52 protein-coding genes and 1 pseudogene are annotated in these 56,315 nt (G+C 73.4%); 24 read left to right on the forward strand and 29 right to left on the reverse strand.

What is annotated here, in order from left to right; translation table 11 throughout:
• The 4 genes from KM933_RS25430 to KM933_RS25445 all read left to right on the forward strand — a co-directional run.
• The coding region (locus tag KM933_RS25430) for an alpha-glucosidase C-terminal domain-containing protein (RefSeq protein ID WP_221356062.1) at window positions 1–316 on the forward strand (316 nt) is incomplete at its 5' end.
• A 14-nt stretch (window positions 317–330) separates the two neighbouring features.
• Window positions 331–1,740: a maltokinase N-terminal cap-like domain-containing protein gene (locus KM933_RS25435; RefSeq protein WP_221356064.1), complete on the forward strand. Its 1,410-nt coding sequence runs from the start codon at window positions 331–333 to the stop codon at window positions 1,738–1,740.
• A gap of 126 nt (window positions 1,741–1,866) precedes the next feature.
• The gene (gene glgB, locus KM933_RS25440) at window positions 1,867–4,029 is read left to right on the forward strand and encodes a 1,4-alpha-glucan branching enzyme (protein ID WP_260334150.1); all 2,163 of its coding nucleotides are present in this window, start codon (window positions 1,867–1,869) and stop codon (window positions 4,027–4,029) included.
• 216 nt (window positions 4,030–4,245) lie between these two features.
• Window positions 4,246–5,148: a Gfo/Idh/MocA family protein gene (locus KM933_RS25445; RefSeq protein ID WP_221356065.1), complete on the forward strand. Its 903-nt coding sequence runs from the start codon at window positions 4,246–4,248 to the stop codon at window positions 5,146–5,148.
• Window positions 5,149–5,286: 138 nt separating this feature from the next.
• Here the strand turns inward: KM933_RS25445 and KM933_RS25450 are convergent, their stop codons facing one another.
• Both KM933_RS25450 and KM933_RS25455 read right to left on the reverse strand, forming a co-directional pair.
• On the reverse strand, window positions 5,287–6,630 hold the full coding sequence (locus KM933_RS25450; protein WP_308013546.1) for an MFS transporter: 1,344 nt from the start codon (window positions 6,628–6,630) through the stop codon (window positions 5,287–5,289).
• A 193-nt stretch (window positions 6,631–6,823) separates the two neighbouring features.
• Window positions 6,824–7,420: a TetR/AcrR family transcriptional regulator gene (locus tag KM933_RS25455; RefSeq protein ID WP_221356067.1), complete on the reverse strand. Its 597-nt coding sequence runs from the start codon at window positions 7,418–7,420 to the stop codon at window positions 6,824–6,826.
• A 94-nt stretch (window positions 7,421–7,514) separates the two neighbouring features.
• Here KM933_RS25455 and KM933_RS25460 point away from each other — a divergent pair, with 94 nt between their 5' ends.
• Window positions 7,515–8,546, forward strand: a complete 1,032-nt coding sequence (locus tag KM933_RS25460) for a DMT family transporter (protein WP_221356069.1) — start codon at window positions 7,515–7,517, stop codon at window positions 8,544–8,546.
• Here KM933_RS25460 and KM933_RS25465 read toward each other — a convergent pair.
• A complete protein-coding gene (locus KM933_RS25465) occupies window positions 8,446–9,117 on the reverse strand; it encodes a LysE/ArgO family amino acid transporter (protein ID WP_221356071.1) in 672 nt (223 codons plus the stop codon). The genes KM933_RS25460 and KM933_RS25465 overlap by 101 nt on opposite strands.
• 67 nt (window positions 9,118–9,184) lie before the next feature.
• On the opposite strand from KM933_RS25465, the gene KM933_RS25470 reads away from it, so the two are divergent.
• Complete coding sequence (locus tag KM933_RS25470) at window positions 9,185–10,153, forward strand: LysR family transcriptional regulator ArgP (protein WP_221356073.1); 969 nt, start codon at window positions 9,185–9,187, stop codon at window positions 10,151–10,153.
• Here the strand turns inward: KM933_RS25470 and KM933_RS25475 are convergent.
• Window positions 10,110–10,643, reverse strand: coding sequence for a hypothetical protein (locus tag KM933_RS25475; RefSeq protein ID WP_221356075.1), 534 nt, complete (start codon window positions 10,641–10,643; stop codon window positions 10,110–10,112). The two genes, KM933_RS25470 and KM933_RS25475, sit on opposite strands and share 44 nt — an antisense overlap.
• Window positions 10,644–10,994: 351 nt before the next feature.
• Between KM933_RS25475 and KM933_RS25480 the strand changes: the two genes are divergently transcribed.
• Window positions 10,995–12,299 (forward strand): DUF4032 domain-containing protein, encoded by a 1,305-nt coding sequence (locus tag KM933_RS25480; RefSeq protein WP_221356077.1) that lies wholly within the window; start codon window positions 10,995–10,997, stop codon window positions 12,297–12,299.
• Here KM933_RS25480 and KM933_RS25485 read toward each other — a convergent pair.
• From KM933_RS25485 to KM933_RS25505, 5 genes are all read right to left on the reverse strand, one after another.
• The gene (locus KM933_RS25485) at window positions 12,260–13,105 is read right to left on the reverse strand and encodes a universal stress protein (RefSeq protein ID WP_221356079.1); all 846 of its coding nucleotides are present in this window, start codon (window positions 13,103–13,105) and stop codon (window positions 12,260–12,262) included. The two genes, KM933_RS25480 and KM933_RS25485, sit on opposite strands and share 40 nt — an antisense overlap.
• A 109-nt stretch (window positions 13,106–13,214) precedes the next feature.
• Window positions 13,215–13,409, reverse strand: a complete 195-nt coding sequence (locus KM933_RS25490; RefSeq protein WP_221356080.1) for a hypothetical protein — start codon at window positions 13,407–13,409, stop codon at window positions 13,215–13,217.
• A 33-nt stretch (window positions 13,410–13,442) separates the two neighbouring features.
• Entirely contained in the window at window positions 13,443–14,129 is a 687-nt protein-coding gene (locus KM933_RS25495) for a HemK2/MTQ2 family protein methyltransferase (RefSeq protein ID WP_221356081.1), read from the reverse strand.
• A gap of 226 nt (window positions 14,130–14,355) precedes the next feature.
• The gene (locus KM933_RS25500; protein ID WP_221356082.1) at window positions 14,356–14,529 is read right to left on the reverse strand and encodes a CsbD family protein; all 174 of its coding nucleotides are present in this window, start codon (window positions 14,527–14,529) and stop codon (window positions 14,356–14,358) included.
• 342 nt (window positions 14,530–14,871) lie between these two features.
• A complete protein-coding gene (locus KM933_RS25505; RefSeq protein WP_221356083.1) occupies window positions 14,872–15,720 on the reverse strand; it encodes an RNA polymerase sigma factor SigF in 849 nt (282 codons plus the stop codon).
• 318 nt (window positions 15,721–16,038) lie between these two features.
• On the opposite strand from KM933_RS25505, the gene KM933_RS25510 reads away from it, so the two are divergent.
• From KM933_RS25510 to KM933_RS25520, 3 genes are all read left to right on the forward strand, one after another.
• Complete coding sequence (locus tag KM933_RS25510) at window positions 16,039–16,401, forward strand: DUF6479 family protein (protein ID WP_221356084.1); 363 nt, start codon at window positions 16,039–16,041, stop codon at window positions 16,399–16,401.
• A gap of 127 nt (window positions 16,402–16,528) precedes the next feature.
• The gene (locus KM933_RS25515; RefSeq protein WP_221356085.1) at window positions 16,529–17,530 is read left to right on the forward strand and encodes an iron-containing redox enzyme family protein; all 1,002 of its coding nucleotides are present in this window, start codon (window positions 16,529–16,531) and stop codon (window positions 17,528–17,530) included.
• A 72-nt stretch (window positions 17,531–17,602) separates the two neighbouring features.
• Window positions 17,603–17,827, forward strand: coding sequence for a CDGSH iron-sulfur domain-containing protein (locus KM933_RS25520; RefSeq protein WP_221356087.1), 225 nt, complete (start codon window positions 17,603–17,605; stop codon window positions 17,825–17,827).
• A gap of 34 nt (window positions 17,828–17,861) precedes the next feature.
• On the opposite strand, the gene KM933_RS25525 is transcribed toward KM933_RS25520, so the two are convergent.
• The gene (locus tag KM933_RS25525; protein WP_221356089.1) at window positions 17,862–18,254 is read right to left on the reverse strand and encodes a DUF6114 domain-containing protein; all 393 of its coding nucleotides are present in this window, start codon (window positions 18,252–18,254) and stop codon (window positions 17,862–17,864) included.
• Window positions 18,254–18,946, reverse strand: a complete 693-nt coding sequence (locus KM933_RS25530; protein ID WP_221356090.1) for a DUF6230 family protein — start codon at window positions 18,944–18,946, stop codon at window positions 18,254–18,256. Before KM933_RS25530 ends, KM933_RS25525 begins: the two co-directional genes overlap by 1 nt.
• Before the next feature lie 683 nt (window positions 18,947–19,629).
• Between KM933_RS25530 and KM933_RS25535 the strand changes: the two genes are divergently transcribed.
• Window positions 19,630–20,295, forward strand: a complete 666-nt coding sequence (locus KM933_RS25535; RefSeq protein WP_221356092.1) for a Tat pathway signal sequence domain protein — start codon at window positions 19,630–19,632, stop codon at window positions 20,293–20,295.
• Window positions 20,296–20,402: 107 nt separating this feature from the next.
• On the opposite strand, the gene chvE is transcribed toward KM933_RS25535, so the two are convergent.
• The 3 genes from chvE to KM933_RS25550 form a co-directional block, all read right to left on the reverse strand.
• Complete coding sequence (gene chvE / locus KM933_RS25540; protein WP_221356094.1) at window positions 20,403–21,494, reverse strand: multiple monosaccharide ABC transporter substrate-binding protein; 1,092 nt, start codon at window positions 21,492–21,494, stop codon at window positions 20,403–20,405.
• Between the two features lie 583 nt (window positions 21,495–22,077).
• Complete coding sequence (locus KM933_RS25545) at window positions 22,078–25,275, reverse strand: amidohydrolase family protein (RefSeq protein ID WP_221356095.1); 3,198 nt, start codon at window positions 25,273–25,275, stop codon at window positions 22,078–22,080.
• A gap of 95 nt (window positions 25,276–25,370) precedes the next feature.
• Complete coding sequence (locus KM933_RS25550) at window positions 25,371–26,588, reverse strand: FAD-dependent monooxygenase (RefSeq protein WP_221356199.1); 1,218 nt, start codon at window positions 26,586–26,588, stop codon at window positions 25,371–25,373.
• A gap of 215 nt (window positions 26,589–26,803) precedes the next feature.
• Between KM933_RS25550 and KM933_RS25555 the strand changes: the two genes are divergently transcribed.
• On the forward strand, window positions 26,804–27,079 hold the full coding sequence (locus tag KM933_RS25555) for a YkvA family protein (protein WP_221356097.1): 276 nt from the start codon (window positions 26,804–26,806) through the stop codon (window positions 27,077–27,079).
• A gap of 83 nt (window positions 27,080–27,162) precedes the next feature.
• Complete coding sequence (locus KM933_RS25560) at window positions 27,163–27,909, forward strand: MBL fold metallo-hydrolase (protein ID WP_221356099.1); 747 nt, start codon at window positions 27,163–27,165, stop codon at window positions 27,907–27,909.
• A 59-nt stretch (window positions 27,910–27,968) separates the two neighbouring features.
• Here KM933_RS25560 and KM933_RS25565 read toward each other — a convergent pair whose 3' ends face one another.
• Window positions 27,969–28,952, reverse strand: coding sequence for an aldo/keto reductase (locus tag KM933_RS25565; RefSeq protein WP_221356101.1), 984 nt, complete (start codon window positions 28,950–28,952; stop codon window positions 27,969–27,971).
• Between the two features lie 240 nt (window positions 28,953–29,192).
• Between KM933_RS25565 and KM933_RS25570 the strand changes: the two genes are divergently transcribed.
• The 4 genes and pseudogenes from KM933_RS25570 (at window position 29,193) to KM933_RS25585 (ending at window position 33,662) form a co-directional block, all read left to right on the forward strand.
• Window positions 29,193–30,473: a serine hydrolase domain-containing protein gene (locus KM933_RS25570; RefSeq protein WP_260334146.1), complete on the forward strand. Its 1,281-nt coding sequence runs from the start codon at window positions 29,193–29,195 to the stop codon at window positions 30,471–30,473.
• A 103-nt stretch (window positions 30,474–30,576) separates the two neighbouring features.
• Window positions 30,577–31,899, forward strand: a complete 1,323-nt coding sequence (locus KM933_RS25575) for a CAP domain-containing protein (protein WP_221356104.1) — start codon at window positions 30,577–30,579, stop codon at window positions 31,897–31,899.
• Window positions 31,900–32,084: 185 nt separating this feature from the next.
• Window positions 32,085–33,132: pseudogene (locus tag KM933_RS25580) on the forward strand (cation diffusion facilitator family transporter).
• An 86-nt stretch (window positions 33,133–33,218) separates the two neighbouring features.
• Window positions 33,219–33,662, forward strand: coding sequence for a helix-turn-helix domain-containing protein (locus KM933_RS25585; protein WP_221356106.1), 444 nt, complete (start codon window positions 33,219–33,221; stop codon window positions 33,660–33,662).
• A 44-nt stretch (window positions 33,663–33,706) separates the two neighbouring features.
• Here KM933_RS25585 and KM933_RS25590 read toward each other — a convergent pair whose 3' ends face one another.
• From KM933_RS25590 to KM933_RS25605, 4 genes are all read right to left on the reverse strand, one after another.
• A complete protein-coding gene (locus tag KM933_RS25590; RefSeq protein WP_221356107.1) occupies window positions 33,707–34,312 on the reverse strand; it encodes a ClpP family protease in 606 nt (201 codons plus the stop codon).
• 1 nt (window position 34,313) lies between these two features.
• A complete protein-coding gene (locus tag KM933_RS25595; protein ID WP_260334147.1) occupies window positions 34,314–35,033 on the reverse strand; it encodes an ATP-dependent Clp protease proteolytic subunit in 720 nt (239 codons plus the stop codon).
• Between the two features lie 153 nt (window positions 35,034–35,186).
• Window positions 35,187–35,924 carry a GntR family transcriptional regulator gene (locus tag KM933_RS25600; protein ID WP_221356109.1) on the reverse strand — a complete coding sequence of 246 codons (738 nt, stop codon included), beginning with the start codon at window positions 35,922–35,924 and terminating at the stop codon, window positions 35,187–35,189.
• 27 nt (window positions 35,925–35,951) lie between these two features.
• Window positions 35,952–38,114, reverse strand: coding sequence for an alpha-N-acetylglucosaminidase (locus tag KM933_RS25605; protein WP_221356111.1), 2,163 nt, complete (start codon window positions 38,112–38,114; stop codon window positions 35,952–35,954).
• Window positions 38,115–38,313: 199 nt separating this feature from the next.
• Here KM933_RS25605 and KM933_RS25610 point away from each other — a divergent pair, with 199 nt between their 5' ends.
• From KM933_RS25610 to KM933_RS25625, 4 genes are read left to right on the forward strand one after another with little or no spacing between them, the layout of a single operon-like run.
• Window positions 38,314–39,048: a sugar isomerase domain-containing protein gene (locus KM933_RS25610; protein ID WP_221356113.1), complete on the forward strand. Its 735-nt coding sequence runs from the start codon at window positions 38,314–38,316 to the stop codon at window positions 39,046–39,048.
• A gap of 45 nt (window positions 39,049–39,093) precedes the next feature.
• Entirely contained in the window at window positions 39,094–40,440 is a 1,347-nt protein-coding gene (locus KM933_RS25615; RefSeq protein ID WP_221356115.1) for an ABC transporter substrate-binding protein, read from the forward strand.
• On the forward strand, window positions 40,430–41,359 hold the full coding sequence (locus KM933_RS25620) for a carbohydrate ABC transporter permease (RefSeq protein WP_221356117.1): 930 nt from the start codon (window positions 40,430–40,432) through the stop codon (window positions 41,357–41,359). The genes KM933_RS25615 and KM933_RS25620 overlap by 11 nt, the downstream gene beginning before the upstream one ends.
• Before the next feature lie 19 nt (window positions 41,360–41,378).
• Window positions 41,379–42,206 (forward strand): carbohydrate ABC transporter permease, encoded by an 828-nt coding sequence (locus KM933_RS25625; protein ID WP_221356118.1) that lies wholly within the window; start codon window positions 41,379–41,381, stop codon window positions 42,204–42,206.
• 70 nt (window positions 42,207–42,276) lie between these two features.
• Here KM933_RS25625 and KM933_RS25630 read toward each other — a convergent pair whose 3' ends face one another.
• Window positions 42,277–42,489, reverse strand: coding sequence for a hypothetical protein (locus KM933_RS25630; protein ID WP_221356120.1), 213 nt, complete (start codon window positions 42,487–42,489; stop codon window positions 42,277–42,279).
• A gap of 173 nt (window positions 42,490–42,662) precedes the next feature.
• On the reverse strand, window positions 42,663–43,358 hold the full coding sequence (locus tag KM933_RS25635) for a L,D-transpeptidase family protein (RefSeq protein ID WP_221356122.1): 696 nt from the start codon (window positions 43,356–43,358) through the stop codon (window positions 42,663–42,665).
• A gap of 291 nt (window positions 43,359–43,649) precedes the next feature.
• On the opposite strand from KM933_RS25635, the gene KM933_RS25640 reads away from it, so the two are divergent.
• Complete coding sequence (locus KM933_RS25640; RefSeq protein WP_221356124.1) at window positions 43,650–45,041, forward strand: NB-ARC domain-containing protein; 1,392 nt, start codon at window positions 43,650–43,652, stop codon at window positions 45,039–45,041.
• A gap of 14 nt (window positions 45,042–45,055) precedes the next feature.
• Here the strand turns inward: KM933_RS25640 and KM933_RS25645 are convergent, their stop codons facing one another.
• The 8 genes from KM933_RS25645 to KM933_RS25680 form a co-directional block, all read right to left on the reverse strand.
• On the reverse strand, window positions 45,056–46,972 hold the full coding sequence (locus KM933_RS25645) for an ABC transporter ATP-binding protein (RefSeq protein WP_221356126.1): 1,917 nt from the start codon (window positions 46,970–46,972) through the stop codon (window positions 45,056–45,058).
• Window positions 46,973–46,977: 5 nt separating this feature from the next.
• Entirely contained in the window at window positions 46,978–49,263 is a 2,286-nt protein-coding gene (locus KM933_RS40355) for a S9 family peptidase (protein WP_221356128.1), read from the reverse strand.
• A gap of 109 nt (window positions 49,264–49,372) precedes the next feature.
• The gene (locus KM933_RS25655) at window positions 49,373–50,200 is read right to left on the reverse strand and encodes a hypothetical protein (protein WP_221356129.1); all 828 of its coding nucleotides are present in this window, start codon (window positions 50,198–50,200) and stop codon (window positions 49,373–49,375) included.
• Window positions 50,201–50,205: 5 nt separating this feature from the next.
• Window positions 50,206–50,613 (reverse strand): actinodefensin-associated protein B, encoded by a 408-nt coding sequence (gene adfB / locus KM933_RS25660; protein ID WP_221356131.1) that lies wholly within the window; start codon window positions 50,611–50,613, stop codon window positions 50,206–50,208.
• A gap of 2 nt (window positions 50,614–50,615) precedes the next feature.
• Complete coding sequence (locus KM933_RS25665) at window positions 50,616–52,100, reverse strand: asparagine synthetase B family protein (protein WP_221356133.1); 1,485 nt, start codon at window positions 52,098–52,100, stop codon at window positions 50,616–50,618.
• Window positions 52,084–52,347: a lasso peptide biosynthesis protein gene (locus KM933_RS40360; RefSeq protein WP_221356135.1), complete on the reverse strand. Its 264-nt coding sequence runs from the start codon at window positions 52,345–52,347 to the stop codon at window positions 52,084–52,086. The genes KM933_RS25665 and KM933_RS40360 overlap by 17 nt, the downstream gene beginning before the upstream one ends.
• A gap of 282 nt (window positions 52,348–52,629) precedes the next feature.
• On the reverse strand, window positions 52,630–52,803 hold the full coding sequence (locus tag KM933_RS25675; protein WP_221356137.1) for a hypothetical protein: 174 nt from the start codon (window positions 52,801–52,803) through the stop codon (window positions 52,630–52,632).
• Between the two features lie 34 nt (window positions 52,804–52,837).
• A complete protein-coding gene (locus KM933_RS25680; RefSeq protein ID WP_221356139.1) occupies window positions 52,838–52,993 on the reverse strand; it encodes a hypothetical protein in 156 nt (51 codons plus the stop codon).
• Between the two features lie 223 nt (window positions 52,994–53,216).
• On the opposite strand from KM933_RS25680, the gene KM933_RS25685 reads away from it, so the two are divergent.
• Window positions 53,217–54,704 (forward strand): phosphotransferase, encoded by a 1,488-nt coding sequence (locus tag KM933_RS25685; RefSeq protein ID WP_221356141.1) that lies wholly within the window; start codon window positions 53,217–53,219, stop codon window positions 54,702–54,704.
• Window positions 54,608–56,227: an alpha/beta hydrolase gene (locus tag KM933_RS25690; protein WP_221356143.1), complete on the forward strand. Its 1,620-nt coding sequence runs from the start codon at window positions 54,608–54,610 to the stop codon at window positions 56,225–56,227. The genes KM933_RS25685 and KM933_RS25690 overlap by 97 nt, the downstream gene beginning before the upstream one ends.
• Window positions 56,228–56,315: the final 88 nt, after the last annotated feature.

The raw sequence follows: 56,315 nt of genomic DNA on the forward strand, positions 1-56,315 counted from the left end.
CCTGGGCACCTACACCGAACTGCCCTCCTCCAACCCCGCCGTCCTCGCCTTCCTGCGCGAAGCCCCCTCCGCGGTGGGGAACGGGGACGATCTCGTCCTGTGCGTGCACAACTTCTCGCGCTTCGCCCAGCCCACCGAACTCGATCTGCAGACCTTCGGCGGACGCCACCCCGTCGAGCTCATCGGCGGCGTCCGCTTCCCCGCCATCGGCGAACTGCCCTACCTCCTCACCCTCGCCGGCCACGGCTTCTACTGGTTCCGTCTCCACCAGGACCCCACTCCGCTCACCACACGCCGATTGACGGTGTGCTCCTGAAAGGACGGGTCGTCATGCGCAAGGTCGTCTCACCCCGCCCCAGCGGCCACACTCCGGCCCATCTGCTGACGTCGCTCGCCGATCTGCTGCGGACCTGGCTGCCCGAGCAGCGCTGGTTCGCGGGCAAGGGCCGGCGGGTCACGGAGCTGTCCCTGCTCTCGGTCACCGAACTGCACCCGACGTGCCTGCACCTCCTGGTCCGCACCGGGCAGACCTCGTCCCCGTCGCAGCCCGGCGACTGCTACCAGCTGTTCCTGGGGGTCGGGGACGAACTGCCTCCCCGGCTGGCCCACGCCCGCATCGGGCGGGCGAGCCGGGGGCCGCTGGCCGGTCTGACCGTGTACGACGCCCTCCAGGAGCCCCGCTCCGCGGACCTGCTCCTGGAGCGGCTGCGCACGGCCGGGACGGCGGGTCCCCTGCGGTTCGAGCGTGACGCGAAGGTGTCCGTCCCGGCCGGTCTGACGCCGCGCCTCCTCGGCGCCGAGCAGTCCAACACCTCGCTGGTGTACGGCGACGCCTACGTCCTCAAGGTCTTCCGGCGGGTCCAGCCCGGTGTCAACCCGGACCTGGAGGTGCCGTGGGCCCTGGCCCGCCAGGGGTGCACCCGGGTGCCGGCCCCCGTGGCGTGGTTCCGGACCTCGCAACCGCAGGTGGCGACGCTCGGTGTGCTCCAGCCGTTCCTGCCGGACGCCGCCGACGGATGGACCCTGGCGCTCGAAGCGCTCACCGCGGGACGGGACTTCGCGGACGAGGCGCACGAACTGGGACGGGCGACCGCCGAGGTGCACCTCGCGCTGGCCGTGGCGTTCGCCCCGGGCGCGCCGACCGGGCACGGGAGCAGACGGCTGGCGGCCGCGATGATCGAGCGGCTGGACGCGACGAGCCGGTCGGTGCCCGAGCTGCTGCCCTACGCGGCCGGGCTGCGGGGCGCCTTCGACGAACTGGCCGCCCTCGACTCGGGCCGTCCGGTGCAGCGGATCCACGGCGATCTGCACCTGGGCCAGGTGCTGCGGGCCGGGGAACGGTGGTTCGTCATCGACTTCGAGGGCGAGCCGGCCCGTCCGATCGCCGAACGGCGCCGGCCGCAGTCCCCCGTACGCGATGTCGCGGGGATGCTGCGCTCCTTCGACTACGCCGCGCGCAGCCGCCACCCGTGGCGCCCGGAGTGGGCGCTCCGCTGCCGGGACGCCTACTGCGCCGGGTACGCCGTCCAGGCGCGGTGGGACCCGCGTGCGCAGCCCGAGCTGCTGCGGGCGTACGAGACGGACCGGGCCGTGTACGAGGCCCTGTACGAGGCACGGCACCGGCCCGACCGGCTCCCCGTGCCGATGGCGGCGATCGCCCGCCTGGCCGAGCACCACCCCGTGCAGTCCGGCGGTCCGCACACGCCGGTCCCTTCCTTCCACAGCGCCCAAGGAGGCTGAAACGTGACAGGCCGCAACATCTCCGTGCCCCTGACCCCGCCGCCGTCCGTGCACGTCCGAGCTGCCGGGGCCGGTCCGTCCGGGCCGGGGCCGGGCGGCGCGGCCGGACGGCAGCCGGTCTCCTCGCTGGAGGGGGCGGACCGCGAACGGCTCCTGTCGGGGACCCATCACGATCCGCACGCGCTGCTCGGGGCGCATCCGGTGCCGGACGGCGTCGTCGTGCGTGCGCTGCGGCCGTTCGCCGAGTCCGTGGCGGTGTCGCTGCCGGACGGGCTGCGGATGGTGCTGGACAGCGAGGGCGACGGCCTCTTCTCGGGGGTGCTGCCGCTCGACCCGGTTCCCGAGTACACACTGCTGGTCAGGTACGGGGGCGGTGTCGAGCTGGAGGTGGAGGACCCGTACCGCTTCCTGCCGGCGCTCGGCGAACTCGATCTGCACCTCGTCCGCGAGGGCCGGCACGAGGAGCTGTGGCGGGCGCTCGGCGCCGAGCCGATGACGCACCAGGGCGTGGCCGGCACCCGCTTCACGGTGTGGGCGCCGAACGCCCGGGGGGTGCGGGTCGCCGGGGACTTCACCTCCTGGGACGGCACGCAGTTCCCGATGCGCTCGCTGGGCGCGGCCGGGGTGTGGGAGCTGTTCCTGCCCGGGGTCGGCGAGGGCGCGCGGTACAAGTTCGAGATCACGTCCCGCCACGGCGGCCGGTTCCTCAAGGCGGACCCGATGGCCCGCCGCACCGAGGTGCCGCCCGACACGGCGTCCGTCGTCACGGCCCCGCACCACGAGTGGGGCGACGCGCGGTGGATGGCCCACCGCGGCGACACACCGGTGCACATGGCTCCGTTCTCCGTGTACGAGGTCCACCTCGCGAGCTGGCGGCCGGGGCTGACGTACCGGCAGCTCGCCGACGAACTGCCCGCGTACGTCGGCGACCTCGGCTTCACCCACGTGGAGCTGATGCCGGTCGCCGAGCACCCCTTCGGCGGCTCCTGGGGCTACCAGGTCACCGGCTTCTACGCACCCACCTCCCGACTGGGCACCCCGGACGACTTCAGGTACCTCGTCGACGCCCTGCACCGGGCCGGCATCGGCGTGATCATGGACTGGGTGCCCGCGCACTTCCCGAAGGACGACTGGGCGCTGGCGCGCTTCGACGGGGAGCCGCTGTACGAGCCGGGCGACGACCGGCGCGCCGAGCATCCCGATTGGGGCACCTACGAGTTCGACTTCGACCGGGTGGAGGTGCGCAACTTCCTCGTCGCCAACGCCGTGTACTGGTGCGAGGAGTTCCACATCGACGGGCTGCGGGTCGACGCCGTCGCCTCCATGCTCTACCTCGACTACTCGCGCGAGGACGGGCAGTGGACGCCCAACGTCCACGGCGGCCGGGAGGACCTCGGCGCGATGGCGTTCCTGCAGGAGATGAACGCGACGCTGTACCGGCGGGTGCCGGGGATCGTGACCATCGCGGAGGAGTCGACCGCCTGGGACGGGGTGACCCGCTCCACCGACTCCGGGGGTCTCGGCTTCGGCCTGAAGTGGAACATGGGCTGGATGCACGACTCGCTGGAGTACATCCGCCGCGAGCCCGTGCACCGCAAGTACCACCACCACGAGATGACGTTCTCGATGGTGTACGCGTACAGCGAGAACTACGTGCTGCCGATCTCCCACGACGAGGTCGTCCACGGCAAGCAGGCGCTGGTGTCGAAGATGCCCGGCGACTGGTGGCAGCAGCGCGCGAACCACCGTGCCTACCTGGGCTTCATGTGGGCCCACCCCGGCAAGCAGCTCCTGTTCATGGGCCAGGAGTTCGCGCAGGGTGCCGAGTGGTCGCAGGAGCACGGCCCCGACTGGGGGCTGCTCGATCCGGCGTACGGCGCGGAGGCCGACCACCGGGGGGTGCGGGACCTCGTCCGCGAGCTCAATCTGCAGTACCGGGCCACCCGGGCGCTCTGGGAGCGGGACACCTCCCCCGCCGGGTTCGCGTGGGTCGCCGGGGACGCGGCGGAGGACAACGTCTTCGCGTTCCTGCGGTTCGCGGCGGACGGGAGCCCGCTGCTGGCCGTCTCCCACTTCTCCCCGGCGGTGCGGCACGACTACCGGCTGGGTGTCCCGGACGGCGTGGCCGCCTGGCGGGAGGTCCTGAACACCGACGCGCCGTGCTTCGGCGGCAGCGGTGTCACCCGCTCCGGCGCCGTCAAGGCCGACCGGGAGGGGTGGCAGGGGTGGCCGGCCGGGGTGCGGCTCACGCTGCCGCCGCTGGCGACGGTGTGGCTGCGGCCCGCGTAGGTCCGTTTTCTTCCTCTTCTTTCTCTTCGGTTTTCTCTTCGGTCCGGTCCGGATGACCGGCTCCTCGCCCGGAGAACCGGCCCCTGTGTGCGTCCGCTCCCCCGGGGAAGGCGCGCACACGGGCCGGGTCGGGCCCGGCGGGCACGACCCGCCGGGCCCGTTCGTTGCCCGGTCGCCGCTTCCCGGCACTGATCCCGCAGCGCAGATTGGACTTCCGTGGCCGACACCGTTTCCTCCTGGCCCCACTCCCCCGTCAAGGTCGGCCTGGTCGGCGCCGGCCCCTGGGCGCGCGGGGTGCACGCGCCCGTCCTGGCCGCCGGACCCGAGACGGAGCTGACCGCGGTGTGGGCGCGGCGTCCGGAGGCGGCGCGGGAGACCGCCGAGCCGTACGGGGCCGTCGCCGCGCAGCGTTTCGAGGAGCTGCTCGACCTGTGCGAGGCGGTGGCCTTCGCGGTGCCGCCGGACGTCCAGGCGGATCTCGCCGGGCGCGCGGCGAAGGCGGGCAAGGCGGTGCTGCTGGAGAAGCCGGTCGGGCTGGACGTGCCGTCCGCCCGGCGGCTCGTCGACGCGATCGACGGGGCCGGGGTCGTCTCCCAGGTCGTCCTCAGCAACCGCTACCACCCCGTCGCCCGGGAGTTCCTGCGGGCCGCGCGGGCCGTCGAGGTGTCGGGGGCCCGTTCGTGCGGTCTGAGCAGCGCCTTCCTCGGCGGTGACTTCGCGACCCCCTGGCGGCTGGAGCACGGTGCGCTGCTGGACGTCGGACCCCATGTCCTGGACCTGCTGGACGCCGCGATCGGGCCGATCACGGAGATCCGCGGCACCGGGGATCCCCGCAAGTGGATCGAGCTGACCTGCGAGCACGAGAGCGGAGCGGTCAGTCAGGCCTCGCTGTCCGGGTCGGTCGACGTGCGGCCCGGGATCATGCGCGTCGAACTCTTCGGGCCCCGGCCGGGTCTCGTGTACGACAACGCGGACCTGGACGACGACGCGTGCTGGCCGGTACTGCGCCGGGACTTCGCCACCGCCATGCGCTCGGGGGTGTCCGGCGAACTCGACGCCCGGCGCGGCCTCCGCCTCCAGGAACTGATCGCACGGGCGGCGTCGACCACCGGCCGCTGAGCCCACCCGGCGCGAGGGCTGATCCCGGTCCGGGTCGGCCTCGTCGTCCACCGGGTCGAGCCGGCCGGACCGGGCCCTCCGGAGGGCCGGGCCCTGCGGCGGGCCGGCCCTCCAGGAGGATCGGGCTCTCCGGCCGGGTCAGGCGGTCACGCTGTAGCGGCGCAGCGCCGGCATCGTCACGGCCAGCACCAGCATGGAGACGACGACGAGGAGACCGCCTCCCACGACCGCCGTGCGGGCGCCCAGCGCCGACCCGGCCGTACCGTGCAGTACGTCGGCCAGCCGCGGACCGCCCGCGACGACGACCGTGAAGACGCCCTGCATCCGGCCCCGGAGCTCATCGGTGACGGCGGAGAGCAGGATGGCGCCGCGGAAGACCATGGAGACCATGTCGGCGACACCGGCGGCGGCGAGGAACGCCACCGCCACCCACAGGTTGGCGCTCAGTCCGAAGCCGGTGACGGCCACGCCCCAGGCGATCACGGCGACGATGACCATCAGGCCGTGCCGGCGCACCCGGGAGAAGGTGCCCGACATGAGTCCGCCGAGCACCGCGCCGACGGGGACCGCCGCGAACAGCAGTCCGAGCGCCAGGCCCTCGCCGTACGGCGCGTACGTCTGGGAGGCGAGCTGGGGGAAGAGCGCGCGGGGCATGCCGAGGACCATGGCGATGATGTCGGCGAGGAAGGACAGCAGCAGCACCTGGTGCAGCGAGATGTGGCGGAAGCCCTCCGCTATCCCCCGCAGCCCCGCCCGGCCGGCTGCCGTCGCGGCGGCGGTCAGGGGCGGCAGCGCGGGGAGCCGGTGGACGGCCCACACCGTGGCGCACAGGGCCACGGCGTCGATCAGGTAGAGCTCGGCGAGGCCCACCACCGGGATGAGCGCGCCGGCGAGCAGCGGGCCGGCGACCAGACCGGTCTGCATGACGGTCGAGCCGAGGGCGTTCGCCGCGGCAAGCTCCTCCTCGGGCACCAGCCGGGCGATGGATGCCTGGCGGGCCGGTGAGTTCAGCCCGAAGAATGCCTGCTGGACGGCGAGCAGCACCATCAGGACGGCGACCGAGCCGAGTCCGGTGACGGCCTGGACCCAGAAGAGCAGGGAGGTGACGGCTATGCCGGTGTTGGTGACGAGGAGCAGTTTGCGCCGGTCCACGCTGTCGGCGACGGCGCCGCCCCAGAGCGCGAAGACGACGAGGGGCAGCAACCCCGCGAAGCTCGCGTAGCCGACCCAGGCCGAGGATCCGGTGATGTCGTAGATCTGTTTGGGTACGGCGACGGCGGTCAGCTGACTGCCCACGGCGGTGACGACGGTCGAGGACCAGAGACGGCGGTACGCGGGCCGGCGCAGCGGGCGCGTGTCCATGGTCCAGCGGCGCCACCCGGTCCGCGTACCGCCGTGGGCCGGGGCCGGGGCTGCCGGGCCCTCCGTGCCCGTCGGGTCGGCCGTGGCCGCGGGCCTCGCCGTGCCCGCCGCCCCTTCCACCCCTTCGGCTTCGGGCCGCCGCCCCGTGCCGTCGTCCGCACTGCCCTTGCTGGTGTCCACGCCCGTCCTGGTTGCTCAGTACATCTTTCGATCGGGGATCACTATCGCCGATGCCGGGCGAGGGCGGTACGGCGGGTCGGTCCGTGGACGGGCGGAGGGGCAGACGGGCCCGTGAACGGGCCGTGGCCCGCCGTCAGGAAGCGGCAGCGGCCGTCCGCAGGAGCATCTCCGCCTGCTCGCGGGCGTGCTCCAGCGCCCCGGGGAGGACGCGCAGGCCGAAGGCGACGAGCGCGCCCTCGTGGAGCAGCATCAGGGTCCGGCCCAGGAAGTCGGCCCCGGTGGGCACGAGCGGACGGACGAGATCGGTGAAGAGCGTGAGCATCCACTGCTTCTGGCCCGTGATGATCGCGTACGCCGGATGGGACGGATCGTCGATCTCCGCGTGGGCGTTGACCATGCTGCAGCCTCTGGGGCTGGTCGCGTCCATCCACTCGCGTGAGACGTCGAAGACGGCCAGGACCCGGTCGGACGGCGACCCACAGGTGTCGAGACGGGCGTCGAGGCAGGCGCGCCAGCGCTCGTCGCGATCGGCGAGGTACTCCACCACGAGCTGGTCCTTGGAGCCGAACCGGTCGTAGAGCGTCTTCTTCGTGACCCCGGCCTCCGCGGCGATCAGGTCGACACCGACCGCATGGATCCCGCGCTCGTAGAACAGCCGCCCGGCCGCCTCCAGGACGCGGCGGGCGGCCGGGGTCATCGCCACTCGGCGGGGCGTCTCCGTAGGGTTCATCCCTCCATAGTAGACCGATCTGTATACTCGGCGCCAGGTATACAGATCGGTCTACTTTTCTGTCGGCCATCTACCGTTGGAGGTGTGCGGTGCCGTGAACGTCCTGCTGTCGATCGCATTCGTGGGAGCCTGGAGCTCCGGTTTCATCGGGGCCAAACTCGGCTCGGGGAGCGCCCCCACCCTCACACTGCTCATGTGGCGCTTCCTGCCGCTGGCCCTCGTCCTGGGCGCCGTCGCCCTGACCGTCGCGCGCGCCTCCTGGCGCGGGCTCGAAAGGCGTGACCTGTGCCGGCAGATCGCCGTCGGGGCGCTGTCGCAGAGCGGCTACCTCCTCACCGTCTACTACGCGATCGAGCTGGGCGTCTCCAGCGGGACGACGGCCCTCATCGACGGCACGCAGCCGCTGGTGGCCGGAGCGCTGGCGGGGCCGCTGCTGGGCACGGCCGTGTCGCGTACGCAGTGGCTCGGGCTGGCGCTGGGCGCGGCGGGTGTCGCCGTCGTCACCGCGGCCGACGCGGGCGCGGCGACGGGCGTCGCGTGGTGGGCGTACCTCGTGCCGTTCCTCGGCATGCTGTGCCTGGTCGCGGCGACCTTCCTGGACCGCCGGTCCCGCGCGGACGTCCGGCCGACGGTGGCCATGACGGTCCACTGCGTCACCAGTGCCGTCGTGTTCACGGCACTCGCCGCCGCGACCGGGGGCCTGGTGCCACCGGCGGACGGCTCCTTCTGGGCGGCCGTGGTGTGGCTCGTGGTGCTCTCCACCTTCGGCGGCTACGGGCTGTACTGGCTGATCCTCAGGCGGTCCGGGGTGACGAAGGTCAACACCCTGATGTTCCTGATCGCCCCCGTCACTGCCGTGTGGGGCGCGCTGATGTTCGGCGAGCACTTCGGGACGCAGACCGCGGCGGGACTCGCGCTCGGCCTGCTGGCCGTCGCGGTCGTGCACCGAGGGGACCGCAGGGACCACGGGAACCGAAGCGGCCGCGGCCGGGGCCGCCGGGGAGGGCCGGCGGCCGCGGGCCCGCTCACGCCCCGGCGATCAGCGTGGCCCCGAGCACGATCATCGTCGCCGCGATCAGGGCGTCCAGTACCCGCCACGCCGACGGGCGGGCCAGGAGGGGACTGAGCAGCCGCGCGCCGAAGCCGAGCGCGGCGAACCAGACCAGGCTGGCGATCACCGCGCCGAGGCCGAAGGTCCAGCGCAGGGGTCCGCGGTCGGCCGCGATGGATCCGAGCAGGAACACGGTGTCCAGGTAGACGTGCGGGTTCAGCCAGGTCATCGCCAGACAGGTGAGCACGGCCCGCCGCCGCGAGCCCGCCGCCGCAGCCACCGCCGTACTCGTCGCCCCCGCAGCCACCGCCGTACTCGTCGCCCCCGCCGTCCCCGCTTCCACGGTCAGCGCCGAGGGGCGCAGTACGCGGCGCGCGGCGAGGCAGCCGTACCCGATCAGGAAGAGCCCGCCGATCCAGGCGACCGCGGTCACCGCCGAGGGCCACGCCACCACGAACGCGCCGACGCCGCCGACCCCGAGCGCGATGAGCACCGCGTCGGACAGGGCGCAGATGCCCACCACGGCGAGCACCGCCTCGCGGCGGACGCCCTGGCGCAGGACGAAGGCGTTCTGGGCGCCGATGGCGACGATGAGGGAGAGGCCGGTGCCGAACCCGGCGGCCGTGGCGGTCAGAGCGTGGTTCACGGCGTCCACGTTAGGAAGCCGACCGTACAGAAGTACAGCTAAAGATTCTTACGTATCATTAGGAAATATGATGTCGGAGCTGCCCCTCGACCAGGTGCGGACGCTGCTGACCGTCGTGGACGAGGGCACCTTCGACGCGGCGGCCGCCGTGCTCCATGTGACGCCGTCCGCGGTGAGCCAGCGGGTCAAGGCCCTGGAACAGCGCACCGGGCGGGTGCTGCTGATACGTACGAAGCCGGTCCGGCCGACCGAGTCCGGCGAGGCCGTCGTGCGCTTCGCCCGCCGGCTGGCCCGGCTCGAACTCGACACGCGGGCCGAACTCGGCATGACCGGCACCGAGGAGCCGACGCGCCTGTCGATCGCGGTGAACGCCGACTCGCTGGCCACCTGGTTCCTGCCCGCCCTCTCGCGGGTGCCCGGGGAACTGCGGCTCTGTTACGAGCTGCGCCGCGAGGACCAGGACCACACCGCCGCGCTGCTGCGCGAAGGGCTGGTGATGGCGGCCGTCACCTCCTCGCCGGACGCGGTGACGGGCTGCTCCGTCCGCAGGCTGGGCCGTATGCGGTACGTCCCGGTCGCGAGCCCCGCCTTCACCGGGCGGTGGTTCGGCGGACGGTCCGGCACCCCCGCGCCGGAGGTCGTCGCCGACGCGCCCGTGGTGGTCTTCGACCGGCGGGACGACATCCAGGACGCGTTCGTCCGCGCGCTCTTCCGGGACCCGCACGGCCGCCGGGGCGCGAGTTCCGTGCACCGGCACCTCGTGCCGACCTCCGAGGGCTTCGTCGAGGCCGTCGCCGCCGGGATGGGCTGGGGCATGGTCCCCGACGCGCAGGCCGCTCCCCTGCTCCGGGCGGGACGGCTCGTGCGTTTCGCGCCGGACCGGCAGATCGACGTCCCGCTGTTCTGGCAGCAGTGGAAACTCGACTTCCCGGCGCTGGCGGCCGTCGCCGAGGCCGTCGCCGCGGAGGCCGCCGCGTCCCTGGACGGCGGTTTCAGGAGGCCGGGCCCGGCCCCGACTCCCGTTCCAGGAAGCTGATCACCTGGGCTTCGAGGCTGTCCGGGGCCGCGTCGGACCGGGCGCCGGCCCCGACGGACGAGCCGTGCGGGCCGATGCCGCCCGTCCAGAGGTACCGCTCGGTCCACTCGTCGTCGACCTTCAGCTGGACCTGGACGTCCACCAGGGACAGACAGTCCCCCGGAGCCGCGGCGTACAGGACGGAGGTGACCCGGCGCAGCGGATAGACGTCGAAGCCCTCGATGAACCGGGAGTTGCGCCAGTCCAGGAACGCGCTCTCGCCGTCCCGGCCGACCCGGACGTCGAGTTGGCCGTCCTCCAGGTGGATGCCGTGGTGGACGGTCGTACGGTTCTCCACGGTCACCCGGAACCGGAAGTAGTCGAGCCCCTCGGCCGCGTCGTCACGCCCGCGCGACGGCTCCGCCTTCTCCAGACCGTGGACGCGAATGCGCAGGCCGGCATGCTCGTCCTCGTACTCCTGCCAGTCCCCGACCACATTCGGTTCGTACACGCTCCACCTCTCGCCTTCGGAGGGCTGCTTCCTATCTGTGCGGGCGACAGGGTGTCAAATGAGCAGAATGGGCAGTGGCCGGGGTTTTCCTCCCGCTTGATCGCCGATCAAGCCGTGCGCAGCCGGAACCCGCGTTCCGGGGATCGCGGACGCTGCTCCGGCGTGCTGCACATCACGTCCCGCGGACCGGGCGGACGAGGACCGGCGGCGACGGGGCCGGCACCCCGCGCCCGCCGGACCGCCGTGTTGACCGAAGGGCCGTTCAGGTGCGGAGATACTCCTGCGACACGACCGACACGACCGATACGACGGACCACCACGACGAGCAGGACGAGGCAGGGCGGACGAGCCATGGCATTGCAGATCAGCGCCACCAACCCAGAGCATCCCGCGCTCCTGCTCGACCTGCCCTGGGAACTGCCCCTGGAGGAGTGGCCGGAGCACCACCTGGTGCCGCTGCCGCGGGGCATATCACGGCACGTGGTGCGGTACGCACGCGCCGGGACGGAGGTGGTGGCGGTCAAGGAGCTCGCCGAGCGGCCGGCCCTGCGCGAGTACGAACTGCTGCGCGGTCTGGACCGCATGAACATTCCGGCGGTGGACCCGCTCGCCGTGGTCACCGGCCGCACCGACGCGGACGGCGGGCCGCTGGAGTCCGTGCTCATCACCCGCCACCTGGGCGGCTCGATGCCCTACCGGTCGATGTTCGAGACGACCATGCGGCCCGCCACCATGCACCGCCTCATGGACGCGCTGGCCGTCCTGCTGGTGCGGCTGCACCTCGCGGGCTTCGCCTGGGGCGACTGCTCGCTGTCCAACACGCTGTTCCGCCGGGACGCCGGGGCGTACGCCGCGTACCTGGTCGACGCCGAGACCGGCGAGGTGCACCCGCAACTGAGCCCGGGACAGCGGGAGTACGACCTCGACCTGGCGCGCGTCAACATCAGCGGGGAGCTGCTGGACCTGGAGGCGTCCGGCGCGCTGCACCCGTCGGTGGACCCGATCGAGTTCGGCGCGGAGATCTGCCGGCGCTACACCGGACTGTGGCAGGAGCTCACCCGGACGTCGGTGTACCCGGCGGGCGAGCACCACTACATCGACCGCCGGATCCGGCGCCTCAACGACCTCGGCTTCGACGTCGCCGAGATGCAGATCGCGCACTCCTCGAACGGCGACACCGTCACGTTCGTGCCGAAGGTCGTCGACGCCGGGCACCACCAGCGCCAGCTGCTGCGCCTGACCGGCCTCGACACCGAGGAGAACCAGGCACGGCGGCTGCTGAACGACCTGGAGAGCTGGATGGCCACCCAGGACGACCACGCCCCGGGCGACCCCCTGGCGGCCCGGCCGGAGGTCCTGGCCCACCGGTGGGTCCGGGACGTCTTCCGTCCCACCGTACGGGCCGTGCCCCCCGATCTGCGCGGTTCCATGGATCCGGCCGAGCTCTACCACGAGCTGCTGGAACACCGCTGGTACCTGTCCGAGCGGTCGCAGCACGACATCGACCTGGACACGGTCGTCAAGGATTACGTGACGAACATCCTGCTCAGGGCCCGGGACACGGTGTCGCCCCCGGCGGTGCCCGCCGGGGGCGACACCCAGGCCGGGGGCGACACTCAGGCCGGGGGAACGACCGCGACCGGGGAGGGCGCGTGATGGACGACCGCGTGGGCCACCGAACCGATCCGTGAGCCCACGGCGGCCGACCGGTGCGCGCGCCGGCCGACCACCATCAGCTGCGCCCGGGCCGCCACCGAGAGCAGCACCTCGCCCGCGCTGCCCATCTCGACGTGCTGGGTCACCTCGACGCCGGGGAACCGTGCGAGCCAGGGCTCCAGCGCCTGCGCGAGCGCCTTCCTCTCGTACGGTTCCAGACCGCCGGCCTCGTCCGCGAGCGCCATCGAGCCGGGGCTGTAGGTGAAGACGGTGGGCAGGCTCCAGGCGCGTACGGCGCGCAGGGCGGCGCCGCGTGCCGCCGCCGCCCCGAAGGCGAACTCCAGGGCGGCCGCGCTGTCCTCCGGCCCGCCCTGCTGGCCGACGACGATCTCGCGGCCCGCCGCCTCCGACTCGGCCCGGTCCCCGGCGCGTACGAGCACGACGGGCCGGGCCGCCCCGGCGATGACCTGCTGGCCGACGGAGCCGAGCAGGAAGCCGACGATCGCGCCGTGGCCGCGCGAGCCGAGCACCAGCGTCTCGGCCTGCGCGGCGGCGGCGGTCAGCGCCTCGACCGGGCCGCCGTCGAGGAGGTCGGTGGTCACCGTCAGGCCGGGGTGACGGCCGGTGACCTCGTCCGCGGTGCGCGCCAGGGCCTCCTGGGCGTCCGCCGCCCGGTCCTCGGACTTCTCCCGGGCGTGCACGACACGCAGCGGAAGGGCGCGGCGTACCGCTTCCCTGGCGGCCCAGTGCAGGGCGGCGAGGGATTCGGCGGAACCGTCTGCTCCCACGGTGATCGGGCGGGTCATGTGGTGGCCTCCATGGCGTCGGTCGAAGGACCCACGCTATCGAGTGCTCCCTCCCGCCTGCGCGGTGGTGCCGCCCCTCACCCGCGGGGCGTACGGACGCGGGGCGTGTTCAGTGACCCTCCACGGCGTCCTCGTTCGCCCCGGGGCTGGGGCTGACGGGGTCGCCTCCACCCGCGCCCCGCCCCTTCGAGGTGTCCGTGTCCTCCTCGCGCCCCTGTTCCTTCAGTTCCTCGAGGACCTCACCGGTCGCTGTGGTGGTGCTGTCCTTCTCGTGCTGTCCGGAGTGCCGTGTGTCGTCTGTCATGCCCCGGCGAGTACCCCGCCGGCCGCGGTGCAGTCAGTCCCGCTCGCCCCGGATGATCACCAGCTCCTCGCGCTCCTCGCACTCCGCGAGCCGGCCGGACTCCCTGAGCCACGGCAGCCGGGAGCGGAGCACGGGCCCGAAGGGGATGCGGGACCGGTCGCCGACCGTCGCCTTCAGCCCCGAGTCGGCCAGCCGCCGCAGGGTCTCCTCGGTACCGCTCAGCCCCGACTGGGCGATGAGCAGGACGCCGCCGGGCCGCAGGACGTGCGGCACCTCGGAGCAGATGCGGTCCAGGACCGCGCGGCCGTCGGGCCCGGCGTTCCAGGCCCGTTCGAGGCCCCGGGTGCTCGACAGCTCCGAAGGCGGCGTCGGGACGTACGGCGGATTGCTGATGACGAGGTCGAAGGTGCGCCCGCGGACCGGTCCGAGGAGGTCGCCGCGGTGGACGGTGAGGCGCTGCCGGGCCCGCAGGGCGTTCAGCCGGGTCGTGAGCACGGCCCGCCAGGCGATGTCGACGGCCGTGACGCGCGCGCCCTTGCGGGCGGCGCAGATGGCCAGGGTTCCGGTGCCGGTCCCCAGGTCGAGGACGTCCATGCCGGGAGCCGGCCTCTCGCGGTAGAGGGCACGCGCCAGGAGGAAGGTGTCCGCCTGCGGCGCGTAGACGCCGGGCGGTGCCAGCACCGGGCCGGAAGGGCGTGTCGGGTCGACGAGAAAAGCCATGAGGGTGATCCTCTGTCCGGGCGCCCTCGCGGGTGCGGGAGATCGAGCGACTCGGTCACCGATGCCAGGTCGGGCACGTTTTCCAGCCACCGAGTGCCCCTGGATCACCCCTCCACACCTCACCCGTCACGGGCCTCGCACCGGGACGCGGGAACGCCCCCGGACGGTCGGGGAAGGGTCCCGTGACCGTCCGGGGGCGTGCCGCGCGTACGGGCGTCCCCGGTTCTCAGCTGCCGGGCCTCTTCATGCGCCGGGACGCCCTGGTGGTGGCCTGCTGGGCCTTGTCGGCCAGTTGCTCGCCGCGGCCCTCGCCCTCCATGGACTTGTCGTGCATGACCCGGCCCGCGGTCTCCTTCAGCTTGCCCTTCATCTGCTTGGCCTTGCTCTTCGCCTTGCTCATGGTGTTCCGTCCTTCCGACGGGGTCGACTGGCCCCTCCACCCTGCGCCCGCCGCACACCCTTCGCAATCCGTGACGATGGGACACTCTGCGTGACGGTCGTTCGGAGGGGCGCGCGGCCCGGCAGGCGTTCCGCCGTGCGGACGTCACGTTCCGGAACCCCGTGGGGCCCTCGTGACGAGGTGTTTTGCCCACGCTCCGCTGGTTACTCCGGACGGTGACGGGTCGCTGGCAAACCTCTCCCGGGAGGGTTCGGCAGTGAGCTCGCCGCGCAGCCGCCCGGCCCGGGAGCACCCCGGGACGGGCGGCTGGCTCCGTTCCGCCCGCCCGCGCGGCCGGCAGGTTCAGCCGGGGCCGCGACCGTGGCCGGAACCGGAACCGGAACCGGCACCGGGTTCGGGGTCCGGATCGGCGAGGGCCTCGTCGCGCACCCTGGCACAGCACCCGCTGAGCAGTCGCGAGACGTGCATCTGCGAGATGCCCAGGTGCTCGGCGATGCGCCCCTGGGTCATGCCCCGGAAGAAGCGCAGGTAGAGGATGGTCCGCTCACGTTCGGGCAGCGCGGCGATGCAGGGCTTGACGGCCTCGCGGTCCACGACCAGGTCGAACCCGGTGTCGGACTCACCGAGGGCGTCACCGAGGGCGTAGCCGTCGTCGCTGCCGGGCAGTTCCGCGTCGAGGGAGAGGGCGGTGAAGCTGTCGAGCGCCTCGAACCCGGCCCTGACGTCGTCCTCGCTCATCCCCGCGTGCGCGGCGATCTCGGCGACGGTGGGCCGGCGGCCCTGGGTGGTCTGCCCCAGCTCCTTCGCGGCGGCGCGGACCCGGTTGCGCAGGTCCTGGACGCGCCGCGGCACATGGAGAACCCACATGTGGTCGCGGAAGTGCCGTTTGATCTCGCCGGTGATGGTCGGGATGGCATAGCTCTCGAAGGCGTTGCCGCGCTCCGGGTCGTAGCGGTCGACGGCCTTCACGAGACCGAGGGCCGCCACCTGGACGAGGTCCTCGACGGACTCCCCCCTGCCCCGGTACCGCATGGCGATACGGTTCGCCATGGGCAGCCAGTCCCGCACCAGCCCTTCGCGCAGGGCCCGCCGCTCGGGCCCCTCCGGGAGGGAGGCGAGCCGTTCGAAGGCCGCCGCCGTGTCGGGGGCGTCGTCATGGGGATGCTGCTTCGTCCTCACGGTGATCGGCATGGTGCGTCGCATCTCCCTCGGAGCGTGCTCTCGGAACTCAGTCACCGCGGGAGGGCGCACAGAGGGCCCGGCCGGGACACAACCGAGGCAGGTCTGGCTCACCAGCTTCCACGGACGTGCCTCCAATCCGAAGCACTGTTCATAAAATCCCCCAAAGAGGACATATCCAAACTATTCATTTCATAGCATTACTTACCTCGATCGGTCGATCGGAGAGGGTGAAGGCCGAGCGGTCCACGGGCGGGAAGCAATCCGCGGACGGGGGGCCGGTGAGCCGCGGCACTGTTTCGGACGGTGGCGCAGGGTAACCCGGAGGCAATGGACTACAACGTGACACCACTGGCCGCCTCGGGCTCGGCGGAGGGCGGAATCGTGCCGTTCCTGATCGGCATCATCGTCGTCGGTGGCCTGATCTTCGCCGTCTCATGGGGGCGCCGGCAGCGCTCCAAGCAGCCCCCGCCGCCCCGCCCCGAGGAGCAGCCCCGCCTCCCGGAGTCGGGCCCCGTGGGCGAGGTGCGTGAACGGCGCGAGCCCGACGAGGTGTCCCGGGGCGACCGGATGTCCCCGCACGACCTGGGTGGCGGCACGTCGCACCGCGCGCCGGAACAGGGTTCCCCGACCTGGGACCGGAACAGCGGCAGCGGCAGCGGCTTCGGGAGCGGTGGCCCCGGTCCCACCTGACCCGCGCCGCCGCCATGGGCGCCGCCGCGGGCGGTCCGCCCTCCCGGCCCTCCCGGCCCGCCCGTTCCGGCGCCCGGGAGGGCTGACGCGCAGGTGAGGGGTTCCCGATCACGGGTACCCGTTCCGCATGGAACCTGCAGTCAAGCGCCCGGGCGCGGAACCGGCACTCCCCCCGAGCCGCGGGGAGATCTCCGCGGCGCTCATCGAGTACCTGCGTGACGCGGGACCCCTGCCCGACGGGGCGGCGCTCGCCGGCGCCGACCCGCTCGGCGACGACCTCCAGCTCGCCCTGTACCTCTGCTACGAGCTGCACTACCGGGGCTTCGCGGGCGTCGGCGACGACCGCGAGTGGGACCCGGAACTGCTGCGGTTGCGCGCCGCCCTGGAGAAGCCGTTCCTGGCGGTCCTGCGCGCACGGGCGACCCGGCACGGACACGCCGACGAGGCACTGGACGAGCTGCTCGTCGAACCCCTCGACGGCCAGGGCGTCTCCCATTTCCTCCAGGACAAGGGCGAGTTGTGGCAGCTGCGCGAGTACGCAGCGCTGCGCTCGGTCTACCACCTCAAGGAAGCCGACCCGCACGCCTGGGTCCTGCCCCGCCTGTGGGGGCGGGCGAAGGCCGGCATGGCGGCGGTGGAGTTCGACGAGTACGGGGCGGGGCGCGCCGATCGCGTGCACGCCAAGCTGTTCGCCGACCTCATGACCGACCTGGACCTGGATCCGGCGTACGGACGCTACCTGGACGCGAGCGGTGCCGAAGCCCTGGCCATCGTGAACATGATGTCCCTCTTCGGTCTGCACCGGGCGCTGCGCGGCGCGCTGGTGGGTCACTTCGCCGCGGTGGAGATCACGTCGTCCCCCGGTTCCAGGCGGCTCGCGAAGGCGATGCGGCGTACCGGGGCCGGCCGGGCGGCCGAGTACTTCTACGCCGAGCACGTCGAGGCGGACGCGGTGCACGAGCAGGTCGTACGCCGGGAGGTCGTCGCGGGCCTGCTGGAGGAGGAGCCCCACCTCGACGGGGACATCGCGTTCGGTGCCGACGCCACCGGCTGGCTGGAGGACCGCCTCGCGGACCGGCTGCTGGCGGCGTGGCGCTCGGGGCAGTCGTCGCTGCGGACCGCCGTATGACCGCGCCGGCCGCGTTCCCGCGCCGGCCGCACCACCCCTTCGGACAGGGAACAGGAAGGACGGTGAACGGCCGTGCCTGACATGCCCGCCGGACGTCCGCGCCGGATCGTCGCCCGCCGTGACGGCCCCATGCTCGTGGAGGGCCCCGTCGAGATCGCCCTGGAGGACGGCACGACGGTGTCCTCCGACCGCTTCTGCGTGGCCCTGTGCACGTGCCGGCGCAGCCGCATCTATCCCTGGTGCGACACCAGCCACCGCAAGCACTCCCCCGCCCCGCGGCCCGGTTCCGGGGACTGAGGCCCCGGGGCCGCGGCGGGTCGCCGCGGCCCCGTCACGGACGGGCCGCCGGCACCCGGCCGCGGCGCCACGAACGGGCGGGACGGGGTTCCTGGTCCGGCAGCCAGCCGAAGGCCAGGCAGCTGCCGGTGACACCGAGCAGGAGGCCGATCAGGAACCCGCCCAGGTTCGAGGTGAGCCAGGTGCCCAGGGAGACCAGGACCCCGCAGATCGAGTAGAAGAGGCGCTGTGCGGGGTTGAACAGGATCAGCAGCCCGCAGATCAGCATCAGCACCGGCAGGAGGTAGCCGGCCAGGCCCTGTGCGCCGATGTGCAGGACGACCTTCAGCGACGCCTTCTGCGTGAGGAGGATCTCCGCCCCGCCCAGGGCGAGCAGCAGTCCGCCCCAGAACGGGCGGGCCGCACGCCAGCGCCGGAAGGCGGTCATCAGCAGCCCCGGTCGCTGAAGCGGAGCTTCAGGCCGGGGAGCTTGAACACCGCCGCCGTGGTGGCGTAGTTGGTCTGGCGCAGGTTGGCGATGTGGACGGTGTCGGCCTGCTGGCTGAAGACCCCCTTCGGGCCCCGCGCATGGGACTTGTCGAGCGTGCTGGCGTCGTTGCCGATCTCGATGTTGTCGAAGGCCGCGTTGCCCGACAGCTCGGTGGAGTCGGTGGTGAGGTTGGTCGCGGAGACCTTCTGCGAGCCCTGGCCCGCGGTGATGAGCAGGTTCGTGCCGCCGAGGTCGACGCTCTGGCAGAGCTTGGTGAGCGTCGCCTTCTTGATCGCGGAGACCACCACCAGGACCTGGCCGCCGGTGTCGCCCTCGTTGGGGCTGCCCTCGGCCATCTGGTCGAGGGCGCCGAACTGCGCGAAGCCCTCGCCGTCGAGGTTCGTCGCGGTGACCGTGAACGGCATGCCGGAGATGGCGAACTGCACGCCCAGGGCCCCCTGGGCGGTGAGGATCATGAGGCCCGCGGCCACCGCGGTGGCGGGGACCGCCATCACCGCGGCACGGCGCAGCCGGACCCGCCCCCGTCTTCCGGGGCTCTCGGGCACCTCCGGCACGGAACCGCCCTCCCGTGCTCCGGAGGACTCGGGGGTGGCGCCGGCGGACGAGCCGGCATCCGGGGACGAGGCCATGTTCTGCTCCCTGGGCATGGTCGACGCGAGGTGGGACTTCGGTTCGGACGGCGCATCCGGATGGCACGTATCAGGTGGCACGCTCCAGGTGGCACGTCGTCCTGGCGCGGACGGCGGCCGCGGCGCACGCCTCCTGACGCCTCCCGTGGGGCGCAAGGACTTTCTCGTTACGCAGCAGTAGCCGCGACGGAAGTTACCCGCGGTAAGTGACAAGGGTCAAGCATCCCGCACGAAAAGGAAGGCCGGTGCGATCCCGCACCGCCGACCACGCCGCCGACCACGCCGCCGCCGGCCGATTGAGCGTCAACTTGCTTCCTGCACCTTGACGTTGAACATCCGTCAGGTCTACAACTCTCCCTGGCTGCGCAGGGATCCGTGGCGCCGGGTCCGACCGATGACGCACGCCGCTTCCCGGGTTCCGTCCCGTCACACGGCCGGCAGGCCGCCGCTCGCAGACCGACCGCACATGCGCTCCGCAGTCATCCCTCCACGGCACCGGCACGGCCGCTTCCCCCTTCGGGACCGCGTCCGGCCACCCTGCCCGCCGGTCCCGTGCCGGGGGCCGTCCTTCGACGCCTCCGGCCGGTCGGCCGGCAGCAGCCGCCGGCCCGTCGCGTACGGAGAAGGCGCGACGGGCCGGCGGCGGCCCCTCTCCCACCCCCACTCCGGAATGAGGCACCCGCATGCGTACTCGGACTTCCCTCGCCCTGGCCTGTGCCGTCACGGCCCTCGCCCTCTCGGCGGCCGGTCCCGCCTCGGCGGCCGACGGCACGGTCCTGACCACCGGCGGCGCCGGCGGAACGGCGGTCGCCGCCGGTGACGTCCTCAGCGCCTCCCTGGCCGCCGGCACGAGCGCCACGCTCTACTCCAGCGCCACCGGCACGAGCGGCGTCTCCTGTTCGTCGTCGGCCTTCGTGGCCAGGGTCCTCGACAACCCGGCCGCGCCCGGCACGGCCACCGAGTCGGTCACCGCCCACACCTTCGACAGCGCGAGCTGCTCCAGCAACGTCACCGGCGTGCTGGGCGTCACCCGCGTCACGGTCGACAACCTGCCCTACACCGCGGCCGTGAGTTCCGGGGGCAGCCTCACCATCACGCCCCCCGCCGGTTCGAGCATCCAGACGACGGCCGTCCTGCGCACGCTGCTCGGCACCGTCACCTGCGTCTACCGGGCGCCCAGCCTGTCCGGCACGGTGAACAACGCCGACAACAGCATCTCGTTCTCGAAGCAGCAGTTCATCAAGTTCTCCGGCTCGTCGCTGTGCTTCAACAACGGCTACTTCACCGCCAAGTACGCCCCGGTCGCCGACACCTCGCAGGCCGGCGGCCCGGCGGTCTTCGTCAACTGACACGGCGCGACCGACACCGCTCCGCCGGCCGGTACCGGCCGGCGGGCACCCCGCACGCGGGTGCGGGGCGGGGAGACGTGTCTCCCCGCCCCGCACCCGCGCACGCCCTACTTCAGGTCGCTCTCCTTGATGTAGCCGGAGTCGACCAGCACCTGCTCGTAGTTGGCCTTGTCGACGCCCACGGGCTCCAGGAGGTACGCGGGAACGACCTTCTTCCCGTTGTCGTACGTCCTGGTGTCGTTCAGCGCCGGCTTCTTCTTGTGGACCATGGAGTTGACCATGTACGCGGTCACCAGCGCGAGCTCGCGGGTGTCCTTGTAGACGGTCTGCGACTGCTCACCGTCGATGATCGACTTGATCGAGGGCACCTCGGCGTCCTGCCCCGTGACGATGGGCAGCGGCTTCTCCGGGGTGCCGTAGCCGTGCTCCTTCAGCGCCTTGATGATGCCGAGCGACATACCGTCGTACGGGGACAGGACCGCGTCGATGTCCTGGTCGGCGTACTCCGCGTCGAGGAGCTCGTTCATGCGCTTCTCGGCCGTGGGGCCGTCCCAGCGCGGGGTGGTGATCTCCTTGAGGTCGGTCTCGCCGGACCTGACGATCAGGCTGCCCTTCTGGATGTACGGCTGCAGGACGTCCATGGCCGCCTCGTAGAAGTAGCGCGTGTTGTTGTCGTCGGGGGATCCGGCGAAGAGCTCGACGGTGAACGGGCCCTTCCCGCTGCCGTTGACGAGCCCGAGCCCCTCGGTGATGAAGTCGGCCTGCAGCGTGCCGACCTTCACGTTGTCGAAGCTCGCGTAGTAGTCGACGTTGGGGGTGCCGAGGATCAGCCGGTCGTAGGAGACCACCGGTATGTTGGCGGACTCCGCCTTCTCCAGGACGTCGGTGAACACCTTTCCGTCCACCGAGGCGATCACCAGGGCGTCGACACCGCTGTCGATCATGGCTTCCACCTGCGCGACCTGGTTCTTCGGGTCGTTGTCGGCGTACTTGAGGGTGGTGGTGTAACCGAACCCCTTGAGCTCGTCGACCATGTTCTGGCCGTCGTTGAGCCACCGCTGGGACGTTTTGGTGGGCATGGCGATGCCCACGGACGCGGCCTTTCCGTCGCTGCCCGTGCCGGAATCCCCGCCGCACGCGGTGAGGGACAGGGACAGGGCCGTCGAAATGGCCGCAGCTACGGTGGTGCGGGCGCGCATGCTCATTGTTCCTCACTGGATGAAAGGCGGTTCGGTGGAACCCGGCGGCCGGCTGTGCACCGGTGACGTCCGCTCCCGGCCGGACCGGCAGGCCGGGAGGGAGCCGTCCGCGGCGCACGGTTCCCGCGGAGTCCGTGGTGCGTTCTGTTCGGTGCCGAGTTCGAGCCGAGGCCGCCCTGACGGGGGTTCGGGGCGACCCGCCCCAGGGGCCGCACTGCGCGTACGGACCGGGGTGGACGCCTGGTTGATCGGTGCCCGGCCGCGTGGAGCCTGCCGGTGACGTGCTGGGGTTCACCGGGTCGCGGTGAGGGTGGCAGGTCAGACCGGACGGTTCGTCTCTCGCGTTGGGCAGTACCGAACCCGCACACGAACAGACCGGGATGACCGGCTCCCACGTGCGCGGACTCGAACGTGGGTGCGCGGGGCAGCGTATCCCGGCGTGGGGCCGCAGTGGCCTTCTTTCGTCACATTGGTTGCGACGGCGCACGATCGGTCATGCCGATCCGGACGACGTTTGCGGCGTTTTCCGGACGATCCTGTTCCAACCGCTGCCCGCCGATGACCGGTTGCCCGGGCCCGCGCCTCAGGAACCCGCGTCGCAGCATCCCTCCCGCCGCATCAGCCGTCCCGCCTCCAGCCAGCCCTCCGCGCCCGCCGCCCCGCGCGGGGCGGCGGGGGACGCGGACCGGTAGGCGGCCACCAGGCCGTCGGTCGTGTACGGGACCCCGCCCCGCAGCACGGCGACCGTACGGACCAGCGCGTCGAAGTCGGTGAAGGGGTCGCCGTCCACCACCGTCAGGTCGGCGAGCGCGCCCGGCCGGACCGTGCCGAGGTCGCCGTCGAGGCCGAAGAGCCGGGCGGGCAGCACGGTCACCGTGCGCAGCGCCTCGGCCGGGGACAGGCCGCCCCGGTGCAGCGCGCGCAGCCCGAGGTGGAGGGAGAGGCCCACGGGCACCAGCGGCTGGTCGGTGCCGAGGGCGACGAGACCGCCCGCGGCCAGGATCCGCCGGTAGACGTCGGTCTCCGTGCGCAGCGCGGCGAGTTGCGCCGGGGTCGGGGGGAGGCCCGCGCCCTGCCGGACGAGGGCGGTGTCCCAGGGCGGCATCACGGCCGTGACCCGGGGATCGTCGGCGAGCCCGGGGTCGGCGCCCAGGAGGGGCGCCGAGGTGAACGGGGTGGCGATGAGACCGAAGTCGGCGCCCCGCGCGGTGTAGATCTCCAGGAGGTCCTGGTAGGCACGCCCGGAGGAGGTGGTCGCGTGCCCGGTCTCGGCGCGCTGCGTCGCCTGCAGGTGGGTCGTCAGGTCCTGTCCGAGCTGTACGCCGGGCGAGAGCAGGTGGCTGCCCGAGCGCACGCCGAGCCGCTCGTGCCCGAAGCGCGCGGCCTCCTCCATCACCCAGCCCGGCGCCCGCACATAGGTCTTCACGAAGTCCCAGTCCAGCGCGGCGCCCCGCTCCAGCGAGCGCCGCAGCCCCCGCCTCGTGCGGTGGGCGCGCCCCATGCTGTACGCGACCCGGGAGCCGTCGAGGAGTTCGCCGGTCGTCAGCAGCCGGGGGCCGGCCAGCTGCCCGGCGTACACCGCCTCGCGGATGCGGGCCTGTTCGTGGGCGAACCCGCCGAGGGACACGGCGGTGGTGATGCCGTAGGTGAGCTGGCCGGCCGTCTGCCGGCCGCCGTAGGTGGTCTGCCACGGGTGGGTGTGGGTGTCCCAGAGGCCGGGTACGACGGTCCGCCCGGAAGCGTCGATCCCGGTGAGCGCGCCGCGCCGCCGGTGGGGTTCGACCGCGGTGACGCGTCCGCCGCGGACGACGATGTCGACGTCGTCCCGTACCGGCCCGTCCGTGCCGTCCCAGAGCTGTCCGGCGTGCACCACCGTGTCCGCGGGCGCGGGCCCGCGCCGGTCCAGCGGTACCCGGACGGTGCGCGCCGGGCCGCCGTCGACGCCGGTCAGCCGCAGCCGGGCACCGGAGAGGTACAGCAGGGTCCGTGAGTCGCCGGACCAGGAGGGGTGGTCGGCCGGTTCGGCGGTGAGGGGGCGCAACGCGCCGGCCGGGGTGCCGTCGGGCTCGACGGGCAGCAGGCAGAGCGCGGACTCCACGACCACGGCCATCCAGCGGCCGTCGGGCGACCAGACGGGTCCCGAGTCGTAGCGGTCGGCGATCGAGACGTGCGGGGCCACCGCGTGCAGCCGGTCCCGCCCGGTCCCGGTGTCGACGACCCGGACGAGGTTGTGGCCCTCCCGGAAGCGGAGGTTGAGGCGGTTGCGGTCGCAGAACGCCAGGTACCGGCCGTCCGGCGACCAGCTGGGCCGGCCGGGCAGCCCACCCGCGCCGAGCGGGGCCGCGAGCACCTCCTCCGTGCCGCTCGCGAGGTCCCGGACGACGAGCCGGCCGGTCAGGTCCAGACAGGCGAGCCGTGTCCCGTCGGGCGACAGGGCGGGGTGGACCCGTCCGCCGGTCGCCAGGGCGCTCTCCTCGCCGGTGGCCGGATCCAGCCGGTACACCCCGAGCAGCCCGTCCCGGTCGTCCGCGTACAGCAGCGAACGTCCGTCGCGCGACCACGAGGGGCCGAGCAGGTACTGCGTGGGCGCCGCCCGGCGCAGCCGCTCCGGCGCCCCGCCGCCCGTGCTGCGGGCCAGCCACAGCGAGTTGAGGGCCGCGAAGGCGATGTGCCCGCCGTCGGGCGACAGGGCGGGCAGATGGATGCCCCGTACCGGGCGGGCCCGCCCCTCCCCCAGGTCGTACCCCTTGACCCGGCGGCGCGGCCGGTGCACGGGCAGCGTGCCCTCGAAGGGGATCACCTCCGTCCGCGCCGGCTGCCGCGGCCGTACGAGGGTGAAGGCGCCGTCCACGTTCAGCAGCAGCTCGCCGGCCTCCGTCCAGCGGGGCGGCACGGGCGCGAGGTCGCCGGCGACCTCGACGGGCTCGCCGTCGACGACGAGCGTGCAGGAGCCCGCGGGCGGGGCGGTGGTCCGCAGGTACGCCAGCCGGGCGCCGTCCGGCGCGAGCGCCGGGGTCATGATCTGCGCGCCCGTGGTGTCGGTGTGCTCCACGACGACCGGGCCGCCGCCGTCGGCGGGGACGGCCGCGACGGTCCGGGCCTCGACCCCGGCCCCGGTCGCGGTGGTGACGCCCCGCGCGCGTACGAACAGGACGCGCTTCCCGTCGGGCGACCAGACGGGGTCGAAGTCCTCCCAGGGCCCGTCCTGCAGGGGGCCCGGCTGACCGGCCAGTCCGGTCAGCGGGCGGATGTCCCCGGAGCGCAGGTCCAGTACGTGGATGCGGTACGGGCTACCGGCCACCGGGTCGCCGCCGCGCTCGGAGGCGAAGACCAGGCGGGTGCCGTCGGGCGACCAGGCCGGGCCGCGGTCGTCGAAGGGGCCGTCGGTGCGGCGGCGCACGTCCGAACCGTCGGGCCGCATCGTCCAGAGGTGGAAGCCGCCGTCCCGGTAGGCGCAGAAGGCGACGAGCGCGCCGTCCGGGGCGTACACGGGCCGGTTCGGTTCGAGGTCCGCCGGGGTGAGGGGGACGGCCCGGCCCCCGGCGCGCGGGATCGACCACAGCACGCTCTGGACCTCGGCGATAAGCCGGTCCCCGCCGGGCGCCGGGGTCGCCGCACCGTTGGTCGCCCCGGTGAAGGACAGGAGGGTCCCGGTGCGCGGCGCGGCGACCGCGGGGACGGGGGCGGCCCCCAGGGCGGTGGCGGTTCCGGCGGCGCCCGCGGCCGCGAGGAGCCGGCGGCGGGAGAGGGGGAGGGCGGCGGCGCCCGGGTCTCGGTCCATGACCCGGCACGCTCGCGCACCTCCCGCCCCGCGGGCAACACCGCCATTCGCGCCATACGGGTGTCGTATTGACGGATGATCAGTTGTTCGTGCGGTCAGCTGTTCGTGCCGTGCAGGGTGCGTGCCACCTTCGGGCCCAGCCAGCGCTTGAACCGGCGCAGGGACTCCAGCCGCCCGGCCGCCCGGTCGATCCGGTAGTAGAGCTGCGGCGGCACGTACGGCAGCAGCGGCGAGTGGCGCTGGCCGAGGAGCGCGAACATCTGCGCCGGTGGCAGGGTGATGTAGCGCGGCAGGTTCTCGTACCACTGCGCGCTGTACCGGGCCGCGCTCTGCACGGGCAGCAGTGCCGCCCTGCGCTCCTTCTCGTACGCGGCGAGGGCCGGCGCGAGCCCGGCGGGCCCGGCCCCGGACCGCGCGCCCAGGGCGCCGGCGAGGGCGATGGCGTCCTCCAGGGCGAGGGTGGTGCCGGCGCCGATGGAGTAGTGCGTGGTGTGGGCGGCGTCGCCGAGCAGGACGACGTTGCCGTGGGACCAGGTGCGGTTGGTGAGGGTGCGGAAGTTCAGCCACCGGGCGCTGCCGCCCGCGGCCGTCCGGCCGATGAGCCGGTGACCGTCCAGCAGGCCGGCGAAGAGCCCTTCGAGGAGCGCGAGCCCTTCCGCCTCGCCGGCCCGGTCGAGACCGAGGCCCGTCCACGTCCACGGCGAGCACTCGACGACGCAGGTGCTGCGGTCCTCTCCGTAGCCGTAGGCGTAGCACCAGATCCAGCCGTGCGGTGTCTCCACGAAGGCGAAGGTGAACGCGTCGAAGACCTTCGTGGTGCCCAGCCAGATGTAGGTGTTGCGGCCGAGCACGGTCTCGGTCCCGAAGTGGGCGGCGTGGCGCTCGCGCACCCCGCTGCGGACCCCGTCGCAGGCGACGACCAGGTCGGCGGCGGGCAGCGGGGCCCCTTCGGCGATCTCGTCCTCGAACTCGACCCGCACGCCCAGCGAGCGGGCCCGCCCGGCGAGGACGTCCAGCAGCCGGCCGCGGCCGATGCCGAAGCCCTCGTCGCCGTGGTGCCTGGTCGTGCGGTCGCCGATGTGCGCGACGCCGTCGCTCCAGCGGACCGAGTTCTCCCGCACGGCACGCGCCGATCCGGGGTCGCCCGCCGCCAGCTTCTCCAGCAGGCTCCCCCAGTACGTCACACCCCATCCGTAGGTCGAACCGGCCGGGTTGCGTTCATGGACGGTGATGTCGTGGCCCGGGTCCTGCCGCTTCATCAGGATCGAGAAGTACAGACCGGCGGGGCCGCCGCCGACACAGGCGATCTTCAACGCGCACATCCCACTGTCGTCCCACTGTTCATTCGGACCACCCGTCATTCGGACCACCCGCCCGGGTGACTCGCGGTGGCCTGTCGAAAGCACAGAGTAGGCGGGTGGCGGACGGTGTTCCGGCGCACCGCGCCGCGTGTCGGAGCGGCCCGGCCGTGATGACGGGGCGAACCTGGGCATCCGTACCGGAGTACCGGTCGCGTCAGGGAGGGCTCATGGACACCAACACGTGGATCGTGGTCGCCGTCGTCGCGGCCGTGCTGGCGGTGGCGCTCGCGGCGGCGGTCGTCCTCACCGTCCGTCTGGTGCGCACCCGGCGGGACCTGCGCCGTGCCGGGCTGCCGACCGGGCCCCGGTGGGTCTTCTGGGGAGCCATCGCCTATGTCGTGCTGCCGGCCGACCTGATGCCCGACCCGGCCTACTTCGACGACATCGCCGTACTGCTCCTGGCACTGAGGTCGATGCGCGCCTCGTCCGACCCGCTGCGCTGAGACGGCCGCGGATCTGCTTGGCTGTGCCTGTCAGGCATCCGTCGGGCATCCGTCGGGCAGAGACCTCCAGGTTCGGGACGATCATGCAGGCAGACATCCGGCACGTCGCCGACGGCGTCCATCTCGTGCACGGGAGCAACACCAACTGGGTGATACTCACCGAGGGGGACGCCGTCACCCTCGTGGACACGGGGTACCCCGGTGACCGCGAGAGGGTCCTCGCGTCCCTCGCCGCCGTGGGGAGCTCGCCCGAGGCCGTCACGGCCGTCCTGGTGACGCACGCCCACAACGACCACCTCGGTTCGGCCGAGTACTTCAGCAGTGTGTACGGCACGCCGGTCCTCACCCACGCGGCCGAGGTCCCGCACGCGCGGCGGGACTTCCTGCACCAGGTGTCGGTGGGGCGCGTCCTGCGGAACGCCTGGCGGCCCGGGGTGCTGCCGTGGTCCGTGCACGCACTGCGCTCCGGGGGCACCGCCCACGTCCCGGTCGCGGAGCCGCGGGCGTTCCCCGTCGAGGGGGCGCTCGACCTGCCCGGCCGTCCCGTCCCCGTGCACACGCCCGGGCACACGGACGGCCACTGCGCGTTCCACCTGCCGCGGGCGGGGGTGGTGATCTCGGGCGACGGGCTGGTCGGCGGGCACCCCACGTCGCGGGTGACGGGGCCGCAGCTGCTGCCCGTCATGTTCGACCGCGAGCGAGGGGCCGCGCTGGCCTCGCTGGACGTGTTCGAGGGGCTGTCGGGCGACGTGCTGGTGCCCGGGCACGGCCCCGTGCACCGGGGTTCCGTCCGGGAGGCGGCGCGACGGGCGCGGGAACTGGCGGGATGACGCCCGCCGCGGGCGGGCCGCGGGTGGCCGTCACAGGTCACCCGCGGCCCGCGCTGCGGCTACCAGCGGCTCTCGACCTGGTCCTTGACACGGCGGTCGTACAGCTCCGTGATCGCCGTCAGGGTCTCCGGGGAGAGGGCGGGCAGGCTGCCCGCCGCCGCGTTGGCGCGGGCCTGTTCGGGGGACCGGGCGCCCGGGATGACCGTGGTCACACCCGGCTGCCGGACGATCCAGGCCAGCGCCAGCTGCGCCGGGGTGACCCCCTCCGGGGCGAGCGCGGAGAACTCGGCCGCCGCCTCCACCCCGGTGGCGTAGTCGACGCCGGAGAAGGTCTCGCCCTGGTCGAACGCCTCGCCGTGCCGGTTGAACGTACGGTGGTCGTTCTCCGCGAACACCGTGTCCTTCGTGTACTTGCCGGAGAGCAGCCCCGAGGCGAGCGGCACGCGGGCGATGATGCCGACGCCGGCCTCCCGGGCCGCGGGCAGCACCTGCCGCAGGGGCTTCATGCGGAACGGGTTGAGGATGATCTGGACGCTCGCCACGCCCGGCCGGGCGATCGCGGTCAGCGCCTCGTCGCTCGTCTCGACGCTCACCCCGTAGGCGGCGATGCGCTCCTCCGCCACCAGCGTGTCGAGGGCGTCGAACACCTCGTCCGACGAGTACACGGGGGTCGGCGGGCAGTGCAGCTGCACCAGGTCGAGGCGGTCGACGCCGAGGTTGCGGCGCGACCGGTCGTTCCAGGCGCGGAAGTTGTCCAGGACGTAGTTCTCCGGGACCTGGTCGACCCGGCGGCCCATCTTCGTCGCGACCAGCACCCGCAGGTCGGGCCGGCCGCGCAGGAACGCGGCGATGGTCGCCTCGCTGCGCCCGTCGCCGTACACGTCGGCGGTGTCGAAGAACGTCACCCCCGACTCGGCGGCGGCCTCCAGGACCGCCAGGGCGTCCTTGTCGTCCACGTCGCCCCAGTCGGCGCCGAGCTGCCACGTACCGAGGCCGACGACCGATGCGTGCTGTCCTGACCTGCTGAATTCGCGCTCTTCCATGAGGGTCAGTCTGGCACCCGCCGGGCACCGGGCGGCACGCCGCCCCCGGGCGGGTCGCCTGCGCTCCCGCACGCCCTTCACAAGGACGGCCGGGAATTCACCTCCGCCGATGCAACCGGCGGGTGGACCGGGCGCGTACAAGAGGGTGCCGACGCCGTGACCCACGGCGCGGCACGCAGCCGGATCCGCCCGGCGGACGACGAATCGACGACTTGGAGAACGACGCAGATGGTCTCAGGAATGACGGTCAGGGGCACGGCGGCACTGGGGGCGGTCCTGCTCTCCGTGGTGGCCGTTCCCGCGCAGACGGCGACCGCGGCACCGGCCGACGCCGGCAACCGCTCCGTGCAGGCGCACCCGGCGCAGACCGCCGAGGATCTCGCGGCGCCCGACGTGGCGGGGCTGCGCGAGGTGCTGCGGACCGCGCTGACGCAGGGAGCGCCCGGCGCCATCGCACGCGTCGAGGACGACGGCACGGTCCACGAGGTGGCCGAGGGGGTCGCGGACCGGACCACCGGACGGGCCATCACCAACGCCGACCGCTTCCGCGTCGGCAGCGTCACCAAGAGCTTCTCCGCGGTGGTCCTGCTGCAACTGGTCGACGAGGGCGCGCTCGACCTGGACACCCCGGTCGACACCTATCTGCCGGGCCTGCTGCCCGACGACCGCATCACGGTGCGCCACGTGCTGAGCCACCGCAGCGGACTGTACGACTACACCAACGACATGTTCGCCGACACGGTCCCGGGCTTCGAGGCCGTGCGCAACAAGGTCTTCAGCTACCAGGAACTGATCGACCTGTCCCTGGAGAAGCCTCTCGGCAACGCGCCGGGCGCCGCCTACTCGTACTCCAACACCAACTTCGTCGTCGCGGGCATGCTCATCGAGAAGCTGACGGGCAAGTCCGTGCAGTCCGCGTACAAGAGCCGCATCATCAAGCCGCTCGGCCTGCGTGACACCTCCTACGTGCACCCGAGGACCACGATCGCCGGGCGGCACGCCAAGGGCTACCTCCCGCCCGACGTGGCCGACGGGACGCTCGTCGACTCGACCGAGCAGACCGTCTCGTGGGCGCAGAGCGCGGGCGCGGTCATCTCCACCACCCGGGACCTGGACACCTTCTTCTCGGCCCTGCTGCGCGGCGAACTGACGTCGGCCGCGCAGCTCGCGCAGATGCAGCAGTGGGTGCCCGTCAACAGCACCCAGGGGTACGGGCTCGGCCTGCGCCGGCGCGATCTGTCGTGCGGGGTCTCGGTGTACGGCCACACGGGCACCGTGCAGGGCTACTACACGTACGCCTTCACCTCGAAGGACGGCGGGCGCAGTGTGACGGCCCTGGCCAACACCTCGAACAACGGCACCGTCCTGAACACGATGGCCCGCACGCTGGAGTCGGCGTTCTGCGGCAAGCCCGCGAAGTCGTCGAAGGCGGCGACGGGGGCCGTGAACGGCTCCGCCGCTCGCGGCGGGACGCCCGTGGAGCGGTACGAGGACATCGCCCCCGGGATCGCCCGCGACTGACCGGTGCCGGGTGCCGGAACCCGCGCACACCCGTGGGGCGTTGTTCCTCCGACGCCCCACGGGGCGGCGTACGCGATGTTCCGGCACCCCGACAGGCGGCACGATGAGCGAGTTGGTCCCCGGCGGCAATCTGCCCCTGCCCGGCGGCGCCCTGACCTTCCGGGTGTCCGGGCCCTTCGACGTGTCGGCGCTCGTCACCGACGACAGCGGCACGGTGCGCGGTGACGGCGACTTCGTCTTCTACAACCAGCCGGCGGCCCCCGGCGCGCGCCTGAGCGGGGCGACCCTGCGGGTCGATCCGGCCGCGCTGCGGGCCGGGGCGAGCCGCGTCACCGTCGTCGTCAGCCCCGCCGAGCCCGGCACCCCGCCGGGACGACTGCCCGCACCCGCCCTGCTGGTCACCGACTCGGGCGGCCGTACCGTCGCCCGTTTCGTCCCGCCGCGCCCGCACCACGAGAGCGTGCTGCTGCTCGCGGAGGTCTACCGCCGCGGGGCGGCGTGGAAGCTGCGTGCGCTGGGCCAGGGCTACGCCGACGGCCTGGCGGGGATCGCGCGGGACTTCGGCGTAAAGGTGGCCGAGGACGCCGACGCGGGGCCGGGACCGGCGGCCGGCTCCGGTGCGCCGGCGGTGGCCGTCGGCTCCGGGGACCTTGCCGACCGGTTCCTCGGGCTCGTCAACTCCGTCCGGGGCGCCGCCGGTTCCCCGGCCGTCGCGCTCGACGGGCGGCTGGTCGCCGCGGCGCGGTCCCACGCCGCCGGGATGGCGGCGTGGGACCGGCTGGGGTCCGGGGGACCGGACGGGCTCTCGGTCCACCAGCGCGTCACCGCCGAGGGCTACGCGTACCTGGCGATCGGCGAGCATCTCGTGTCCGGTCCGCGCGATCCGGCGGAGTTCGTGGAGTACTGCCTCACGGACGACCGGTCGCGGCGGACCCTCCAGGACCCGGCGTTCACCCACGCCGGTGTCGCCCGCGTGCCCGGCGGCCGGTCCGGCACGCCCTACTGGACCGCGCTGTGGGCCCGGCCCCTGACCCCCGCCGGACTGGCGCGGACCACCTCCGAGGTCCTCGCGCTCACCAACGCCGGGCGGGCCGCGGCCGGTCTGCCGCCGCTGGCCGAGGACCCCCTGCTCACCAGGGCGGCGCAGGCCCACAGCGCGGACATGGCGGCCCGCGCCTTCTACTCCCACACCTCCCCCGACGGCAGCGAGCCCTGGCACCGGGCCGCCGCCGCGGGCAGCACCCGCCGCACCGTCGGCGAGAACATCGCCTGCGGCCAGCGCTCCCCCGCCGAGGTCGTACGAGGCTGGATGGACAGTCCCGGCCACCGCGCCAACATCCTCAAGCCCGCCTTCACCCACCTGGGCGTCGGCTACGCGGGCGGCGGCGCGGTGGGCACGTACTGGACCCAGCTCTTCGGCGGCTAGTCCCGGCTCCGTCCCGGTCGTCGCCACGCTCTGCCGCCGATGTACGTCGTCGCAGGTCAGAGGCGTGTTAACGGTGATGACAACGGTCACCGGTGCAGCCTTTGCCGATCTCCGCGAGGTGCGCTTCACTGCGGGAGTCGGACACCGGTGGGTCACCGGTCGGACACCGGATCGAGGGGGCACACATGAGCAGCGCGCACCACGGCCACGGGCACGGGCCGGACGGGCACGCGGGGCACGCGCACGGGGTCGCCGCGGACGCGGACCGCCGCTGGCTCGGCATCGCACTGACGCTGATCACCTCGTTCATGGCGATCGAGGTGGTCATCGGCGTCCTCGCCCGGTCGCTCGCCCTGATCTCCGACGCCGCGCACATGCTCACCGACGCCGTGTCGATCGTGCTGGCGCTCATCGCGATGCGGCTGGCCGGGCGTCCGGCCCGCGGCGGGTTCACGTACGGCCTGAAGCGGGCCGAGATCCTCTCCGCCCAGGCGAACGGGCTCACGCTGCTGCTGCTCGGCGCCTGGCTGGCGTACGAGGCCGTGCGGCGGCTGGTCGACCCGCCCGAGGTGGAGGGCGGCCTCGTGCTCTGGACGGCCCTCGCGGGCATCGCCGTGAACGTGGCGGCCGCCTGGTGCATCTCCAGGGCCAACCGGACCTCGCTCAACGTCGAGGGCGCCTACCAGCACATCCTCAACGACCTGTTCGCGTTCATCGGCACCGCGGTCGCCGGTCTCGTGGTGGTGCTGACCGGGTTCGCGCGGGCCGACGCGATCGCCACGCTGGTCGTCGTGGCCCTCATGTTCAAGGCCGGCTACGGGCTCGTACGGGAGTCGGGGCGGATCTTCCTCGAAGCGGCGCCCGCGCATCTGGACCCGGACGTCATCGGGGACCGGCTGGCCGCGCACCCCTCGGTCGCCGAGGTGCACGACCTCCACGTGTGGACCATCACGTCGGGACAGCCCGCGCTGTCCGCACACGTCCTGGTCGAACCCGTCGCGGACTGCCACACGGTGCGCCGGGACCTGGAGAAGATCCTGCGGTGCGACTACGGGATCGGCCACACCACCCTGCAGGTCGACCACGCCCCGGCGAAGGTCCTGGAGGTCCGCACCGGCAGCGGCGGCTCCGCGGACGCCCACTGCGGGGCCGCGCACGGTCCGNGGCTCCGCGGACGCCCACTGCGGGGCCGCGCACGGTCCGGTGCACCGGGACGGGCCTCACCCGCACTGACGGTCCGCACCGAACGGGGCCGTACTTCGCCGAGGGCGGAACGCGGCGGTCTCCCCCCGGCGGGCCGTGCTTCCTAAGGTGGAGCGGTGAGCAGCCACGCGTCGAACCGAGCCCGCGTCATCCCCCTGCGACCCGTTCCCGCCGAACCACCCGCGTCACCCGCGCCGCCCGCGCCGGTCACGCCGTCGCGGACGGCGGACCCGGCCCGCAGGGAGCCCCTGTGGCGGGACGTCGTGGGTGACGTCCTGCGGCGGGAGCGGCTCGCGCAGGAGCGGACCCTGAAGGACGTCGCCGACGCGGCCCGTATCTCGATGCCGTACCTCTCCGAGCTGGAGCGCGGCCGCAAGGAGGCGTCGTCAGAGGTCCTCGCGGCCGCCGCGCACGCGCTCGGGCTGGGCCTCGCCGATCTGCTGGCCCTGGCGCACCGCCGCCTGGTGCGCCAGGACCCGCCCCGCCCCCTGCGGTCCCGTACCGCGCCGCGGCGCACGGAGGCGCGCTCCCGGCCGGGCGACATCCGTCTCGCCGCCTGACGCGCGCTGCGGCGGGGCGCGGCGGCCGCCCGGGGCGGGCTTCCTCAGGCGGCGGCCGCCAGGCGCCGGCTCAGCACCTCGTCGGCGAGGCCGTACGCCACCGCCTCCTGCGCGGTGAAGACCTTGTCGCGGTCCATGTCGGCGCGCAGGGTCTCGACGGAGTGGTGGGTGTGCAGGGACAGGACGTCCTCGACCTGGGAGCGGATCCGGAGCATCTCCTCGGCCTGCAGGGTCAGGTCGGAGACGGTGCCGCGGGCGCCGCCGCTCGCGGGCTGGCCGAGCAGGACCCGCGCGTGTTCCAGGACGAACCGGCGGCCGGGGTCCCCGCCCGCCAGGAGCACCGCCGCGGTCGAGGCGGCCTGCCCGACGCAGAACGTGGAGACGGGCGCGCTGACGAAGCTCATCGTGTCGTAGATCGCCATGAGCGAGGTGAACGAGCCGCCGGGCGAGTTGAGGTAGATCGCGATCTCCCGTTCGGGGGCGGCCGACTCCAGGTGGAGCAGCTGGGCGATGACGACGTTGGCCACGCCGTCGTCGATCTCGGTGCCCAGGAAGATGATCCGCTCGGACAGCAGCCGGCTGTAGATGTCGTAGGCGCGCTCGCCCCGGGACGTGCGCTCGACGACGTTCGGGATCGTGTACTGGCTCATGTCAGAGTCCCGTCCGTCGCTTCGAGGAGGCCGGGCGGACGTCGTCGAGGGACTCCACGACCCGGTCGATCATGCCGTACTCCCGCGCCTGTTCGGCCGTGAACCAGCGGTCGCGGTCGCCGTCGCGGGAGATCGTCTCCTCGCTGTGGCCGGTGTGTTCGGCGGTGATGCGCTCGATGGTCTCCTTGGTGAACCGGAGGTTCTCGGCCTGGATGGCGATGTCGGCGGTGGTGCCGCCGATGCCGGCCGAGGGCTGGTGCATCATGATCCGCGCGTTCGGGAGCGAGTAGCGCTTGCCGGGGGTGCCGACGGTGAGCAGGAACTGCCCCATGCTCGCGGCGAAGCCCATGGCCAGGGTTGACACGTCGTTGGGGATGAGCCGCATCGTGTCGTAGACGGCGAGGCCCGCGTGGACGGATCCGCCCGGACTGTTGATGTAGAGGGCGATGTCGGTGCGGGGGTCCTCCGCGGAGAGCAGGAGCAGCTGCGCGCAGATCCGGTTCGCGGAGACCTCGTCGACCTGGGTGCCCAGGAACACGATGCGCTGGTTGAGGAGCTGGGCGGCCAGGTGGTCGTCGAACCGTGACGGCGGGGTGTCGCCCTCCTCGGCCCGTGGTACCCGGGAGGGGTCCTGACCGTAACCGTGACCGTGACTGTGGCCGTACCCGGCCCTGGCCCCCGCCCTCGGCCCGAAGCCGGGTGCGGTGCTGCTGAGTGCCATCGCTCCTCCTGGTGGTGGCGCGGCCTGGAGCGCCGCGGTGCCCCCACCCTCGGTCCGCCGGCGGCGGCGCGGAAGGAATCTCGGCCCGTAGCGGATTCGCCGACGGCAGAGCGGGACCCGGGACGCGGTCAGCGCCGCCCGGGGCGGGGGGCGCTACACCGTCACCACCAGCGAGAACTCGTACAGGTCGCCCCGGCACAGCGACTCGCCGTACTCCACAACGTGCCCCGTGCCGTCGAACGCCGTGCGCCGGACCAGCAGGGCGGCGGACCCCTCCTTGACGCCGAGCAGGCCGGCCTGGCGGCCGGTCACGTTGACCGCGCGGATCTGCTGCGTGGCGCGCACGACGCGGACGCCCCGGGTGCGTTCCAGGGCCTCCGACAGCGAGCCCTTCAGGAGCGACTCGTCCAGGTCCGGGAACCGCTCGGCGGACAGGTGGACCGTCTCCAGGCAGATGGGGAAGCCGTCGCCGAGGCGCAGGCGCTCGATGCGGTGCAGGGTGGTGCCGGGGTCGACGCCCAGGGCCGTGGCATGGTGCAGGTCGGCCTCGACGAGCTCCGCGGACAGGACTTCGGCGCTGGGCCGGTAGCCGCGTGAGCGCAGGTCCTCGGAGAACGAGGTGAGCGTCGACGTCTTGGTGATCCGGGGGTGCGAGACGAACGTGCCGACGCCCCGCACGCTGCGGACCAGACCGTCCTCGCGCAGGGCCTGGAGCGCGCGCCGGGCGGTCGCCCTGCTGACGTCGTACCGCTCGGCGAGCTGCCGTTCGGTGGGCAGCGCCTCGTCGGGGCGCATCCGGGCGATGTCGGCCTGGAGCCGTCGCCGCAGCGCCTCGTGCTTGTAGGGGTCCGTCGCCGGGCTGTCGTCCGGGCGCCTGTCCTCGACCGTCACATCCACTCCGCGGTTCGCGCCTGTCCGCTATCCCCGCCGGACGCGGTGGCGGGGCATCAGCGTACGCACCACCTCCAGGGTCGCACCCGCGGTGTCCGGCCCCGGTGCGCCGGTCCGGCCCCGGTCGGCCGTCCACCGTTCCTCCTGGGCGAGCAGGGCCGTCTCGAACTCCTCGGCCCGGTAGGGGGATCCGGTCTCCAGCGCCCGGCCGATGTGCTCGCACCAGCTGCGCCAGCGGGGCAGGTGGAACGTGCGGACGAGGCCGGACCAGTGGCGGCCCGAGTAGTCGTGCAGGGCGCTGCGGGTGTGGCCCCAGAGGGTGAGCAGGCGCCGCGCGTTGCCCTCGTACAGGTCGGCCTCGGCCGGGGTGGTGGCCCAGCTGCGGGCGTCGGCCAGCCAGGCGTCCAGCCGGTGTTCGGGCCGGGTGGCGAGCAGGGTGTCCAGGTCCTCGATGGTGGCGAGCAGTTCGCCGGCGGCCCGGTGGAAGCCGTCGGCGTCCCGGGCCAGGGCCGCGTCCGCCGCCCGCCACTGCTGTTCGCACGCCCGGTGGGTGAGCACCTGGGCGGTGACGTCGCACAGGTCCCGGCCGAGCGGGCCGGCGCCGTCCTCCGGTGTCGCCTCCCCGGCCAGCAGCGTCCATGCCTCGGCCAGGTCCGGCGGTACGTCGGGGGACGGGGGGCCGGACAGGTGCACGGGGAGCTCGTGCCGGAGGTCGCCCTCCAGGGTGGGCCTGCCGATGACCACCGAGCCCGGCGGCCCGGGGCCGTCGGCCGAGTAGACGCAGGCGTGCAGCAGTTCCCAGGCGCGCAGCAGTCCGGGGGTCGTACGGCCGTAGCGGGCGCGGGTCCAGGTCTCCAGCCAGGTCCGTACGTCGTCCACGGAGCCCTGCCAGGCGACGTCCGCCAGCAGCTCGTACAGGACCGGGTCGCCGCCGAACGCCTCCATGCCCGCGCCGATCCCGGACAGCGACCCGCCGCGGGCGTCGGCGGCGGCCCGGGCGGCGGCGGTGGCGATCTCGTCGAGGTTCCCGTAGAGCCCGGGGCGTCCGCCGAGGTTGTGCAGCATGCACCACACCCAGGGCTTCTTGCGGTAGCCGTCGGTGCGCCGCCAGACCGGCCGGTGCTCGGCCCACAGGTCCAGGACGAGCAGTCCGTCGTCCGGGACGGCGTCGAGGAAGGCCCGGGTCCTCTCCTGGGTCCAGTAGCGGGAGCGGTAGGAGAAGGGCCATGCCTGGAGGACCCAGACGGCCCGGTCGTCCACCGCGGTCATCGTCCCGTGCACGGCCCGCGCGAACCGGGCGATGCCGGCGGGGTCGCCCTCCGGTGGGGTCGTCTCGATGAACGGGTCGGCGGCGTAGAGGTGGTCGGTGCCGAAGAGCCGGGTCTGCTCGGTCAGCAGGGTGGTGCCGAACTCCTCGAAGAGCGGGTCGCGCGGGTCCAGCAGGCCGACCTCGAAGTCCCACCAGGGAAGGGTCGTCGACCGGGCGCCCCGGTCCGCGATCAGCTCCCGCGGGACGTGCCCGGAGAAGCCCTGGAGGACGGGCCGCATGCCCAGGGCGCGTTCACGGTCCAGGATGCGCCGGCCGAGACCGGCGTGCGCGTCGATCCAGCTCTGCGGCAGGGGGCCGCACCAGCCGTCGAGCGAGGCGAGCCAGTTCCACGGCAGGTAGGCCGGTCCGCCGAGGAAGCGCCGGGCGCTCCCGTCGTCGAGGCCGACGGCCAGCAGGGCCCGCTGCCAGGCCGCCTCCAGGCCGGTCATCGCGAGCGGCGTGGTCACCCCGTGCAGGGCCATCCAGTCGATGTGCCGCTCCCAGCGGGCCCAGTCCCAGAAGGCCGTGGTGTAGCCGAAGGTGCAGACGTTGAAGTGGTAGCGGTGGCGGTAGGGCGAGGTCGTCCGGGCGGTGCTGCCGGTGCGCGGCAGCCGGTCCGGGAGCCGGGGGACGGGGGCGTCCCAGGTGATCTGGGTGCCGCAGGCGGTCCGCAGGTAGTGGCGCAGCGCCGAGGCGACCGCCACCCCGCTGGACCCGCGCAGGGTCACGCCCGCCGGCCCGGCGTCGATCTCGTACCAGTCGGGTCCGCCGGTCCCGGGGACCACGTCCGCGGTGAACTCCGCGGCCCGTTCCCCCAGCAGGCGTGCGAGCAGCCGTCCGGCGGCCGGGGTCCCGGCGTCCGGTTCCCCGGGAGGTGTCATCGTCCGGACCGCTCCTGCCGACATCGACTGTGGTACGTACCACGGAACCCAAGAAGCTAGACGCGTCACGCGGCGTGGTCAAGGAAGCGGGCCTGAAACAAGTCGGATCGACCGCGGGTCTGGGCAGGTCCCTGCGGCGGTGGTACGGTCCACAGCCACGTCAGCGGCTCCGTTCGACACCCCAGGTGGCCTCGATACGATGAACGCCGATCTCGCCTACTTCGCCGCCCTCCAGGAGAACCTCACCGCCCTGGCCACCGCCGAGCGGCCCTCGATCGAGCGTGCCGCCCGCGCCGTCGCGGACAGCGTCGCCGCCGGGGGCGTCGTGCACTACTTCGGCAGCGGCCACTCCCAGCTCGTGGCGCTCGAACCGCTGATGCGCGCCGGAGGGCTCGCGCCGGTCGACGTCATCGCCGACCCGGCGCTCTCCCCCGTCGCCCCGCGCCGCGCCGGCGCGGCCGAGCGCGTCGGCGGGTACGCCGCGGCGATCCTGCGTACGGCGGACATCAGGGCGGGCGAGGTGGTGGTCGTGATCTCCAACTCGGGGATCAACGCCGTGCCGGTCGAATTCGCGCTCGGCGCCCGGGAGTCGGGCGCGACCGTGGTCGCCGTGACCAGCCGGGCCCACTCGCTGGCCGCCGGGTCGCGGCACAGCGGCGGACTGCGGCTGCTCGACGTGGCCGACATCGTCATCGACACCCACGGCAGCCCCGGCGACACGGTGGTGCCGCTGGGCGACCTGGCGGTGGGAGCCCTGTCGACGGTGCTGGGGGCGGCCCTGGTCAACGCGCTGACCTGCCGGGCCGCCCAGCTGCTGGCCGAACACCACGGGCAGCGGCCGCCGTTGATCGTCAGCCAGAACACCGACGCCGACGCCGAGCGCCGCAACAACGCGTTGCTGGAGCGGTTCGGCGACCGCTGTCCGAGGGGCTGACCCACCGATCCGACCGACGAGACCAGGCAAGGAGGCCGATGGCCGATGAGGGACAGCACGCACCGGGTGCGCCGCCGCGTCGCCGCGGCGGTCTGCGCCGTCGCCCTCGTGCTCCCGCTCGCCGCGTGCGAGGCGCTCACCCCGGGCAGCGCGACGGCGGTGCCCGGCCCCACCAGTGTGCCGTCCTCGACCGCCGTGCCGGACGGGGACGTCACCCTGCGCCTGCAGTTCGCCGACGCCCCCCTGATGGTCGACGCGCTGATCGCGGCGTTCGAGGAGAAGCACCCCGGCATCGAGGTGGAGCCGCAGTACAAGACGTTCTCGGACTACGTCCAGAACCTCAAGCTGACCATGACCTCCGACACCGCGCCCGACATCGCGCAGTACGCGGTCGGCATGACCGATCTCGCGGCGGACGGCCACGTCCTGGACCTGGCGCCCTACCGGGAGGCGTACGGCTGGGACGAGGCCGTCCCCCCGGTCAGCCTCGACCAGCTCACCGCGGGGCGGACCAGTGAGGCCACCGGTGGACGGGCCCTGTTCGGGGTGCCGGCCGGCCTGTCCATGACGGGCATCTACTACAACAGGGAACTCGCCCGGCGGGCCGGGATCGACTCCCCGCCGAGGACGCTGGCGGAGTTCGAGGAGCAGCTCGCCGCGGCGAAGGAAGCGGACCTGACCCCGCTCGGCGTCGGCGCGCTCGACTCCGGCGGCCTGCACCTGTGGGCCGCGCTGCTCAACCAGCTGATGCCCACGGACGAGTACTGGGACTGGGTGAACGGCAGGAAGGGCGCCACGATGGAGAACCCGGCGGCGGTCGAGGCCAGTGAACTCATGGTCGAGTGGGGCCGCAAGGGGTACTACAGCGAGTCCGCGAACGGCACCGCGCAGGTCGACTCGACCGCCCGGTTCGCCGAGGGCGACAGCGTCTTCCTCATCAACGGCAACTGGGCCGCGGGGCAGCTGGCCGCCGTCATGGGGGACGGCGTCGGGTTCTTCCCGATGCCCGGCGAGCGGGCCGGCTCCCCCACGGTGGCGTCGGGGTTCAGCGTCTCGTACGCCGTGTCGTCCCTGACCGAACACCCCGAGGCGGCGGGCGTGTTCCTGGACTTCCTCACCTCGCCCGAGGCCGGCCAGATCATCGGCGACAACGGCTTCCTGCCGCCCAACCCCGATGCGGTGGGGAAACCGGCGGGTGTGCTGGCGGACATCGCGCGGGGCCACCGGCGGGCCGTCGCCGACGACGGGATCACCACGTTCCCCGACTTCGCGGCGCCCGCGATGCTCGACCGGCTGCGCTCCGGCGTCCAGAAGCTCATCGCCGACCGGATCGGGCCCGCGGAGTACCTCGACTCCCTGCAGGACGAGTGGGAGGACCACCATGGGAAGTAGTCCACCGGTCCCCGGCCGGCAGGCCGCCGACCGGCGGGTCCGCGGGCGGCGGGCCCGCGGCCGCAGCCCGTGGCGCGGATACGTGTACGTCCTGCCCGCGTTCGCCGTCTACTTCGCGTTCGCGGTGCTGCCCGCGCTGCACACGGCGTACCTGTCGCTGTTCGAGTGGGACGGCGTCACGCTGGGCGACTGGGTCGGGCTCGGCAACTACGCGGAGATCCTCCAGGACCCGGTCCTGCGCCGGTCGGTGTTCAACGCCCTGGTGCTGGTGGTGTTCTTCTCCTTCGTGCCGATCGTGCTCGGGCTGCTGTCGACGGGTCTGCTGGCCCGTTACCGGCGGCCCGGCATGGGGGCGTACCGCTTCCTGTTCATGCTCCCGCAGGTCGTGCCGCTCGTCGCGGTCGGCGTGACCTGGCGCTGGCTGTACGGGGACGACGGGGTGGTCAACCAGGTGTTCCGGGCGGTCGGGCTCGACGGGGTGACCCGCGCGTGGCTGGGCGACTTCGGCGCCGCGCTGATCGCCGTGGGGCTCGTCGGCACCTGGGTGCTGAGCGGCCTGTGCATGATGCTCTTCCTCAGCGGTGTGCAGAAGGTGGACCCCAGCCTGTACGAGGCGGCCCGGATCGACGGCGCGGGCCCAATCCGCGAGTTCGTCTCCGTGACGCTGCCGCACCTGCGCGGTGAACTCGCCGTCGCCATGACCGTCACGACGGTGGCCGCGCTGGCCAGCTTCGACATCGTGTACGTGACGACGAACGGCGGACCCGGCGAGCAGACGACGGTCCCCGGGCTGCTCGTGTACCGGCTGGCGTTCTCCGAGGGCAAGGTGGGGCTCGCCGCGGCCCTGGCCGTCGTCCTGGGCTGTCTGATACTCGGGATCGTCTACCTCATCAACCGTCTGTCGAGGTCCCAGACATGAACACCGTGAGGTCCCAGGCATGAACACCGTCGCGCGCTCGGAACGCTGGTCCGGCTACGCGCTGCTGACCGTCATGGCGGTCGTCGTCGTGATCCCGTTCCTCAGTGTCTTCCTCGCCTCGCTCCAGCCCGCGGGCACCCCGGTGGTGGGCCTGACCTGGCCGGACCGGTGGAGCTGGAGCAACTACGAGACGGCCTGGTCGGTGGCCGGGTTCTCGGACCTGATCCGGCACAGCCTCGTCATCGCCCTGGGGGTGGTCCCCGCCTGCCTGGTCCTGGCCGCGCTGGCGGGCTACGCGCTGGGCACGATGCGGCTGCCCGGCGGCAACGCGGTGGCGGCGTTCTTCGTCGCGGGGCTCACGATCCCGGTCGAGCTGATCGTGGTACCGCTCTACTTCGACCTGCGCGGTCTCGGCCTGACCAACTCGTACCTCGGCGTGATCCTGGTGGAGATCGCGCTGTTCCTGCCGTTCGGGGTGTTCTGGATGCGCACCCACTTCCGGTCGACGCCCATGTCCCTGGTGGAGGCGGCGCGGATCGACGGCGCCTCGTCGGCCACGATCCTGGTGCGGATCCTGCTGCCGCTGGCCCGCCCGTCCCTGATGACGCTGGGGCTGCTCGTCTTCATGTGGTCGTGGAACCAGTTCCTGCTGGTGCTGGTCCTGATCCAGGACACCACCAAGCACACGGCGCCCGCGGGTCTGGGCTTCTTCGTCGGCCAGAACAGCACGGACATCCCCACCCTGGCGGCGGGGACGATCATCGTGATGCTGCCGGTCCTGATCCTCTTCGTCGTCTTCCAGCGCAGCTTCATCGCGGGGCTGCTGCAGGGCGCGATGAAGGGGTGAAGGGGTGAAGGGGTGACGAGGGACTCACGGCCGCACCGCACGACAGGCGGCGGGGGCGCAGAACGTGCGGTCAGGCCGCCTGCGACGCGTCCGAGGACGTCCCGGACCGGGGCGCGGCCGCCGCCCACTCCAGGACGAGGCGCTGGTACTGCCGCCGCTGCTCACCGCTCAGCATTCCGCCGGCCCGGAGCCACAGGGCCCGGATCTCCTCGTTGACCTCGGCGGCTGATCGTTGCGCGGCTCCCGGCGCACGACGGCAAGTGGTGGACATACCGTGAATCATACGGGGCTCTGCGTGAAGACCACGTGAGTTACCGCTGTGATCCGTACCGCCTTCGACGCCTTTGCGCCGGCTGTCCCGGGGCGCGGACGTGAGCCGTCTCCGTACGGTGCGGCCGTTCCCGTTCCCGCCCCCGGGAGCCGGGAGCCGGGACGGGAACGACCCGACCGGCCCGGTCAGGTGCCCGGCTTGCGGCCGTACACGTACACGTCGTCGTTCTTCTTCAGGAGGGACCAGTACTTCTTGGCGTCCGTCTTCGTCATGTTGACGCAGCCGTGCGAGCCGGGCGGGTTCCACATGCTGACCCCGGCCGAGTGGAAGGCCTGACCGCCGTCGAAGAACTGGCTGTAGGGCATGGGCACGTCGTAGATGGTCGAGACGTGGTCGATGTTGCGCCAGTAGACCTTCTTCAGGCCGGTGCGGGTCTCGTGGCCGTCGCGGCCCGTGCGCACCGGGACCGGCCCGTACACCAGGGTCTTGCCGTCCTGGATCCAGCTGAGCTGGAGCGTCAGGTTCACGCAGGCTATGCGGCCCTTGTTCACCGGGCACTTGCCGGCCGCGTTGGGTTTCTTGCCGACGGCCTTCTGCTTGGTCATGAGGTCCATCACACCCCAGGTGACCGGGCCCGCGTAGCCGATGTCCGGGGTGATGCCGTGCTTGGTCTGGAATGCCCTGATCGCCTTGCAGTCGGCGGCGGACTGCCTGCCGTCGACGGGCCGGCCGAGGAACTTCTCGACCTGCTTCTGGTACGGGCCGCTCGCCGTGGTGCAGCTCGCCGCGTGCGCCGGCGCCGCGCCCAGCGCGACGGTCAGCGGCGCCACCAGCCCGGTGATCCCCAGTGCCACGGCTGCCCGTCTGCGGGTGTCCCCCATGATCGGGCCCTCCTTCCGATACGTATCCGTACTGGCTGGACCCGCGCCGGAGGTCATCGGTTGCGGGCCCGGAGCAGCTGAGACGAAACGGTGACCTGATCTTCAGACCGGTTCTTCAGGATCCGGCGGTTGTTCGGCGTCCGTTTTTCCTGCGTCCTCCTCCCGATGCCGAACAACGGCGACGGGCTACACCTGATGTCGTAGGCACGCCGCGCGGCGTGCGCAGTCGTCGGTCGCTCCGGGCCACGGGCCCGGGACCGCACGCGGCCGGCTCACCACGGGGAGAAGCACGTGTCGTACAGCGATGTCGTACCGGGCCCGGACGACGCCCGCACACCGGAGGAGTTCGTCCGGCTGCTCCGGCGGTTGCGAGCCCGGTCCGAACTCACTTACAGGGAGCTGGAGGTCCGCGCCCAGCGGCACGGACTGCATCTCGCGCGGAGCACCACGGCCGCCGTACTCGGTCGTGGCGCCCTGCCCCGCGCCGGGTTCGTGCACGCCTACGTGGCGGCCTGCGGTCTGACGCCCGAGCCGTGGCTGGGCGCCCGGCGGCGCATCGCCGCGGCCTGCGCCGCGCCCGCGGAGCAGGACCCCGCCGTGCCGGAGAGCGGGACAGCCGGCCCGGAGCACGGTGCGCGGACGCCGGCCGTGCCCGTGGTCCCGGCGCAGTTGCCCAGTGACATCTCCGACTTCACCGGCCGCACGACCCACCTGCGGGCGATCGAGGAGGTCCTGACGGGGGCTGACGGGACACCCCACGGTGTCGTACCCACGGTGGCGGTCTCGGGCATGGCGGGGGTCGGCAAGACCTCCCTCGCGGTGCACGCGGCGCACGCACTGACCGAACGGTTCACCGGCGGCAGGCTGTTCGTCGATCTACGAGGGGCGAGCGCCGCCCCGGCCGAACCGGGAGACGTGCTCGTCCGCTTCCTGCGCGCCCTCGGCATGCGGGGTCCGGCAGCCGTACCGGACTCGACGGAGGAGCTCTCCAGCCTCTACCGCACCCTGTCGGCCGATCGCGACATCCTGGTCGTGCTGGACAACGCGGCCTCGGAACGCCAGATCCGGCCCCTGCTCCCGGGGGTCGGCGGGCCGGCGGTGCTGATCACCAGCAGGCGGCGGCTGACGTCGATGGGGCCGTCGCGGTCGGTCGAGCTGGGGCCGCTCCCAGCCGCGCACGGTGTCGAGATGCTCGCGCGGATCGTCGGAGCGGACCGGGTCGCCGCGGAACCCGGGGCGGCCGCGGACATCGTCCGCTCGTGCGGGCGGTGCCCACTGGCCGTGCGGATCGCGGGTGCCCGGCTGGCGTGCCGTCGGCAGTGGCCGCTGGCCCGGCTGGCGGACCTGCTCCGCGACGAGCGGCGACGGCTCGACGAACTGGCCATCGGCGACCTCTCCGTGCGCGAAAGCCTGGAGCGGGGGTACGCGACCCTGCCGGACGCCACGCGCCCGGCCTTCCGGCTCCTGGGGCTGCTGGAGGTGCCGGACTTCTCCGCCGGCGCCGCGGCCGCGCTGCTGGACTGTCCGGCCGACCGGGCCGAGACCCACCTCGAAGCCCTCGTCGACGCCAGTCTGCTCGTCGCCGTACCGGCCGGGGGCGCCGACGGTACGAGGTACCGGATGCATGACCTCGTACGGATCCACGCGCGCGAACGCGCCGTGGCCGAGGGCCGCGCCGGGTGACGCGGCGGTGGCGCTCACCGGTGGCTCAGCCGCCGGTCGGCGCTGCCGTCGTCGTGGTAGGGCCGGGCCTGGAGCCGGAAGAGCCGTGCGTACGTTCCGTGCCGCGCCATGAGTTCCTCGTGCCCCCCTTGCTCGACCACGCGTCCGCCTGCCATGACGTAGATCCGGTCGGCGGCGCGTACCGCCGAGAACCGGTGCGAGATCAGCAGCACCGTGCGGTCCGCGAACAGCGCCCGCAGGCGGTCGCCCAGATCCGCCTCCGCCTGCGGGTCGAGGGAGGCGGTCGGCTCGTCGAGGATCAGGAACGGTGAGTTCCGGTAGAAGGCCCGTGCCAGCGCCAGGCGTTGCCACTGGCCGAGCGAGAGGTCGCAGCCGTCACTGAACTCCTTGCCCAGTACGGTGTCGTATCCGCGCGGCAGCCGTTCCAGGAAGTCGCGGGCGCCCGCCCGTTCGGCCGCGGCAGCGATCGCGCCGGTGTCCGGCGGGAGGCCGGTGCGGCCGAGGGCGATGGAGTCGCCGGCCGTGAACTTGTAGCGCAGGAAGTCCTGGAACACCGGGGCGCAGGTCTCACGGAGCCGGGCCGGATCGGGTGCCGGGGTGCCGTCGAGCACCAGGCGGCCGCTGTCCGGCGGGTACAGCCCGCCGAGGATCTTGGCCAGCGTCGTCTTGCCCGACCCGTTCTCGCCGACCAGTGCGATGAATTCGCCCCTGTGCACGGTGAGGGAGACCTCGCGCAGCGCCGGGCACGGGGAGCCGGGGTAGGTGAAGCCGATCGACTCGGCGCTCAGTGCGGTGAACCCGTCGCCGACGCCGGCGTGCGTGGCGGCGGTCGTGCCGCCCTGCGTGGTGGTGCCCTGCGTGGTGGTGCCCTGCGTGGTGGTGCCCTGCGTGGTGGTGCCCTGTGTGGTGGTGCCGGTGTCGGCCGCGAAGGTCCGCAGATCCATGAGGTAGTGGAGGGACTCGCCGATTCCGTTGAGCAGCGCGCCGAGCGCCTGCACCCGGCTGGTCATCAGGAAGAGACCGGTGACGGCGGCGACCGCCGTGGGCAGACCGACCACGCCGGAGCCGATCAGCCACCAGACGGAGCCGATGACCGCCAGGACGAGCGCGTCCGCTCCGAGCCGGGCCGCGATCCTGGTCCGCAGACAGCCCCGCTGCCAGGACACGGTGTCGTCGATCTCGCGCTCGTACTCCGCGTCCCACCTGGCACGCAGGACCCGGCCGAGATCCAACGCGCGCACCTCCTTGGCGGCGTCCCGGCCGGTGAGCAACTGCTCCACGTACTGGCGTACCCGGCGGTCCTCGGCGAGCTTGCGGTGCAGTCCGTAACCGGCGTTGCGTTCGGCCCGGGCGGCCCTGAGCACCGGCAGCGCACTGAGGAGGGCGACGGGCAGCAGCCACCAGGCCAGCACCGCGAAGGCGGCCCCGACGGCGACGGCGGTGAGCACTGCCTGCGAGGCCGCGACCAGCATCGCGACCACCATCGTCGGCTGCGCACGCGAGGCGAACACCGCTCGCTGCAGCGCGTCGTGGAACACGGGGTCCTCGAAGCGCGCCAGTTCCGCCCGGGTCGCCGAGGCGAGCACCGTACTGATCACCTGGCGGTCGGCCTTGGCTGCCAGGACGCGGTTCCGGGAGGCGGCGAACAGGCGCAGCACTCCCCCCAGCGAACCGATCGCGACGACGAGGACGACGGAGACGATCGCCTGCCGCCCTCCCGCGCCGGGGTCCGATCCGGCGGCGAGCACCGTTCCGAGGACGTTCCTGACCAGCAGGATCAGCGCCATGATGCCCAGGGCCGAGGCGAGTTGGGCGATGACCACCTCGGTCAGGCGGCGCCGGTCCGCCTGCCAGACGAGCCGTACCGCGAACGCCAGACAGGCGGCCTGCTCACGCGTGTCGATCTTCGCCGGGTCCGCTTCGGCGGCCATGGGGGTCACGCCCTTTCCGGAGTGCGTGCGCACCGGTCCAGCCACCGTCCGTGCTCCCGCGCGAGGGTCCGATGGCTCTCCGCGTACCGGAAGTTGTGGCCTTCGCCGGGCAGCAGCAGCAGACGGGCACGGCCACCGGCGGCGACGATGCCCCGGTAGAGCCCGACGGCCTGCTCGGGCGCCGTCGCGGGGTTCGTGTCCCGGACGCCGTGCACGATGAGGACGGGGCGGTCGAGGCGGTGAGCGAACAGCAGGGCGCTGAAGGCGTGATAGACCTCGGGCGTCTGCCAGTAGGACCGCCGCTCGTACTGGAAGCCGCCCGGGGTGAGGGTGCGGTTGTAGCAGCCGCTGTGCACGATGGCGCCGTCCAGCCGGCGGTCGTGGGCCAGCGCGTACAGCGCGAGGCTCGCGCCGAAACTGTGCCCGCCGACGACCACGCCCCGGCCGAGGATGCCGGGCCGGTGCTCGTCGAGCGCGTCCAGGGCCGCACGTACGGCATCGGTGATCTGGGTGTGCAGGAACCCGGCGGTGGCGTCGGCGGGCCACCGGGGCACCAGGTCCAGGTGGGCGACGGGTCCTGCCCCGGCGCACCGCACGGCCTCGCCGCCCCCGCCGGGGTCCTGTGCCCGCAGCCACAGCAGCAGGGGGGCCGGGGCCGTACGCCCCTTCCCGCTCTCCTGCTCAGTCTCCTTCGCGCTCTCCTCTTCGCTCGCCGCGTCGGCGGCGGCGGCGTCGGTGGTGGTGGCGGCGGTGGTGGTGGCGGCGGCGGCCAGGGTCAGTCTCATCGGCAACCGGTCCCCGGCCCGGCGCAGGTCGACGACGGAGGGTTTCCCGGCCGCGCGGGCAGCGTGCCGGGTGGCCACGGGCTCGGAGATGAGGGCGCCGTCCGACAACCGCAGCCGCCGCAGCCGTGTGGCGCCCTCCACCACCAGGCCCTGGCCCGACCGCCCGCTGCAGGCGCGCAGGAGGCGTACGGACGGCAGGTCGCGGTCGGCGGCCCAGGTGAGGGCGAGCCCCGGACGCCGGGGGTCCAGGACGCCGATCCCGTACCTGCCCCCGGCGTCCCGGCAGTCCAGCAGGAACCCGGCCGGGGGTCCCACGGCGGGGACGGGAGGGCCGAGCCGCAGGCCGGCGGGGGCGGGGAGAGCGACGGTGCGCCGGGGCCCGGCCAGGTAGGGGCGGTCGTCGTGCACGCCGAGCACCCAGAGGGCTCCGTCGTACCGGAGCGGCCACCACTCGTCGGCGGGACCGGAGACGGGCGGGACCGGGATGCCGGGGGCCGCGCCGCCCGCACGGCCGGCGGCGTGGCGCGTCAGGATCCGCCGGCGGCCGTCCGCCTCGTCGGGCCACGCCAGTACGTCGGGGGCGCCCGTGGCCCAGCGGGATCCGGGGGGCACCGGCCGCGCACCCGTGCCCGGCCCCGTCGGACCGGTCGCGGTCACCGACGCCGCCCAGTGCAGCTCCTGGGAGTGCGAGACCTCCTCGTCGAGGTGGGTGACCAGCAGCTGACCGCCCCCGGGAGCGGGTTCGAGTCCCCGGACCAGCAGCGGCCCGGTGAGCACCCGGAGGGCGCCGCCGTCGGGACGGAGTTCCGCCACCCGGACGGCCGCCAGGGCCGAGAGCTCCGGTACGCCCTGGGGGAAGACGAGCCAGCCCGGGCCGTTCGCCTCGCAGGCCACGGCCGTCCGGTCCGTCTCCTCCCCGGTGCGGGCCGGGGAGGGCGGCGGTGGCGCGGGCGTGAGAACGACCAGCCCGGAGCCGCTCCACACGAGCGGCGACCGCCCACCGCCCCCGAGAGCGGTGAGCGAGGTGGCCGCCCGGACCCGGTCGTGCACCACGACGGTCCGCGCACGGTGGTCGGCGACCCACGGAAACGCGTAGCCGCCACGTACGGCCAGCCCGGCCACCAGGGGCAGGCGCGGATGCCACGCCAGCGCGTCCGGCGTGATGCCCTCGACGGGCACGCGCCACAGGGTCCCGTGCTCCCGGCACCCGATCTCGACGCGGAGCGGACGCGCCCGTCCGCTGTCGAGCCCCGCGAGCCCCGGGTCGACCCGCAACTCGCCCCAGGTCGCCGTGTCCGGGTGCGCTTCCCGGAGACTCGGGTGCACCGGAGCGGTGATCAGGGCCCACGCGGACAGGTCGGGCGAGGAGTCGAACCGTTGCCAGGTCTCCTCGGACACCTCGCCCGGACCGGCCGTCCCCCGCCGGTCCCGCCGGCGGTCGACGGCGGGACCGGCACCGTCGCCGGGCCCGCGTCCGCGGTCCCGGTCCGGGACGTCCCGGCGCACGCCGTGCGGCGGGGTTCCGTCCCCGGGGCTGCTTCCCCGCCCCGGGGCGTTCCCGTGCCCGCCACCACGGCCGGCGGCACGCTCCTGCGCCCCGGTGCGGGGCTCGGAATCAGCCCGCACGTCGGACCGCCGGCGCGCCGAGGGTGACACCGTCGACCAGTGCCTTCACGGCGCCGATGCCGGACACCGGAGCGCAGACCGGCTCGCCCCGGGTGTCCAGGCCCAGTGCGCACGGCACGCCCAGGCCGGCCAGTTGCGGCGGGAGTTCGTCCTCCCCGCTGACGACGGTCGTGCGGACCGCGTTCCGCCGGGCGGGTTCCATGAACTGCAGCAGGTGCTTGAGGGAACGGCAGGCGGGGCAGTCGTCGGAGACGTAGAGCCGCACGGAGTCCACGGGGTCGTGGCAGACCTGTGCCGCCGCTCCGGAGGTCTTCCCGGCCCGGCGGTCGAGGGCCCGTACGACTCCGTGGGTGACCGCGGCCGACAGCAGGGCGGTGGCCGTGCGGACCAGGTGCCGGTGCCCCGGGGCCGCCACCAGTGCCGCGGCCGCAATGAGGGACGCGGACGCGTTGGCCCCGATGTGCGTCCGTCCGATCGCGGCCAGGCGCGCGGTTCCGAAGCACGCGCACTTCGCCCCTTTCGTACGGTGGGCGACCACGGTCAGGGCGGCGTAGGTCCCCATCGGGGCCAGCGCGGCGAACCGGCCGGGTGCGGCGAGGGTCGCGGCCGCGGCGGCCAGTTCGCCGGCTCCGACGATTTTCGCGCCGCCGGGCGCCGCGAGCGGTCCCGAGTCCAAGGGCCAGTCGAGTTCCTCGGCGGGGGTGATCACCTTGGCGACGCCGGAGACCACCAGGGGGCCGGCGAGTGCGGCCACCGCGATGTCGGGCAGCAGGCGCCGGTACGTCCGGCCAAGGGTGACTCGTAGGGTGAGTCGCAAGGGACCTACCTCCGGTGGGTGTCCGGCGCGGCGGTGCCCGCCGGGTCGGTTGTCGACGGACGGTCGGCGGGGGCGGCGGAGGACTCCGCGTCATATGGGGCGGACGCGGCGGACTCCGCGTCATGCGGGGCGGGCGCGGCCGCTCGCCCCGCCGCGGGCGCCGTCTCCAGCCAGCCGGCCGCCACCAGCTCCTGGCTCAGGCGCCGTACCGCTTCGCCGGCCGGACCCGTACCGGGGCCGGGGGGCCCGTGGCTGAGCAGGCGTTCGACGACGTGTGCCTCCTGCTCCCCGCATTCGGTGATACTCAGCGTCGGGGCGTGGACCAGGACGGCTCCGCCGAACGGCAGTGGGGTGCACCGCACATGGGGCGCGAGCCGCAATCCGTCCCGGTGGGAGGTGCTGGAAGTGGGCATGGTCAGCCTCGCAGCCATCGGTCGAGCCAGACCGTCCTGAGCAGGACCAGGGCCTGGGCGCTGAGGTCACGGCCGTCCCGCAGGATGCCGATGAGGGCGGTCGGGTCGATCAGGCCCAGGTCCGCCAGCGCGCTTCCGCGCCCGAGTTCGGCGATGACCTTGGACCGCTCGCGGTGCAGGTGCTCGGCGGCCGCCGGCCGCAGCCAGTGGCGCGGGGCGCTCTTCCGTACGCCCTCGACGCGGTGCGCGGCGACGGCCGTCCGCATGGGGACGTGGGACTGGAAGCAACCGTCCCGGATCCGTCCGAGCCGGGCCGGTGGCAGCGCGCCCACCGAGGCGAGCACCCGGGGGTCCAGCGCCGGCAGGTGTGCGTCGCTGTCGCCGTACTCGGCCGACGCGGCGTCCGCCCGGCCGACGACGGACGGCAGGGCCTCCAGGTGCTCGCGCCAGACCGCCAGCGAACCGCGCCGGGCCGCGTCGAGCGCCTCCCGGCCCTTGTCGGTGAGGCCGGGCATCCGGTCCGCGCCGGTCGGCGAGGGCGGCGGGGGCGCGCTCACGGGCTGGCTGTCGGGCAGGTCGGCCGCCGCCCGGCCCGGATCGTGCACGACGCCCTTGTCGAGGAGGGCGCGTGCCTGCGAGAGCGTGGGCAGGGTGCCGGAGACATGGAAGGGCTCGCAGGTCAGCAGCCGCCAGCCGCGCGGACCGAGGGCCGCGTCGGGCAGTCTCGCCGACATCAGCGGATCCAGCAGTGCTCCGCTCACCACGGGAAGCCCGGTGTGGGCGCCGAGCCGTTCGGTCAGCAGCCGGGGCACCTCGGTGTCCGGCAGCGGCGGGAAGGGTTCCTCCCCGGTGACGCGGTGGTGGTCCAGCAGTTCCAGCAGGTCCAGCCGCACCCGTTCGCAGCGCAGTCCCGGAATCCGGGGCGGCACCGAGCCGCCGGGCCGGGGTCCGAGGTCGGCGTGCACCAGCAACGGCCGGTGCCCCGCCCGCAGCGCGCAGACCGCGACGAACGCCGAGGAGAGCCCTCCGCTGTAGGCGATCGCGTACGGGCGGGCCAGCGAGTCGAGTGCCCGGCCCACGGCTCGTACGGGGGTACGCCGGGTCATAGGAGCCTCCGGCCGGTGTCGGCTCACCCGGACACCTTCGCGGTCCAGTCGTACCGTCACTCCGGTGGCCAGGCGGTGCACGCCCGGCAGGGGGGTGCTGTCCGGCGCCGGGGCCGAGCCGAGGGCCATGGCGAGCAGCGTTCCCGGATCCGGTGGGGGCGGAGGTCCTCCCTCGTGGAAGTCGGCCGGCTCGCCGCTCCACTCCAGCCGGCCGTGGCCGACCCGGTAGTACAGCGGTGCCCCACCGGGCAGGTCCCGTCGCAGTTCGAACGCCGTGCCGGTGCCGACGGCGATCGCGCCCAGGGGTTCCGCGGCGAGTGCCGGCCGGCTGCGGCGCACCCGGCCGTCCGCGAATTCGACGACGTCACGCACTGTGCTCACCTTCCGGGGTGTTCGTGTAGATCTCGACGTACTCCTCTTCCACCGGGAGCGAGGTGCTGAGGACGTCGCCGCCGCACCGCACCCAGGCGTAGAAGCCCGCCGGTGGCAGGGCCGGTGCGACCTCCCTGCCGAGGTGGAACGAGGCGGGGAAGCCCATCCGGCGCAGGCCGACCGTCAGATAGACCGCGTCCTCCACCGGGTCCAGGAAGCCGACGGTCAGTCGCTGGACCGTACGGAGACCGGACACGGCGGACCGCGCGCGTCCCACCGGCCCGGAGCGGCGGGCCGCGGCCCGGGGCCAGGAGGCGAATTCGAATTTACCGGCGTCTCGCCGGGAAGATTCCAGGAACACTTTTCCCGCGCGCGCCGATCGCAGTAGCTCCGACACATTCGTCAACATTCCCGCGCACCTTTTCTGTCGCCGTTCGCCGTTCGTTGTTCGTTGTTCGTTGTTCGCCGTTGCCGTGTTCCGCATCCGGTCCGGTGGTGCCGTCGGCGACCGCTCGGCCGCCGACGGCACCGGTGAACGTCAGGGTGTCTCGCACTCCCACCATTCACAGACGAGACCGGAGCAGCAGTCGCTGTCCCAGATGCAGACCGCTCCGTTCGGGCTGCACGCCTCGGCGACCCCAGTGGGCTCCGAGAACATGTGCTGCTGAAGACCGCCGGCGGAAATCCGCTCGGCCACGGAAACACCCGTCATGGCTTTTCCTTTCCTCGGGTGGGGGGCCGACCGCTCAGGCGCGGCAGGTCCACCACTCACAGAAGCGCGGGTTGCAGCAGTCGGAGTCGAACCAGCAGCTCTGACCGGGGAGCTTGCACTCCTCGGCGACCGCGGTGGGCTCCGAGAACATGTGCTGCTGGAGACCGCCGGCAGCTATGCGCTCGGCCACAGAAACACCATTCATTGTTTCCCTCTCGATTGTGGACGGCTGGATCACCCCATACCGCCCTGTCCCGTTTCTTCGTCGAAATGACGTTAGGAGCCCTTCTGTCGGCGCGGCAATTCTTTCGTCCCGTCCCGGACTGTCCCGGACCGTCCGGGACCGTTCCGGACCATTACGGCCGAGAAATTACGGGCAGATGTCTTGACGTGCCGGCCGGATGGGGATTTCCATGAGATCCGTGAATTTCAGCGCCATTCCCATGGAGCGCGGCGGCGCGCTGTGTCTACTGGTCCTCGACGACGGAACGCGCTGGGGATTTCCCGATCACCGGCATTCTGAGCCGGACGGGGCGAATTCCTGGGTCCGGGACCGTTGGGGGGTGGAGGTCGGGGTGCTGGACGCCCTGCGGCTCCCCGCGGAGACCTCGGCCGGTGGTGGCGCGGACGCGCCGGCCGCGTACCTCTTCGTGCACGAGGCACGCGGCGCCCCGGCGGCCCTGCCCGCCGGGGCGCGCTGGGCGCCGGTGGCGGAGCTCGCCGATCCGCGTCGCGCCCGGCCCGGCCACCACCGGATGCTCGGTCTCTGGTCCGCGGACCGGGACCACCGCGAGCGGGACGGGTGGCTGCCCTGGCAGCACCCCGGCTGGTTCGCCATGGCCGTCGCATGGGCGGTGGAGGAACTGCGCGGGCTCGGCATCGAGACGGTCGGTCCGGTCCGGCAGGACGGCTTCCGGGCCTGGTCCGCCCAGCTTCTGTTCCCGACCTCGGCCGGTCTCGTCCACCTCAAGGCGAGCCCACCGCCGCACGCCCACGAACCCGCGCTGACCCGGCTGCTGGCCGGCTGGTTCCCCGGCGCGGTGCCCTCCGTGCTCGCCTGGGACACCGGCAGGCGTCTGATGCTGACCTCGGACTTCGGCCCCGTGCGCCACACCGGGGACGCGGCCCGCACCGTCGCCGACTTCCGGAGGGTGGCCCGGCGGATCGGCCTGATCCAGCGGGAGTCGGCGGCCAGGTCGGAGGAGATCGCCGCCACCGGCTGCCCCGGGCATCGGCTCGCCCGGCTGCCGGACCTGTTCGAGAACCTCGTCGCCCAGGTCTCCGCCGAGCCGGGCGGGCTGACCCCGCAGGAGTCGGCGGGGCTGCGGCGGCTCGCCCCCGACCTGGCCCGCGACTGCGCGCGTCTGGAACTCCTCGGCATCCCGGACTCGCTCGTCCACCACGACCTGTGGCGGGGCAACTTCCGGGTCGACGGCGACGACGTGCTGCTGTTCGACTGGGCCGACAGCGTGTCGACCCACCCGTTCCTCCAACTGGACGTCCTGCTGCGGGACCTGGCCGGTGCGCCGGGCCAGGCCGCGGCCCGTGAAGAGGTCATCGACAGCTATCTGGCGGTCTGGGCCGGGCGGCGGCCGCCGGCGGAGCTGCGGGAGGGCGTCGCCCGTGCGGCAGCCGTCGCCCCGATCAGCCGCGCCCTGCTCATGCGTGACCGCCTGGCCGGGGCTCCCCCGCGGATCCGCCACCGCTACCGGGGGGCGGTCGCGGCGCCGCTGCGTGCCTGCCTCGCCGGCGCCGGACGAGGACGCACACCCCATTCCGCCGCACGAGGGAACCGAGGAGACACATGCCCAGCCGACCGCTCGCCCCGGCCACCGTCCGGCACTTCGTCCGACACGCCGTCCGGACCACCGTCACCGGTGCCGCCGTCCTCGCCCTGCTGACGCCGCCCCCCGGTGCGGCTGCCGCCCGCGCGGATCGGCTGCCGCACCGGCAGGGCGTGCACTGGCAGCCGTGCGATCGGATACTCCACCCCGCTCCCCCGCTGGACCCGGACATCGCCGACTGCGCGGTGCGGCAGGTGCCGCGGGACCACACGCGCCCGGGTGGGGAGACCGTGGGCGTGGTCATGCTCCGGCACCGGGCGACGGACCCGGCCCGCCGCCTGGGCAGCCTCTTCGTCAACCCGGGCGGTCCCGGCCAGTCGGGACTGCACTTCGCCTACCGTGCGCAGAAGTACCTGACACCCGAGGTCCTCGCGCGGTACGACGTGATCGGCTTCGACCCGCGCGGGGTGGGACAGAGCGCGGCCGTGAAGTGCTTCGCCAGTCAGGAGGAGGCGGACACCGCGCTCGAAGGGAAACGCGAAGCGCCGCTGACCCGCGCCGAGACGGCGGCGACACTGCGTGCCGGGCGGACCTACACCGCTGCCTGCGCCCGCGCCGGCGGCCCGCTGCTCGCGCACATGAGCACTGCCGACGTCGCACGCGACCTGGAACTGCTGCGCCGGGGCGTCGGCGCCGACCGCCTGAACTTCGCCGGGTTCTCCTACGGCTCGATGATCGGCGCCACGTACGCCAATCTCTTTCCGGGCCGCACCGGCGCGCTGATCCTGGACGGCAACGTCGATCCCCTGCTGCGCATGACGAACGGCCTCGAGTACGACCGGCGGCGCGCCGCCGGCGCGGAGGAGGTCCTGACGGCGTTTCTGCGCAGGTGCGCTCGGAACCAGGAGAAATGCGCCTTCGGCGCGGGAGACCCCGTCGCGGCCTTCGACGCGATCCGCCGCCGGCTGCGGCAGGGGCCACTGGCCCTGCCGGACGGGAGGACGGTCGACTTCGGCGGCTTCGGCGAGCAGGTGCTCGGCAGGCTGTCGGCGGGCGACCTGCCCGGACTGGCCGGCCTGCTGGACGCTCTGCACGGCGCCGTCCTCAAGGCGTCGGCGCCGCGTTCGAAGGCGGCGGACCGCCAGGCATCCGCTGCCGTGCCCGGGCCCGGGCCCCTCCAGGAGAGGTCCGCCTACCGGGGGAACGACTCCGCCGATGCCGTGAACTGCGGCGAGAAGCCGTACGGCTTGCGTGCGGGAGCATGGCCGGCGCTGGCGGAGCGGTGGGAGCGGACCAGTCCGACCTTCGGGCGGGCGCAGGCCTTCGACGCCCTGCCCTGCGCCACCTGGCCCGTGCCGGCGGGCCACGGCACGGGGGCCTACGCCGGCCCCTGGGACCGCCCTGTCGCGCGCACGGCGCTGGTCGTCGGCAACCGGCTCGACCCCGTCACCCCCTACTCCTTCGCCGTGGCCATGGCCGCCCTGCTGTCCGACGCCCGTCTGGTCGGCGCCGACATGTACGGGCACACCGCCATGGGGCTCAACAAGTGCGTGGACCGCCTGGCCACCCGATATCTGACCGAGGGCGCCGTGCCCGCCCCCGGAACGGTGTGTCCGGCGGACGCCCCGCCCCTGGGCTGAGCATCCGGCCGTGCTGCGGAGTGGGCAGGACCGCCGGACCGGAACCCGGTGCAACCACGGCCTCTCGCAGCGTGTCCCTACTGATGGA

The organism is Streptomyces beigongshangae, from assembly GCF_019710745.1.
Classification (GTDB): domain Bacteria; phylum Actinomycetota; class Actinomycetes; order Streptomycetales; family Streptomycetaceae; genus Streptomyces; species Streptomyces beigongshangae.

Excerpts from the sequence above, each read along its gene's own strand:
- adfB (WP_221356131.1), bottom strand. The coding sequence starts at position 50,613 with ATGCCCACTTCCAGCACCTCCCACCGGGACGGATTGCGGCTCGCGCCC.
- KM933_RS25690 (WP_221356143.1), top strand. The coding sequence starts at position 54,608 with ATGCCCAGCCGACCGCTCGCCCCGGCCACCGTCCGGCACTTCGTCCGA.
- KM933_RS25470 (WP_221356073.1), top strand. The coding sequence starts at position 9,185 with ATGATGTCGGAGCTGCCCCTCGACCAGGTGCGGACGCTGCTGACCGTC.
- KM933_RS25560 (WP_221356099.1), top strand. The coding sequence starts at position 27,163 with ATGCAGGCAGACATCCGGCACGTCGCCGACGGCGTCCATCTCGTGCAC.
- KM933_RS25480 (WP_221356077.1), top strand. The coding sequence starts at position 10,995 with ATGGCATTGCAGATCAGCGCCACCAACCCAGAGCATCCCGCGCTCCTG.
- KM933_RS25625 (WP_221356118.1), top strand. The coding sequence starts at position 41,379 with ATGAACACCGTCGCGCGCTCGGAACGCTGGTCCGGCTACGCGCTGCTG.
- KM933_RS25685 (WP_221356141.1), top strand. The coding sequence starts at position 53,217 with ATGAGATCCGTGAATTTCAGCGCCATTCCCATGGAGCGCGGCGGCGCG.
- KM933_RS25610 (WP_221356113.1), top strand. The coding sequence starts at position 38,314 with ATGAACGCCGATCTCGCCTACTTCGCCGCCCTCCAGGAGAACCTCACC.
- KM933_RS25530 (WP_221356090.1), bottom strand. The coding sequence starts at position 18,946 with ATGGCCTCGTCCCCGGATGCCGGCTCGTCCGCCGGCGCCACCCCCGAG.
- KM933_RS25630 (WP_221356120.1), bottom strand. The coding sequence starts at position 42,489 with ATGATTCACGGTATGTCCACCACTTGCCGTCGTGCGCCGGGAGCCGCG.
- KM933_RS25545 (WP_221356095.1), bottom strand. The coding sequence starts at position 25,275 with ATGGACCGAGACCCGGGCGCCGCCGCCCTCCCCCTCTCCCGCCGCCGG.
- KM933_RS25615 (WP_221356115.1), top strand. The coding sequence starts at position 39,094 with ATGAGGGACAGCACGCACCGGGTGCGCCGCCGCGTCGCCGCGGCGGTC.
- KM933_RS25455 (WP_221356067.1), bottom strand. The coding sequence starts at position 7,420 with ATGAACCCTACGGAGACGCCCCGCCGAGTGGCGATGACCCCGGCCGCC.
- KM933_RS25565 (WP_221356101.1), bottom strand. The coding sequence starts at position 28,952 with ATGGAAGAGCGCGAATTCAGCAGGTCAGGACAGCACGCATCGGTCGTC.
- KM933_RS25535 (WP_221356092.1), top strand. The coding sequence starts at position 19,630 with ATGCGTACTCGGACTTCCCTCGCCCTGGCCTGTGCCGTCACGGCCCTC.
- KM933_RS25510 (WP_221356084.1), top strand. The coding sequence starts at position 16,039 with ATGGACTACAACGTGACACCACTGGCCGCCTCGGGCTCGGCGGAGGGC.
- KM933_RS25490 (WP_221356080.1), bottom strand. The coding sequence starts at position 13,409 with ATGACAGACGACACACGGCACTCCGGACAGCACGAGAAGGACAGCACC.
- KM933_RS25675 (WP_221356137.1), bottom strand. The coding sequence starts at position 52,803 with ATGACGGGTGTTTCCGTGGCCGAGCGGATTTCCGCCGGCGGTCTTCAG.
- chvE (WP_221356094.1), bottom strand. The coding sequence starts at position 21,494 with ATGCGCGCCCGCACCACCGTAGCTGCGGCCATTTCGACGGCCCTGTCC.
- KM933_RS25635 (WP_221356122.1), bottom strand. The coding sequence starts at position 43,358 with ATGGGGGACACCCGCAGACGGGCAGCCGTGGCACTGGGGATCACCGGG.
- KM933_RS25620 (WP_221356117.1), top strand. The coding sequence starts at position 40,430 with ATGGGAAGTAGTCCACCGGTCCCCGGCCGGCAGGCCGCCGACCGGCGG.
- KM933_RS25505 (WP_221356083.1), bottom strand. The coding sequence starts at position 15,720 with ATGCCGATCACCGTGAGGACGAAGCAGCATCCCCATGACGACGCCCCC.
- KM933_RS25495 (WP_221356081.1), bottom strand. The coding sequence starts at position 14,129 with ATGGCTTTTCTCGTCGACCCGACACGCCCTTCCGGCCCGGTGCTGGCA.
- KM933_RS25575 (WP_221356104.1), top strand. The coding sequence starts at position 30,577 with ATGAGCGAGTTGGTCCCCGGCGGCAATCTGCCCCTGCCCGGCGGCGCC.
- KM933_RS25590 (WP_221356107.1), bottom strand. The coding sequence starts at position 34,312 with ATGAGCCAGTACACGATCCCGAACGTCGTCGAGCGCACGTCCCGGGGC.
- KM933_RS25645 (WP_221356126.1), bottom strand. The coding sequence starts at position 46,972 with ATGGCCGCCGAAGCGGACCCGGCGAAGATCGACACGCGTGAGCAGGCC.
- KM933_RS25570 (WP_260334146.1), top strand. The coding sequence starts at position 29,193 with ATGACGGTCAGGGGCACGGCGGCACTGGGGGCGGTCCTGCTCTCCGTG.
- KM933_RS25595 (WP_260334147.1), bottom strand. The coding sequence starts at position 35,033 with ATGGCACTCAGCAGCACCGCACCCGGCTTCGGGCCGAGGGCGGGGGCC.
- KM933_RS25555 (WP_221356097.1), top strand. The coding sequence starts at position 26,804 with ATGGACACCAACACGTGGATCGTGGTCGCCGTCGTCGCGGCCGTGCTG.
- KM933_RS25485 (WP_221356079.1), bottom strand. The coding sequence starts at position 13,105 with ATGACCCGCCCGATCACCGTGGGAGCAGACGGTTCCGCCGAATCCCTC.
- KM933_RS25605 (WP_221356111.1), bottom strand. The coding sequence starts at position 38,114 with ATGACACCTCCCGGGGAACCGGACGCCGGGACCCCGGCCGCCGGACGG.
- KM933_RS25435 (WP_221356064.1), top strand. The coding sequence starts at position 331 with ATGCGCAAGGTCGTCTCACCCCGCCCCAGCGGCCACACTCCGGCCCAT.
- KM933_RS25500 (WP_221356082.1), bottom strand. The coding sequence starts at position 14,529 with ATGAGCAAGGCGAAGAGCAAGGCCAAGCAGATGAAGGGCAAGCTGAAG.
- KM933_RS25525 (WP_221356089.1), bottom strand. The coding sequence starts at position 18,254 with ATGACCGCCTTCCGGCGCTGGCGTGCGGCCCGCCCGTTCTGGGGCGGA.
- KM933_RS25515 (WP_221356085.1), top strand. The coding sequence starts at position 16,529 with ATGGAACCTGCAGTCAAGCGCCCGGGCGCGGAACCGGCACTCCCCCCG.